Source organism: Glycomyces sp. NPDC049804 (assembly GCF_040674615.1).
GTDB lineage: Bacteria > Actinomycetota > Actinomycetes > Mycobacteriales > Micromonosporaceae > Glycomyces > Glycomyces niveus.
Genome location: NZ_JBFAMQ010000002.1, coordinates 325644 through 383314 on the forward strand (window position 1 = coordinate 325644; position 57671 = coordinate 383314).

49 protein-coding genes and 1 pseudogene (2 of these 50 cut by a window edge) are annotated in these 57671 nt (G+C 70.3%); 11 read left to right on the forward strand and 39 right to left on the reverse strand.

The window, feature by feature from the left end; all coding sequences use genetic code 11:
• The 22 genes from rplW to AB0K52_RS04140 all read right to left on the reverse strand — a co-directional run.
• On the reverse strand, positions 1–129 hold the beginning of the coding sequence (rplW, locus tag AB0K52_RS04035) for a 50S ribosomal protein L23 (RefSeq protein WP_208496278.1). It extends 186 nt beyond the left edge of the window; only the first 129 of its 315 coding nucleotides appear in the window; its start codon is at positions 127–129; the stop codon falls past the left edge of the window.
• Positions 126–776: a 50S ribosomal protein L4 gene (gene rplD / locus AB0K52_RS04040; RefSeq protein ID WP_363525823.1), complete on the reverse strand. Its 651-nt coding sequence runs from the start codon at positions 774–776 to the stop codon at positions 126–128. The genes rplW and rplD overlap by 4 nt, the downstream gene beginning before the upstream one ends.
• A 2-nt stretch (positions 777–778) precedes the next feature.
• A complete protein-coding gene (gene rplC / locus AB0K52_RS04045; protein ID WP_208496276.1) occupies positions 779–1426 on the reverse strand; it encodes a 50S ribosomal protein L3 in 648 nt (215 codons plus the stop codon).
• A gap of 7 nt (positions 1427–1433) precedes the next feature.
• Positions 1434–1742 (reverse strand): 30S ribosomal protein S10, encoded by a 309-nt coding sequence (gene rpsJ, locus AB0K52_RS04050; protein WP_026922761.1) that lies wholly within the window; start codon positions 1740–1742, stop codon positions 1434–1436.
• A 427-nt stretch (positions 1743–2169) separates the two neighbouring features.
• A complete protein-coding gene (tuf, locus tag AB0K52_RS04055; RefSeq protein WP_208496275.1) occupies positions 2170–3363 on the reverse strand; it encodes an elongation factor Tu in 1194 nt (397 codons plus the stop codon).
• Positions 3364–3491: 128 nt separating this feature from the next.
• Positions 3492–5600, reverse strand: a complete 2109-nt coding sequence (gene fusA / locus AB0K52_RS04060) for an elongation factor G (RefSeq protein ID WP_363526168.1) — start codon at positions 5598–5600, stop codon at positions 3492–3494.
• Positions 5601–5618: 18 nt separating this feature from the next.
• Positions 5619–6089, reverse strand: coding sequence for a 30S ribosomal protein S7 (rpsG, locus tag AB0K52_RS04065; RefSeq protein ID WP_106361877.1), 471 nt, complete (start codon positions 6087–6089; stop codon positions 5619–5621).
• A gap of 3 nt (positions 6090–6092) precedes the next feature.
• Positions 6093–6464 carry a 30S ribosomal protein S12 gene (rpsL, locus tag AB0K52_RS04070; RefSeq protein WP_136528419.1) on the reverse strand — a complete coding sequence of 124 codons (372 nt, stop codon included), beginning with the start codon at positions 6462–6464 and terminating at the stop codon, positions 6093–6095.
• 648 nt (positions 6465–7112) lie between these two features.
• On the reverse strand, positions 7113–7475 hold the full coding sequence (locus AB0K52_RS04075) for a hypothetical protein (RefSeq protein ID WP_363525828.1): 363 nt from the start codon (positions 7473–7475) through the stop codon (positions 7113–7115).
• Between the two features lie 9 nt (positions 7476–7484).
• Positions 7485–7709 carry a hypothetical protein gene (locus AB0K52_RS04080; protein ID WP_363525831.1) on the reverse strand — a complete coding sequence of 75 codons (225 nt, stop codon included), beginning with the start codon at positions 7707–7709 and terminating at the stop codon, positions 7485–7487.
• 8 nt (positions 7710–7717) lie between these two features.
• Entirely contained in the window at positions 7718–8113 is a 396-nt protein-coding gene (locus tag AB0K52_RS04085; protein WP_363525834.1) for a type II toxin-antitoxin system VapC family toxin, read from the reverse strand.
• On the reverse strand, positions 8110–8367 hold the full coding sequence (locus AB0K52_RS04090) for a hypothetical protein (RefSeq protein WP_363525837.1): 258 nt from the start codon (positions 8365–8367) through the stop codon (positions 8110–8112). Before AB0K52_RS04090 ends, AB0K52_RS04085 begins: the two co-directional genes overlap by 4 nt.
• Positions 8368–8489: 122 nt before the next feature.
• Entirely contained in the window at positions 8490–12377 is a 3888-nt protein-coding gene (locus AB0K52_RS04095) for a DNA-directed RNA polymerase subunit beta' (protein WP_363525839.1), read from the reverse strand.
• A gap of 86 nt (positions 12378–12463) precedes the next feature.
• Positions 12464–15895, reverse strand: coding sequence for a DNA-directed RNA polymerase subunit beta (locus tag AB0K52_RS04100; protein WP_208496270.1), 3432 nt, complete (start codon positions 15893–15895; stop codon positions 12464–12466).
• A 1162-nt stretch (positions 15896–17057) separates the two neighbouring features.
• Positions 17058–18347 carry a hypothetical protein gene (locus AB0K52_RS04105; protein ID WP_363525843.1) on the reverse strand — a complete coding sequence of 430 codons (1290 nt, stop codon included), beginning with the start codon at positions 18345–18347 and terminating at the stop codon, positions 17058–17060.
• A gap of 202 nt (positions 18348–18549) precedes the next feature.
• Entirely contained in the window at positions 18550–18933 is a 384-nt protein-coding gene (gene rplL, locus AB0K52_RS04110; RefSeq protein WP_363525846.1) for a 50S ribosomal protein L7/L12, read from the reverse strand.
• A 37-nt stretch (positions 18934–18970) separates the two neighbouring features.
• Positions 18971–19507: a 50S ribosomal protein L10 gene (gene rplJ / locus AB0K52_RS04115; RefSeq protein ID WP_208496267.1), complete on the reverse strand. Its 537-nt coding sequence runs from the start codon at positions 19505–19507 to the stop codon at positions 18971–18973.
• 282 nt (positions 19508–19789) lie between these two features.
• Complete coding sequence (gene rplA / locus AB0K52_RS04120; protein ID WP_208496266.1) at positions 19790–20485, reverse strand: 50S ribosomal protein L1; 696 nt, start codon at positions 20483–20485, stop codon at positions 19790–19792.
• Between the two features lie 91 nt (positions 20486–20576).
• The gene (gene rplK, locus AB0K52_RS04125) at positions 20577–21008 is read right to left on the reverse strand and encodes a 50S ribosomal protein L11 (protein WP_112138175.1); all 432 of its coding nucleotides are present in this window, start codon (positions 21006–21008) and stop codon (positions 20577–20579) included.
• A gap of 246 nt (positions 21009–21254) precedes the next feature.
• Positions 21255–21983, reverse strand: a complete 729-nt coding sequence (nusG, locus tag AB0K52_RS04130; protein ID WP_363525851.1) for a transcription termination/antitermination protein NusG — start codon at positions 21981–21983, stop codon at positions 21255–21257.
• A 290-nt stretch (positions 21984–22273) separates the two neighbouring features.
• On the reverse strand, positions 22274–22555 hold the full coding sequence (gene secE, locus AB0K52_RS04135; protein WP_363525854.1) for a preprotein translocase subunit SecE: 282 nt from the start codon (positions 22553–22555) through the stop codon (positions 22274–22276).
• 91 nt (positions 22556–22646) lie between these two features.
• Positions 22647–23165 carry a MarR family transcriptional regulator gene (locus AB0K52_RS04140; protein ID WP_363525857.1) on the reverse strand — a complete coding sequence of 173 codons (519 nt, stop codon included), beginning with the start codon at positions 23163–23165 and terminating at the stop codon, positions 22647–22649.
• 91 nt (positions 23166–23256) lie between these two features.
• On the opposite strand from AB0K52_RS04140, the gene AB0K52_RS04145 reads away from it, so the two are divergent.
• The 5 genes from AB0K52_RS04145 to AB0K52_RS04165 all read left to right on the forward strand — a co-directional run bounded on the left by AB0K52_RS04145 (position 23257) and on the right by AB0K52_RS04165 (position 32756).
• Positions 23257–24183 carry an ABC transporter ATP-binding protein gene (locus tag AB0K52_RS04145; RefSeq protein ID WP_363525860.1) on the forward strand — a complete coding sequence of 309 codons (927 nt, stop codon included), beginning with the start codon at positions 23257–23259 and terminating at the stop codon, positions 24181–24183.
• A complete protein-coding gene (locus tag AB0K52_RS04150) occupies positions 24180–25817 on the forward strand; it encodes an ABC transporter permease (protein ID WP_363525862.1) in 1638 nt (545 codons plus the stop codon). Before AB0K52_RS04145 ends, AB0K52_RS04150 begins: the two co-directional genes overlap by 4 nt.
• A 133-nt stretch (positions 25818–25950) precedes the next feature.
• Positions 25951–29058, forward strand: coding sequence for an ATP-dependent DNA helicase (locus tag AB0K52_RS04155; RefSeq protein WP_363525865.1), 3108 nt, complete (start codon positions 25951–25953; stop codon positions 29056–29058).
• On the forward strand, positions 29051–32134 hold the full coding sequence (locus AB0K52_RS04160) for a UvrD-helicase domain-containing protein (RefSeq protein WP_363525868.1): 3084 nt from the start codon (positions 29051–29053) through the stop codon (positions 32132–32134). Before AB0K52_RS04155 ends, AB0K52_RS04160 begins: the two co-directional genes overlap by 8 nt.
• Before the next feature lie 142 nt (positions 32135–32276).
• Positions 32277–32756 carry a DUF4878 domain-containing protein gene (locus tag AB0K52_RS04165; protein WP_363525871.1) on the forward strand — a complete coding sequence of 160 codons (480 nt, stop codon included), beginning with the start codon at positions 32277–32279 and terminating at the stop codon, positions 32754–32756.
• Between the two features lie 110 nt (positions 32757–32866).
• Here the strand turns inward: AB0K52_RS04165 and AB0K52_RS04170 are convergent, their stop codons facing one another.
• From AB0K52_RS04170 to ileS, 3 genes are all read right to left on the reverse strand, one after another.
• A complete protein-coding gene (locus AB0K52_RS04170) occupies positions 32867–33253 on the reverse strand; it encodes a type II toxin-antitoxin system death-on-curing family toxin (protein ID WP_363525874.1) in 387 nt (128 codons plus the stop codon).
• Positions 33253–33453, reverse strand: a complete 201-nt coding sequence (locus AB0K52_RS04175; RefSeq protein ID WP_363525877.1) for a hypothetical protein — start codon at positions 33451–33453, stop codon at positions 33253–33255. Before AB0K52_RS04175 ends, AB0K52_RS04170 begins: the two co-directional genes overlap by 1 nt.
• Positions 33454–33577: 124 nt before the next feature.
• Positions 33578–36721 (reverse strand): isoleucine--tRNA ligase, encoded by a 3144-nt coding sequence (gene ileS, locus AB0K52_RS04180; RefSeq protein WP_363525880.1) that lies wholly within the window; start codon positions 36719–36721, stop codon positions 33578–33580.
• A gap of 511 nt (positions 36722–37232) precedes the next feature.
• Here ileS and AB0K52_RS04185 point away from each other — a divergent pair.
• On the forward strand, positions 37233–39359 hold the full coding sequence (locus tag AB0K52_RS04185) for an anthranilate synthase component I (RefSeq protein WP_363525883.1): 2127 nt from the start codon (positions 37233–37235) through the stop codon (positions 39357–39359).
• 78 nt (positions 39360–39437) lie between these two features.
• On the opposite strand, the gene AB0K52_RS04190 is transcribed toward AB0K52_RS04185, so the two are convergent.
• Entirely contained in the window at positions 39438–39893 is a 456-nt protein-coding gene (locus tag AB0K52_RS04190; protein WP_363525886.1) for a hypothetical protein, read from the reverse strand.
• Between the two features lie 269 nt (positions 39894–40162).
• Here AB0K52_RS04190 and AB0K52_RS04195 point away from each other — a divergent pair, with 269 nt between their 5' ends.
• A complete protein-coding gene (locus AB0K52_RS04195) occupies positions 40163–40738 on the forward strand; it encodes a dihydrofolate reductase family protein (protein ID WP_363525889.1) in 576 nt (191 codons plus the stop codon).
• Between the two features lie 284 nt (positions 40739–41022).
• Here AB0K52_RS04195 and AB0K52_RS04200 read toward each other — a convergent pair whose 3' ends face one another.
• Positions 41023–41583, reverse strand: a complete 561-nt coding sequence (locus AB0K52_RS04200; protein ID WP_363525892.1) for a PepSY domain-containing protein — start codon at positions 41581–41583, stop codon at positions 41023–41025.
• A 205-nt stretch (positions 41584–41788) separates the two neighbouring features.
• Between AB0K52_RS04200 and AB0K52_RS04205 the strand changes: the two genes are divergently transcribed.
• The 4 genes from AB0K52_RS04205 (at position 41789) to AB0K52_RS04220 (ending at position 45882) form a co-directional block, all read left to right on the forward strand.
• The gene (locus AB0K52_RS04205; RefSeq protein ID WP_363525895.1) at positions 41789–42472 is read left to right on the forward strand and encodes a response regulator transcription factor; all 684 of its coding nucleotides are present in this window, start codon (positions 41789–41791) and stop codon (positions 42470–42472) included.
• 46 nt (positions 42473–42518) lie between these two features.
• The gene (locus AB0K52_RS04210) at positions 42519–44084 is read left to right on the forward strand and encodes a HAMP domain-containing sensor histidine kinase (RefSeq protein ID WP_363526171.1); all 1566 of its coding nucleotides are present in this window, start codon (positions 42519–42521) and stop codon (positions 44082–44084) included.
• A gap of 100 nt (positions 44085–44184) precedes the next feature.
• A complete protein-coding gene (locus AB0K52_RS04215; RefSeq protein WP_363525897.1) occupies positions 44185–45114 on the forward strand; it encodes a 2-hydroxyacid dehydrogenase in 930 nt (309 codons plus the stop codon).
• 48 nt (positions 45115–45162) lie between these two features.
• Positions 45163–45882 (forward strand): spermidine synthase, encoded by a 720-nt coding sequence (locus AB0K52_RS04220; RefSeq protein ID WP_363525900.1) that lies wholly within the window; start codon positions 45163–45165, stop codon positions 45880–45882.
• Here AB0K52_RS04220 and AB0K52_RS04225 read toward each other — a convergent pair.
• The 12 genes and pseudogenes from AB0K52_RS04225 to uraD all read right to left on the reverse strand — a co-directional run.
• On the reverse strand, positions 45879–46238 hold the full coding sequence (locus tag AB0K52_RS04225) for a tRNA-binding protein (RefSeq protein ID WP_363525902.1): 360 nt from the start codon (positions 46236–46238) through the stop codon (positions 45879–45881). The genes AB0K52_RS04220 and AB0K52_RS04225 overlap by 4 nt on opposite strands.
• 15 nt (positions 46239–46253) lie before the next feature.
• Complete coding sequence (alc, locus tag AB0K52_RS04230; RefSeq protein WP_363525905.1) at positions 46254–47300, reverse strand: allantoicase; 1047 nt, start codon at positions 47298–47300, stop codon at positions 46254–46256.
• Positions 47297–48745 carry an amidohydrolase family protein gene (locus AB0K52_RS04235; RefSeq protein WP_363525908.1) on the reverse strand — a complete coding sequence of 483 codons (1449 nt, stop codon included), beginning with the start codon at positions 48743–48745 and terminating at the stop codon, positions 47297–47299. Before AB0K52_RS04235 ends, alc begins: the two co-directional genes overlap by 4 nt.
• Before the next feature lie 774 nt (positions 48746–49519).
• On the reverse strand, positions 49520–49909 hold the full coding sequence (locus AB0K52_RS04240) for a gamma-glutamylcyclotransferase (RefSeq protein ID WP_363525911.1): 390 nt from the start codon (positions 49907–49909) through the stop codon (positions 49520–49522).
• A gap of 231 nt (positions 49910–50140) precedes the next feature.
• Positions 50141–51160: an XdhC/CoxI family protein gene (locus AB0K52_RS04245; RefSeq protein ID WP_363525913.1), complete on the reverse strand. Its 1020-nt coding sequence runs from the start codon at positions 51158–51160 to the stop codon at positions 50141–50143.
• Positions 51157–53436 carry a molybdopterin cofactor-binding domain-containing protein gene (locus AB0K52_RS04250; RefSeq protein ID WP_363525916.1) on the reverse strand — a complete coding sequence of 760 codons (2280 nt, stop codon included), beginning with the start codon at positions 53434–53436 and terminating at the stop codon, positions 51157–51159. The genes AB0K52_RS04245 and AB0K52_RS04250 overlap by 4 nt, the downstream gene beginning before the upstream one ends.
• Positions 53429–54790 (reverse strand): 8-oxoguanine deaminase, encoded by a 1362-nt coding sequence (locus tag AB0K52_RS04255; RefSeq protein ID WP_363525919.1) that lies wholly within the window; start codon positions 54788–54790, stop codon positions 53429–53431. The genes AB0K52_RS04250 and AB0K52_RS04255 overlap by 8 nt, the downstream gene beginning before the upstream one ends.
• Before the next feature lie 113 nt (positions 54791–54903).
• Positions 54904–55341, reverse strand: a pseudogene (locus tag AB0K52_RS04260) ((2Fe-2S)-binding protein); the annotation flags it as partial.
• Positions 55338–56207 carry an FAD binding domain-containing protein gene (locus AB0K52_RS04265; RefSeq protein WP_363525922.1) on the reverse strand — a complete coding sequence of 290 codons (870 nt, stop codon included), beginning with the start codon at positions 56205–56207 and terminating at the stop codon, positions 55338–55340. The gene AB0K52_RS04265 and the pseudogene AB0K52_RS04260, both read right to left, overlap by 4 nt.
• A complete protein-coding gene (pucL, locus tag AB0K52_RS04270; RefSeq protein ID WP_363525924.1) occupies positions 56204–57061 on the reverse strand; it encodes a factor-independent urate hydroxylase in 858 nt (285 codons plus the stop codon). Before pucL ends, AB0K52_RS04265 begins: the two co-directional genes overlap by 4 nt.
• A gap of 2 nt (positions 57062–57063) precedes the next feature.
• Positions 57064–57393, reverse strand: coding sequence for a hydroxyisourate hydrolase (gene uraH, locus AB0K52_RS04275; protein WP_363525927.1), 330 nt, complete (start codon positions 57391–57393; stop codon positions 57064–57066).
• A protein-coding gene (uraD, locus tag AB0K52_RS04280) for a 2-oxo-4-hydroxy-4-carboxy-5-ureidoimidazoline decarboxylase (protein ID WP_363525930.1) crosses the window boundary here: on the reverse strand, positions 57390–57671 show its 3' portion. The gene runs 222 nt beyond the window's last position; the window shows 282 of its 504 coding nt (coding positions 223–504); its start codon lies beyond the right edge, outside the window; its stop codon occupies positions 57390–57392. The genes uraH and uraD overlap by 4 nt, the downstream gene beginning before the upstream one ends.

Sequence of the window (57671 nt, forward strand, 5' to 3'; positions counted from 1 at the left end):
GTGGCTCTTGTTGGCGCGCGGGTCGACCTCGAAGGTGTACTTGCCCTCGCCGAGGAGGGTGTAGGTCTTCTCCGAGATGACCGGCTTGATGATGATGTCGCGCGGGTCGGCGACGGTCACTTCGCTCACGCCGCGACCTCCTGCTCAGTCCGGTCAGCGATGAACGCCTCGATGGCGGCCTCGCTGAACACGATGTCCTCGTTGTTGAGCACGTCGTAGGTGTTGACCTGGCCCCAGTCGAGGAGGTGCACCTCGGGCAGGTTCCGCAGGCTCAGGGCCGCGGTCTGCTCGTCGCGCGTCAGCACCACCAGGACCTTGGAGGACTCGGTGATCGCGGCCAGAGCGGCCTGCGCGGTCTTCAGCTTGGGCTCGTCGCCCTCGATGAAGGCGTCGATGACGTGCACGTTGTCACCGCGGACCCGGTCGGTGAGGGCGCCCGCGAGAGCGGCGGCCTTCATCTTCTTGGGGGTCCGCTCGGCGAACGACCGCGGCTGCGGGCCGTGGACGACGCCGCCGCCGGTGAACTGCGGCGCGCGGATCGAGCCCTGACGGGCGCGACCGGTGCCCTTCTGGCGGTACGGCTTCTTGCCGCCGCCGCGGACCTCCGCGCGGGTCTTGGTCTTGGCCGAGCCCGTGCGGGCGGCGGCCAGCTGCGCCGTGACGACCTGGTGCATGAGCGGGATGTTCGGCTCGACGTCGAAGATCGACGCCGGGAGCTCGATGGTCTTCCCGGTCTCAGCGCCAGAGGCGTTCTTGACGTTGATTTCGAGGCTCATGGTTATGCCACCTGCTTGACTGCCGTGCGGACGAGCACCAGGCCGTTCTTCGGCCCGGGGATGGCGCCCACGATGAGCAGCAGACCGCGCTCGGCGTCGACCGCCTGGATGCGCAGGTTCTGCGTGGTGTGACGGGCGTGGCCCATCCGGCCGGCCATGCGCATGCCCTTGAAGACGCGGCCCGGGGTGGCGCAGCCACCGATCGAACCGGGGGCGCGGTGGACCTTGTGCGCACCGTGGCTGGCGGGGAGACCGCCGAAGCCGTGGCGCTTCATGACGCCGGCGAAGCCCTTGCCCTTGGTGGTGCCGGTGACGTCCACGAGCTGACCGGATTCGAAGATCGTCGCTTCGACGGTCTGGCCGAGGTCGTAGTCGGCGGCGTCCGAGGTGCGCAGTTCGACGAGGTGGCGACGCGGAGCGACGCCGGCCTTCTCGAAGTGGCCCTGGAGCGGCTTGGTCACGTTCTTGAGTTTGATGTCGCCGAAGCCCAGCTGCACGGCCGAGTAGCCGTCGACATCGGGCTTGCGAACCTGGGTGACCACGTTCGGTCCGGCCTGCACCACCGTGACGGGCACGGCGCGGCCGTTCTCGTCCCAAACCTGGGTCATGCCGAGCTTGGTGCCCAGGATTCCCTTGATCTGCCTGTCCATTGGTCCCCTACAGCTTGATCTCGATGTCGACGCCGGCCGGGAGGTCAAGGCGCATCAACGAGTCGACCGTCTTCGGGGTCGGGTCGAGAATGTCGATGAGGCGCTTGTGCGTGCGCATCTCGAAGTGCTCGCGCGAGTCCTTGTACTTGTGCGGCGACCGGATCACGCAGAAGCGGTTGATCTCAGTCGGCAGCGGCACCGGCCCGGAGATGGCAGCACCGGTACGGGTGACCGTCTCCACGATCTTGCGGGCCGAGGAGTCCACGACCTCGTGGTCGTAGGCCTTCAGCCTGATGCGGATCTTCTGTCCCGCCATGTGTCCTAACCTTACGTAAATTGGCTGTTCAGACCGCTCCACGCGGTCGGGCGTGTCGCGAGTTCGAGACTGACTTGGGCACAGCTGTGCCTTCTGCTGGTCTCTTTGGCTCGCCCGCCTGCCCGCCATGAAACGGTCCCTCTCAGCACGGCAAGTGCCTACTCGGGCCCGCGGGCCGGGCGTGAGCACCGGTGTCCTGCGCAGTGCACAGCACTGGGGACGCCGGAGCGTACGCAACCTGAATATTATGCCTGCTCCCCCATGCGCCCAGCAAGCTGGGGTCGGGCAACAGTGGGACAGGTTACGCGTATGCGTGGTGTCCGCGTCTCGACCGCCGGACCGGAGGATATCCCCGGTCACAGTGCGTTCTCGGTGAGACGCAAGTAAACCGGGGTGGCTCACTGGTGAGCCACCCCGGCACTAGGTCTTACTTGAGGACCTTGGTGACGCGGCCGGAGCCGACCGTGCGGCCACCCTCGCGGATCGCGAAGAGCAGACCCTCGTCCATGGCGATGGGCTGGATGAGCTCCACCTTCATGTCGGTGTTGTCACCCGGCATGACCATCTCGGTGCCCTCGGGGAGGGTCACGACGCCGGTCACGTCGGTGGTCCGGAAGTAGAACTGCGGACGGTAGTTGTTGAAGAACGGCGTGTGGCGGCCGCCCTCGTCCTTCGAGAGGATGTAGACCGCGGCCTCGAAGTCGGTGTGCGGGGTGGTCGTGCCAGGCTTGACGACGACCATGCCGCGCTCGACCTCTTCGCGCTTGGTGCCGCGGAGCAGGAGGCCCACGTTCTCACCGGCGCGCGCGTCGTCGAGGGTCTTGCGGAACATCTCGATGGCGGTCACCTTGGTGGTGATGGCGCCCTCGCGGATGCCGACGATCTCGACTTCCTCGTTGGGGAGGAGCACACCGCGCTCCACACGACCGGTCACGACGGTGCCGCGGCCGGTGATGGTGAAGACGTCCTCGATCGGCATGAGGAACGGCAGGTCGGTGGCGCGCTCCGGCTCCGGGACCGAGTCGTCGACGGCCTGCATGAGGTCGGCGACGGCGTTGACCCACTTCTCTTCGCCCTCGAGGGCGCCGAGGGCGGAGACCTGGACGACCGGGGCGTCGTCGCCCGGGAAGCCCTGGTCGGACAGGAGCTCACGGACCTCCATCTCGACGAGCTCGAGGATTTCCTCGTCGTCGACCATGTCGGACTTGTTGAGCGCCACGACCACGTAGGGAACGCCGACCTGGCGGGCGAGGAGGACGTGCTCGCGGGTCTGCGGCATGGGGCCGTCAGCGGCGGACACGACCAGGATCGCGCCATCCATCTGAGCGGCACCGGTGATCATGTTCTTGATGTAGTCGGCGTGCCCGGGGCAGTCGACGTGCGCGTAGTGACGCGCCTCGGTCTGGTACTCGACGTGCGAGATCGAGATGGTGATACCGCGCTGGCGCTCCTCGGGAGCGTTGTCGATCTCGTCGAACGGCGTGTACGGGTTCAGGTCCGGGAACTTGTCGTGCAGGACCTTGGTGATCGCCGCGGTGAGCGTGGTCTTGCCGTGGTCGACGTGACCGAGCGTACCGATGTTGACGTGCGGCTTGTTCCGCTCGAACTTGGCCTTTGCCACTTCGTCCTCCTGTGGACTGGTTAAATCTGGTTTGACTTATCTGACCTATTGCGTCGCTTTGGAACTCAGCGCCTCTGCTGGCAACAGGTGGTCAGCGCCGGGCGCCCAGGCTTGGGCGCCCGAAACGCTTACTCGCCTGTCGCCTTGGCGATGATCTCCTTGGCGACGTTCGCCGGGACTTCGGCGTAGGTGTCGAACTGCATCGAGTAGTTCGCACGCCCGGCCGTCTTCGACCGCAGGTCGCCGACGTAACCGAACATCTCGGACAGCGGCACCTTGGCCACGACCGTGCGGTCGTTGCCGCGCTCGCCCATCTCCTGGACCATGCCGCGGCGGGAGTTGATGTCGCCGATGACGTCGCCCATGTTGTCTTCCGGGCAGATGACCTCGACGGCCATCACCGGCTCGAGCAGCACCGGACGAGCCCGCTTCGCGGCCTCCTTCAGCGCCATGCGGCCGGCGATCTTGAAGGCCATCTCCGAGGAGTCGACCTCGTGGTACTGACCGTCGATCAGTTCCATCTTGACGCCCACGAGCGGGAAGCCCGCCAGGACGCCGTCCGGCAGCGCGTCCTCCGCGCCGGCCTTGACCGACGGGATGTACTCGCGCGGAATGCGACCGCCGGAGATCTGGTCGTCGAACTCGAAGACGGTGTCCTCGTTCGACTTCATCTCCAGGGGCTCGAGGTTGACGAGCACGCGCGCGAACTGACCGGAACCACCGGTCTGCTTCTTGTGCAGGTACTCGACCTTCTCCACCCGCTGGGTGATGGTCTCGCGGTAGGCCACCTGGGGCTTGCCGATGTTCGCCTCGACGCCGAACTCCCGCTTGATGCGGTCGACCATGATGTCGAGGTGGAGCTCGCCCATGCCCGAGAGCACGGTCTGCCCGGTCTCCTCGTCGGTCTTGACGCGGAAGGTCGGGTCCTCCTCGGCCAGGCGCTGGATCGCGGTGCCCAGCTTGTCCTGGTCGGCCTTCGACTTCGGCTCGATGGCCACGTCGATAACCGGCTCCGGGAAGATCATCGACTCCAGGATGACCTGCTTGTTCGAGTCGGAGAGCGTGTCACCGGTGGTGGTGCCCTTGAGGCCCTGCACCGCGATGATGTCGCCCGCCTGCGCCGACCCGCGCTCTTCGCGCTTGTTGGCGTGCATCTGGTAGATCTTGCCGATGCGCTCCTTGCGGCTCTTGGTCGAGTTGATGACCTGAGTGCCGGACTCGACCGTGCCGGAGTAGATCCGGACGTAGGTGAGTCGACCGAGGTGCTTGTCGGTCTGGATCTTGAACGCGAGGCCCGCGAAGGGCTCCTCGACGTCCGGGTGGCGCTCGGCCGGGGTCTCGTTGTCGGTGAGGGTCCCCTGGATCGCCGGGATGTCGAGCGGGCTCGGCAGGTAGTCCACGACCGCGTCGAGCAGGGGCTGCACGCCCTTGTTCTTGAACGCGGTGCCGCAGAGCACCGGGTTGATCTGGTTGGCGATGGTGGCCTTGCGGATCGCGGCCTTGACATCGGCGACCGAGATCTCCTCGCCCTCCAGGAAGCGCTCGGCGAACTCGTCGTCGACGTCCGAGAGGGTCTCCAGGAGCTTCTCGCGGTACTCCTCGGCCTGCTCGGCCAGGTCCGCGGGAATCTCCTCGACCTCGTAGTTCTCGCCCAGACCGGTCTCGCCGCGCCACACCTTGGCGTGCATCTCGACCAGGTCGACGACGCCGATGAAGTCGGCCTCGTTACCGATCGGGAGCTGGATCACCGCGGTGTTCGAGTTGAGGCGGTCCTGCATCATCTCGACGCAGCGGAAGAAGTTCGCGCCCGTGCGGTCGAGCTTGTTGACGAAGCACATGCGCGGGACGTCGTACTTGTTCGCCTGACGCCACACGTTCTCGGTCTGCGGCTCCACGCCGGCCACACCGTCGTAGACGGCGATGGCGGAGTCGAGCACGCGCAGCGAGCGCTCCACTTCGACGGTGAAGTCGACGTGGCCGGGCGTGTCGATGATCTGGATGATGTTGTCGCCCCAGGAGCACTTGGTAGCGGCGGAGGTGATGGTGATACCACGCTCCTGCTCCTGCTCCATCCAGTCCATGGTCGCGGCGCCGTCGTGGACCTCACCGATCTTGTGCGACACGCCCGTGTAGTACAGGATGCGCTCGGTGGTGGTCGTCTTGCCGGCGTCGATGTGGGCCATGATGCCGATGTTGCGGAGCTTGGCGAGCTCCGCATTAGCTTTGTTAGCCACGATCTCTCAGTCTCTCTGCGACTACCAGCGGTAGTGCGCGAATGCCTTGTTGGAATCGGCCATCTTGTGCGTGTCCTCGCGCTTCTTGACCGCGGCGCCGAGGCCGTTCGAAGCGTCCAGGATCTCGTTCGTCAGACGCTCGACCATGCTCTTCTCACGGCGGTCGCGGGCGTAGCCGACGAGCCAGCGCAGGCCCAGCGTGGTGGCGCGCTGCGGGCGCACGTCCACGGGGACCTGGTAGGTGGCGCCACCGACGCGGCGGGAGCGGACCTCGAGGGTCGGCTTCACGTTGTCGAGCGCGCGCTTGAGGATCACCACGGGGTCCGAGTCGGCCTTCTGGCGGCAGTTCTCGAGGGCTTCGTAGACGATGCGCTCGGCGAGGCGGCGCTTGCCGTCCTTGAGGACCTTGTTGATGAGCTGGGTGACGAGCACCGAGTTGTAGACCGGGTCGGCGGTAAGCGGCCGGCGCGGCGCGGGACCTTTACGCGGCATGGCTTACTTCTCCTTCTTCGCGCCGTAGCGGCTGCGGGCCTGCTTGCGGTCGCGGACACCCTGGGTGTCGAGCGCGCCGCGGATGATCTTGTAGCGGACACCGGGCAGGTCGCGGACACGACCGCCGCGCACGAGCACGATGGAGTGCTCCTGCAGGTTGTGGCCCACACCCGGGATGTAGGCGGTGACCTCGGTGCCGTTCATGAGGCGCACGCGGGCGACCTTGCGCATGGCCGAGTTCGGCTTCTTCGGCGTCGTGGTGTACACGCGCGTGCACACGCCGCGGGCCTGCGGGCTGCCCTTCAGCGCGGGCGTCTTGGTTTTGCTGGTCTTGACCTTGCGGCCGTTCCGGACCAGCTGCTGGATGGTTGGCACTGAGCCGAACCCCTCTCAACAGTCGACGGTTGCGTATTCCTGACAGTGCGGCGTCACCTGTTCACCCGCGCGCCTGCTTCCGGCCGTATAACGGCCCAGCTCAGCGGCGTGGGTTCCCGTCCCCCGCGTTCGGGCGTGTCGCGTCTCTCCGGACCCATACCCGCGCCCGGCGGACCGATGATCCGCCGCGTAGCGAGTTCAGACGCGTTCGTGAAGCGATCTCCTCGGAGACCGGCTAAAGAGCCGTGTTCACGAAGCCCCCAGTGCGAGGGATGCGTGCCGATGACGCCAGCCGACGGGATCAGATCCCGCCATCTTGCAGGCACGCAACCTGGCCTGGCTCTCACGGGGACCGAGCTGCCGGAGTTGACAGGGCCACCATGCCGCTCAAAGCGGTGTCCAGGCGCAAGGGAGAAGCCTACCTAGCCTAACGAACAAGGTCAAAGCCGTTTTCCGACCGCAAGGCATCCGTGTTCAGTGTCACGGAGTTGCGCCGGAGCCCGGCTCGCAAGCTTCACCGCGGCGGGGCCTCGGCCTGATTCGTTCGGTGCGGTAGACACACCGTGGCCTATATTAGCTCGCGATACGGGACGGCCCCGCGCGGGATGCCTCCGGAGAGGCGCTGTTCACCAGCAGTTCCCTCAGGCGTCAGCCTGAAACCGCGACGCTCCCGTCGTAGCTCGGACCGCCCGCCGTCCGAGCGAGTTCGAGGACCCAGAAGAGCAAGGCCGCCACCACGACCGCGGCGCTGATGCCGATGGCGATCCAGGCGAGCCGACGGATCGAAGCCAACCGGGAGCCGCCGAGCAGGAACCCTTCCGAGGCGCGGATGTCGGCCTCGGCCTGCCGGGCGAGCACGAGCGCGATGAAAGCCGGAATCACCCCGCCGACGAAGAGCGACAACGCGACTCCGACACCCGCGAGCAACCGGGCCGCCACCACCTTCGTCGACTCCACCGGCTCCGGATCATCCGGATGCCGAACCCCGAAAACCCCGCGCACCTCAACCACCCGCCCATCCTATTGGCCGGGTGGTTCCACCGCCTCCTCGGAGGTTTGGTCGAACCCCTCAAGGTACGCGAGGAACTCCTCGCCGCTGTAGAAGACCTTGCCGCGGCCCGCCGCGAAATCGGCGCTGGCTTCGCGCTCCCCCGCAATCCACTCCGGGGTCCAGAACCACTCCTGGTCCGGGGGGACGTCAGTCGGACGCTCCCACGGGTCGCGCGCTTCCTCCGGTTCGGGCATCGATCGGCTCACTCGATCACCCGGACTTCGCAGCGCCGGGTCGGACAGTCCGCCAGCTTCTTGTCGGTCGTCAAGACCGGACAGCCCAGTCGTTCGGCCAGCGCGATGAATGCGGCGTCGTACGGCGTCATGTTGGCGCGCAGTTCCCATACCCGCTCTGCCAGGTCATTCCACGGCGCATGAACGATCGGCATCTCACGCAGTGTCGCCAGGGCGTACTCGGCTCGCTCAAGCGTGACTTTCCGACCCAGTACGCTCCCGCGAACTGCCGACGTTACTTCGACCGAAACGTGTTCGGGCGCATGCCAGTCAGGGTCTTCCGTGAGCGCCATCCTTGCGCGGTGCCCGGTTCCCCCGTCGCTGACCAACGCCTCGACCAGAAACGATGAGTCGACAACGATCACGCCTCCCCCTGAATGCGGCGATCCCGCTCGGCTCGCTGCAACGCGATCCCGTCGACGACGTCCTCCGCGGGGCCGGTGTAGCCGCCGCCCATCGTGTCGAGCTTCTTGAGCATTGCGATCGCGTTCCGCCGACGGGCGATGGCGTCGAGCGCCGACTTGAGGTAGGACTGCATGGACTGGCCGTGCTCGGCGGCCTCCGCCGCAACGGCGTCACGGGTCGCTTCCGAGATATCGCGCACCTGAATGTTCACCATGCATGTATTTTACATGCATCCTTGCGGCTCGTCATCCATGAAACGCCGGTGGGCCGGTGGCGCTTTCGCGCCACCGGCCCACCGGTTTCTTGCATGCCGTCGGGAATCGGCAGGTTGTTGCTCTAGAAGGAACCCAGGTCGTACGAGTCCTCGAGGCTGACCGCGGGGCCGCCGCCGTAGGCGAAGGCGTTCGCGGTCGTGTCCTCGTAGCCGCCGAGGGAGTAGACCGCGGCCTTGGCTTCCTCGGTGGGCTCGACCGACACGTTGCGGTACTTGGCGATGCCGGTACCGGCCGGGATCAGCTTGCCCAGGATCACGTTCTCCTTCAGGCCGACCAGCGAGTCGGACTTGCCGGAGATCGCGGCCTCGGTGAGCACGCGGGTGGTCTCCTGGAACGAGGCCGCGGACAGCCACGACTCCGTCGCCAGCGAGGCCTTCGTGATGCCCATCAGCTGCGGGCGGCCGGAGGCCGGCTCGCCGCCGTCGGCGATCGCCTTGCGGTTCTGCTCCTCGAACTCGAGGCGGTCGACCAGGGAGCCCGGCAGGAACTCCAGGGTGCCCGAGTCGATGATCGTGATCCGCTTGAGCATCTGGCGCACGATGATCTCGATGTGCTTGTCGTGGATCATCACGCCCTGCGAGCGGTACACGTCCTGGACCTGCTCCACCAGGTGGCGCTGGACCTTCCGCGGACCGAGCACGCGCAGCAGCTCGTGCGGGTCGATGGTGCCCTCGACGAGCTTCTCGCCGACCTCGACGTGCTCGCCGTCGCCCACGCGCAGGCGCAGACGGCGCGGCACCTTGTCGACCACGATCTCCTCGGACCCGTCGTCCGGGGTGATGATGATCTTCCGGCTCTTCTCGGCGTCCTCGATGCGCACGGTGCCGCTCGCTTCCGCGATGGGCGCCTTGCCCTTCGGGACGCGGGCCTCGAAGACCTCCTGGACACGCGGCAGACCCTGCGTGATGTCCTGCGAGGTCGCCGCGCCACCGGTGTGGAAGGTGCGCATCGTCAGCTGCGTGCCGGGCTCACCGATCGACTGCGCCGCGATGATGCCCACGGCCTCGCCCAGGTCCACCTTCTCGCCGGTCGGCATCGAACGGCCGTAGCAGGCCGCGCAGACGCCCTGGCGGGACTCGCAGGTGAGCACGGAGCGGACCTTCACGTTGGTGACGCCGTTGGCGACCAGCGTGGCGATGTGGTCCGAGTTCAGCGGCGTGTTGCGCTCGAGGAGGACCTTGCCGTCCACCTCGACGTCGTCGGCGAGGTTGCGCGCGTCGATCGACGAGTCGACGATGTCGGACGCGATGAAGCGCCCGTCGACCTCGACCGACACCTGGAAGTCCAGGGCGCGGTCGGTGCCGCAGTCGTCCTCGCGGATGATGACGTCCTGCGAGACGTCCACCAGACGACGGGTCAGGTAACCCGAGTCGGCGGTACGCAGCGCGGTGTCGGCCAGACCCTTGCGCGAACCGTGGGTCGAGATGAAGTACTCCAGCACCGTCAGGCCCTCGCGCAGCGAGGACTTGATCGGACGCGGGATGATCTCGCCCTTCGGGTTCGCCACCAGGCCGCGCATGCCGGCGATCTGGCGCAGCTGCAGCATGTTGCCTCGCGCGCCCGAGTTGATCATCTGCCACAGCGGGTTCTCCGGCTGCAGCGTCTGGTTCAGGTCCTCCAGCACCTCGGCCGTGGCCTTGGTCCAGATCTCGGTCAGCTCGCCGCGGCGCTCTTCGGCCGTCATGAGACCGCGCACGTACTGCTTGTCGATCTTGGCGGAGTCCGCTTCGTACTTCTCCAAGATCTCGGCCTTGTGCGCCGGCTCCACGACGTCCTCGATGCCGATGGTCACACCGGACCAGCCGGCCCAGCGGAAGCCTGCGGACTTCAGCGCGTCCAGGCAGGCGCCCAGCTGCACCTTCGAGTAGTGCTCGGACAGGTCGTGGATGATCTCCGAGAGCTGGCCCTTGCGAACCTCGTAGTTCACGTACTCGAAGTCCGGCGGCAGGCACTCGTTGAAGAACACGCGGCCCAGCGTCGTCTCGACCAGCAGCGGCTCGCCCGGGGTCCAGCCCTCGGGGGCCGTCCACGGCTCGGCGTTGCCGTTGTTGATCGTCTCGATGCCGTCCAGGCGGATCCGGATGGGCGCCTGGAGGTCCAGCTCGCCGCGGTCCTTCGCCATCTGGGCCTCGCCGACGTCCGAGAACGCCCGGCCCTCGCCGACGCGGCCTTCGGAGAGGTGCGTCAGGTAGTACAGGCCGATGATCTGGTCCTGCGTGGGCAGGGCCACCGGCTTGCCGTCCGAGGGCTTGAGGATGTTGTTCGACGCCAGCATCAGGATGCGGGCCTCGGCCTGGGCCTCAGCGCTCAGCGGGACGTGCACGGCCATCTGGTCGCCGTCGAAGTCGGCGTTGAAGGCGGTGCACACCAGCGGGTGCAGCTGGATGGCCTTGCCCTCGACCAGCTGCGGCTCGAAGGCCTGGATGCCGAGGCGGTGCAGCGTGGGCGCGCGGTTGAGCAGGACCGGGTGCTCGGAGATGACCTCTTCGAGCACGTCCCACACGACCGGGCGAGCGCGCTCGACCATGCGCTTGGCCGACTTGATGTTCTGCGCGTGGTTCAGGTCCACCAGGCGCTTCATCACGAACGGCTTGAACAGCTCCAGCGCCATCTGCTTCGGCAGACCGCACTGGTGCAGCTTCAGGCGCGGGCCGACCACGATGACCGAACGGCCCGAGTAGTCGACGCGCTTGCCGAGCAGGTTCTGGCGGAACCGGCCCTGCTTGCCCTTGAGCATGTCGGACAGCGACTTGAGCGGACGGTTGCCGGGGCCCGTCACCGGGCGGCCGCGGCGGCCGTTGTCGAACAGCGCGTCCACCGACTCCTGCAGCATCCGCTTCTCGTTCGCCACGATGATCTCGGGCGCACCGAGGTCCATCAGGCGCTTGAGGCGGTTGTTGCGGTTGATGACGCGGCGGTACAGGTCGTTGAGGTCCGAGGTCGCGAAGCGGCCGCCGTCGAGCTGCACCATCGGGCGCAGCTCCGGCGGGATCACCGGCACGCAGTCGAGGACCATGCCCAGCGGCGAGTTGCCGGTGGCCTGGAACGCGGCCACGACCTTGAGGCGCTTGAGCGCCCGGAGCTTCTTCTGGCCCTTGCCGGTCGCGATGGTCTCGCGCAGGCTCACGGCCTCGGCGTCCAGGTCCAGGTTCTCCAGCAGGTTCTTGATGGACTCCGCGCCCATGCCGCCGGTGAAGTACTCGCCGAAGCGCTGCTGCAGCTCCCGGTAGAGCATCTCGTCGCCGATGAGCTGGCGCACCTCGAGCTTGCGGAACGTGTCCATGACCTCGTCGAGACGGTCGATCTCACGCTGCGCCTTGTCGCGGATCTGGCGCATCTCGCGCTCGCCGCCGTCCTTGACCTTGCGGCGGACGTCGGCACGGGCGCCTTCGGCCTCCAGCTCGGCCAGGTCGGCCTCGAGCTTCGAGGCGCGCTCCTCGATCGCGGCGTCGCGCTGCTGCTCCAGGTGGCGCTTCTCGGCGACGATCTCGTTCTCCAGGGTCGGGACGTCCCGCTGGCGGGCCTCCTCGTCGACCGCGGTGATCACGTAGGCCGCGAAGTAGATGACCTTCTCGAGGTCCTTCGGCGCCAGGTCCAGCAGGTAGCCCAAGCGCGAGGGAACGCCCTTGAAGTACCAGATGTGGGTCACGGGCGCGGCGAGCTCGATGTGGCCCATGCGCTCGCGGCGGACCTTCGAACGGGTCACCTCGACGCCGCAGCGCTCGCAGATGATGCCCTTGAAGCGGATCCGCTTGTACTTGCCGCAGTAGCACTCCCAGTCCCGGGTCGGACCGAAGATCTTCTCGCAGAAAAGACCGTCCTTCTCAGGCTTGAGGGTGCGGTAGTTGATGGTCTCGGGCTTCTTCACCTCGCCGTGCGACCACTGCCGAATGTCCTCGGCGGTGGCGAGGCCGATCTTCAACTTGTCGAAGAAGTTGACGTCGAGCACTGAACTCTTCCCCTTGATGGTTCTTAAGGATTGGATGAGACGTTGGCGAGGGCGGCGGCATCGTCGGCTGCCGCCCTCACTCGACGTCAGGCGCTCTCGAAGTCCACGCTCGAGGGCTCTTCGTGGGACAGGTCGATCCCGAGCTCCTCGGCGGCGCGGAAGACCTCGTCGTCGCTCTCGGTCATCTGGATGGCCTGCCCGTCGGCGGACAGCACCTCCACGTTGAGGCAGAGCGACTGGAGCTCCTTGAGCAGCACCTTGAACGATTCCGGAATGCCCGGCTCGGGCACGTTCTCGCCCTTGACGATGGCCTCGTAGACCTTCACGCGGCCCACCACGTCGTCGGACTTGATCGTCAGCAGCTCCTGCAGCGCGTAAGCGGCGCCGTAGGCCTGCATGGCCCAGCACTCCATCTCACCGAAGCGCTGGCCGCCGAACTGGGCCTTACCGCCGAGCGGCTGCTGGGTGATCATCGAGTACGGACCGGTCGAACGCGCGTGGATCTTGTCGTCGACCATGTGGTTCAGCTTCAGGATGTACATGTAGCCGACCGAGATCGGGTCCGGGAACGGCTCGCCGGAGCGCCCGTCGAACAGCTGCGCCTTGCCCGTCGGGGCGACCATGCGCTGGCCGTCGCGGTTGGGCAGCGTGTTCGCCAAGACGCCCGTGACCTCCTCGGGGTGCGCGCCGTCGAACACCGGCGTGCCCACCTTCGAGTCGGCCGGGGCCTCGTCGGCGCCGATGGCCTTGAGGGCCTGCTGCCAGGCCTCGTCGAAGCCCTCGAGCTTCCAGCCCGTCTTCGCCGCCCAGCCCAAGTGGACCTCGAGCACCTGGCCGATGTTCATACGGCCCGGCACACCCAGCGGGTTGAGCAGGATGTCGATCGGCGTGCCGTCCGGCAGGAACGGCATGTCCTCCTGCGGCACGACCTTCGAGATGACGCCCTTGTTGCCGTGGCGGCCGGCGAGCTTGTCGCCGACGCCGATCTTGCGCTTCTGGGCGATGTAGACGCGGACCATCTCGTTGACGCCCGGGGACAGCTCGTCGCCGTCCTCGCGCGAGAAGGTGCGGACGCCGATGACCGTGCCGGCCTCGCCGTGCGGGACCTTCAGAGAGGTGTCGCGGACCTCGCGGGCCTTCTCACCGAAGATCGCGCGGAGCAGGCGCTCCTCCGGGGTCAGCTCGGTCTCGCCCTTGGGCGTGACCTTGCCGACGAGGATGTCGCCGTCCTCGACCTCGGCGCCGATCCGGATGATGCCGCGGTCGTCGAGGTCGGAGAGCATCTCCTCGCCGACGTTCGGGATGTCGCGGGTGATCTCCTCCGGACCGAGCTTCGTGTCGCGGGCGTCGACCTCGTGCTCGTCGATGTGGATCGAGGTGAGCACGTCCTCTTCGACCAGGCGCGAGGAGAGCACGATGGCGTCCTCGAAGTTCTGGCCCTCCCAGGTGGTGAACGCGACCAGCAGGTTCTTGCCGAGCGCCATCTCGCCCTTGTCCGTGGACGGACCGTCGGCGATCGGCTGGCCGGCCTCGACGCGCTCGCCCTCGGTCACGAGCGGCACCTGGTTGATGCACGAGCCCGCGTTCGAGCGGCGGAACTTGTGCAGCAGGTAGGTGCGGCGCATGCCGTTGTCCTGCGCGATGGTGATGTAGTCGGCGGAGGCGTCCTCGACGAGGCCGTCGGCCTCGGCGACGACCACGTCGCCGGCGTCGACCGCGGCGCGGTACTCCATGCCGGTGCCCACCAGCGGCGAGTCCGTCTTGATGAGCGGCACGGCCTGGCGCTGCATGTTCGCGCCCATGAGGGCGCGGTTGGCGTCGTCGTGCTCGAGGAACGGCACGAGCGCGGTCGCGACCGAGGTCATCTGGCGCGGCGAGACGTCCATGAAGTCGATCTCGTCGGCGGTCAGCAGCTCGGCCTCGCCGCCGCGGCCGCGGGCCAGGACCTGCGCGTCGACGAACGAGCCGTCTTCGTTCAGGAGCTGGTTCGCCTGCGCGATGGTGAAGCGGTCCTCTTCATCGGCCGTCAGGTACTGGATGTCGTCGGTGACCTTGCCGTCGACGACCTTCCGGTACGGGGTCTCGATGAAGCCGAACGGGTTGACGCGCGCGAAGGTCGACATCGCGCCGATGAGGCCGATGTTCGGGCCTTCCGGCGTCTCGATCGGGCACATGCGGCCGTAGTGCGACGGGTGCACGTCGCGCACGTCCATGGCGGCGCGGTCGCGGGACAGACCGCCCGGGCCGAGCGCCGAGAGGCGGCGGCGGTGGGTCAGACCCGTGATCGGGTTGACCTGGTCCATGAACTGCGACAGCTGCGAGGTGCCGAAGAACTCCTTGATCGCCGCCACGACCGGGCGGATGTTGATCAGGGTCTGCGGCGTGATCGCCTCGACGTCCTGGGTCGTCATGCGCTCGCGCACGACGCGCTCCATGCGGGAGAGGCCCACCCGGATCTGGTTCTGGATGAGCTCGCCGACGGTGCGCAGGCGGCGGTTGCCGAAGTGGTCGATGTCGTCGGGGCCGTAACCCGGCTCGGCCGAGTGCAGGCGCAGCATGAACTCGATCGTCGCGGCCAGGTCGTCCTCGGTGAGCACGCCGGTCGAGATCGGCGAGTCGAGGCCGAACTTCTTGTTGACCTTGTAGCGGCCGACCTTCGCGAGGTCGTAGCGCTTCTTGTTGAAGAACAGGTTCTCCAGCAGCGACTGCGCGTTGTCCTTCGTCGGCGGCTCGCCCGGACGCAGCTTGCGGTAGATGTCGAGCAGCGCCTCGTCCTGCGAGTTGATGGTGTCCTTTTCCAAGGTCGTCATCATGAGCTCGGACCAGCCGAAGCGCTCGCGGATGCGGTCGTTGTCCCAGCCGATGGCCTTCAGCAGCACGGTGACGGCCTGGCGGCGCTTGCGGTCGACGCGCACGCCGACGGTCTCGCGCTTGTCGATGTCGAACTCGAGCCACGCGCCGCGGCCCGGAATGACCTTCGCGCTGGTCAGGTCGCGGTCGGAGGTCTTGTCGGGCTGCTTGTCGAAGTACACGCCCGGGGAGCGCACGAGCTGCGAGACGACCACGCGCTCGGTGCCGTTGATGATGAAGGTGCCCTTCGGGGTCATCATGGGGAAGTCGCCCATGAAGACCGTCTGGGACTTGATCTCACCGGTGGTGTGGTTGATGAACTCCGCCGTGACGAACAGCGGGGCGCAGTAGGTGAGGTCCTTCTCGCGGCACTCCTCGATGGGGGCCTTGACCTCGTCGAAGCGAGGGTTGGAGAAGGACAGGCTCATGGTGCCCGAGAAGTCCTCGATCGGGCTGATCTCCTCGAGGATCTCGTCGAGGCCGCTCACCGCGTCCTCGCCCACGCGGGCGCGGTACGCCTCGTTGCCGACGAGCCAGTCGAACGAGTCGGTCTGGAGCGCCAGAAGGTTCGGGACTTCGAGTTTCTCTTCGATCCTGCCGAACGAGATACGGCGAGGTGCGTGCTTGCTCTTGCTGGAGCTGGTCTTGCCAGTGCGGGAAGCTGCCAAGATTCGTCCTTCCGAGGACCTGATTGTTACGACGGCCGGCGCATGCCGCAGTCTCCGCACCGATGCGGGATCGACGAGGACAGCCGGAGACGGGCAACCGACCGGGCGTCAAGCCTGAAAGGCGTTGAACGTCGGTCGTCGAGCCTGGAATCCCCACCGTCCACGACCCTCACCGCGTCAAGAAGGCGTGAAGGAGGCAGCGCAAATTAATAGCTTAATGTACGCTCCGGCAACTGTCAACTTCCCCACCGGGTGGTGGGGTAAGGGGTGACGACAATCTCTCCCGCTGCCGAAGTTCCTTCCGTACATCGCTCTGAGTACCGGTTCGCACGCTCACCGGGACCGTCATGCCTCCGGGCCGCCCCGCGGCGGCCCGTCTGCGCTCGGTCCGCGGTGCCGGGAAGGCCCGGTGGGGGCGGACGTTGCGCGCGCCACGCAGTGGCGCTTGAGGAACTAGTTTGCAGGATCAAGTCACAGTTCGTCAAGTCAGGCGTCTAATTCGCCCGGATGCGCCCCTTCGGCCCCAGCGACTGAACCGGGCCCCACCCGAGTCGCGGCGAGCGGGCGAACCCCAGCGCAGCGGGGGCGCGGGCGGCCGCAGGGCGCGCAGGGCGGCGGGCGCCGGCGGCGCTTGCGAAGGGCCGCAGGACCATCAGGTCCCGGGCGTGTCGCGGCCGGGGACGCGAACGGGCGTCGCGGCCCGGAGCGTGTCGGATCCGCATGGGAGGGCCGTCGTACCGCTGCGGTCGGCCGGAGGCGGACGCGGGCGGGAAGGGCCATGCCCTGCGCCTGCCGATCGCCGCGAGGACGACGGGAAGACGACGGGAGGACGCGCAGGATCGGTGCGGGCACGGGACGCCTTTGCGTCGCCTGCCGCCGGCGCCGGGGCGCTCGCGCGTCCCGGCGCCCGGCCGCAATGCGGCGTCCCGGCCTCGCTCCTTCGGCGGCCGGACGAGCCGGCCGCCTCGACCTGTTCAACGAGTCCGGGCCGCAAAGGTGACGCGCCTTCGGTCCGAGACGGGCCCGAGGGCGGGCGCGGCCTGGTGGCCGTGCCCGCCCTCGAGGGTGTGTTTCCTTGCGGCTCTCCGGGTTACAGGGGCGGCCCGGGCCGCGCCCCATCTGCGCAGCCCGGGCCTTTCTTCCCCGATAGAGAGGTGGCTTGTTAGTTGTCGAGGACCTCCTGCGCCTTGGCGATGGCGTTGTTCATGTCTTCCTGCCAGGCGTAGACGTCTTCTTCCATGGTCTTGTAGCCCTTGATGTTCGCCTCGTCATAGGCCTTCTCGGAGGCCTTGGCGTAGCCGATCTCCTCGCCGCACTCGGAGAAGTCGACGGCCGTCTGGATCTCGTAGGCCTTCCACTCCTCGTAGGTGCTGCCGGCGGCCTCGGGGATCTCCGGGACCTCGACGTCGGAGTCGCCGCCGTACATCATGTCCTGCTCTTCGGCGGAGGCGTTCTGGTAGTACAGGGCGCCGAAGAACTCCCAGATGGGGAGCGAGTTGTACTCGGTGAACTCCCAGCCCTCGTAACCGCGGGCGGTGATGCAGTCGATGAACTCGCCCTGCAGGTCGGCCATCGCGGCGCTGTACTCGGCCTCGATGTTCTCGTACATGGTCTCTTCAGGGTCCGAGTAGAGGGGGTTCTCCGGGCGGTACTCCCAGGTCTTGTCGATGTAGGTCTCGCCCTCCTCCATTTCCCACTCCGTCTCGACCAGGCGGGGCTCGCCGTAGAGCGCTTCGATCATCTCGAGCTGGCAGCCGCCCGGCTTGGGCTCTTCCCAGCCCATGTCCTCTTCGATGTCGATCTCGCCCGCTTCTTCGGCGGCGGCCTCTTCATCGAGGGCGGCGAGCTCCTCTTCGGTCATCTCCTCGTACGCCGCTTCCTCCTCGGCGTAGCCGACGAACTCCTCGAGGGTGCCGTAGGACTCCTTGACGTACTCTTCGCCCTGGTAGGCGACGTACCAGCTGTACTGCTCCTCAGGGGTGAGGGCGTCCCACGCCGAGGTGTCGGGCTCCTCGTAGTCGGTCCCCCCGTCCTCCTCTGCCCACTTCTCCTCTTGAGCCTTGTAGTACTCCTCGCTCAAGGGGTCCTCGGAGCCCTCCATGGAGTTGGCCCACTGCCCGAAGCCCCATTCCTTGGCCTCTTCGGGGGGAAGGAGGAACTCCTCGTGGGCGTAGCCGTAGGTGAGGGAATCGGTCTCCGGCTCTTCGTAGACCTCCATCGCCCAGGGCTCGTGGACGGTGTGGCCCTGCTCCTCCAGGCAGTTCTGGACGATGCGGTACTCGGCCGCCATGAGCTCGCTTTCGAGGCGGCGGCTCTCGTTGAGCATCTCGACGAGCCGTTGCTCATCGGACTGCTTCTCTTCGCCGCCACCGATACCGAGCATGCCGCAGCCGGCGGTCAGCGCGAGCACCGTAGCTCCGCCGAGCCCGGCCGCCCATCTCCTTGCGGACATCGTCCATCTCCTTGAGAGTGTGTCTGGGTGTGTCTACTCGCAAAGACGTGGCGATGGTTCGGTTTCGTTGCGCCCGGCCGGGATTCTTCTGAAAAATCTTGGAAGACAAGAAGACCGGGTCCGCTCCGCCGTCAGGCGGTGCGGACCCGGTCCACGTACAAGGGCTGGGAGGCCCCTTCATGCATTAAGGCGATGTGCGCGATTACTTGAGCGACACGGTGGCGCCGGCGCCCTCGAGGGCCTCCTTGGCCTTGTCCGCGTCGTCCTTCTTCGCACCCTCGAGGACGGCCTTGGGGGCGCTCTCGACGAGCTCCTTGGCTTCCTTGAGGCCGAGGCCGGTCAGGCCGCGGACTTCCTTGATGACCTTGATCTTCGACTCGCCGGCCGACTCGAGCACGACGTCGAAGGTGTCCTTCTCGACAGCGGCCTCGGCGCCACCGGCGGCGGGGCCGGCAGCGGCCACGGCGACGGGAGCGGCAGCGGTGACGTCGAACTCTTCCTCGAACGCCTTGACGAACTCGGAGACCTCGAGGAGGGTCATCTCCTTGAACGCGTCGAGCAGTTCCGCGGTGGAAAGCTTAGCCATGGTGTTGTCCTTTCTTTAAAGTCTCGGGCTAGCGGCGCTACTCGCCACTGGCCGCCTTCTTGTCCTGCAGCGCCGCACCGAGCCGGGCCACCTGCGAGGCAGGGGCGGCGAGCACGGAGGCGGTCTTCTGCGCGGTGGCCTTCATCGCGCCGGCCAGCTTGGCCAGGAGCACTTCGCGCGACTCGAGGTCGGCGAGCTTGGTGATCTCTTCGACGGAGAGGGCTTTGCCCTCCATGTAACCGCCCTTGATCACCAGGGCTTCGTGCGTCTTGGCGAAGTTGCGCAGGCTCTTCGCGGCTTCGACCGGGTCGCCTTCGATGAAGGTGATCGCGGTGGGGCCGACGAACAGCTCGTCGAGACCGGAGACACCGGCCTCGCTGGCAGCGCGCTTGGCGAGGGTGTTCTTGGCGACGCGGTAGTGCGTCCCCTCGCCGAGGGAACGCCGCAGCTCGCGGAGTTCGGCAACGGTCAGGCCGCGGTACTCGGTGAGCACCGTGGCGTTCGCGTTGGAGAAGTCCTGGGCGAGTTCGGCGATGGCGGTCTGCTTACCCGCCGGGTATTCCCGTTCAGCCATAATTCCCTCCTTTCTCGGCTGATCAATCCTCAACCGTCGCGGAGGCGACAAAAAAATTAGGCGCCCCGCGGGACGCCTCATCACTGGGACCTGAGGCCGATGGAATCAGCCCACACCATGGTCGCTTCGAGTAGTCGCCCTACGTCGGTTCCGGGTGGTTTACAACCGCACGAGGCGGTAACCGAACGGTCTTTGGGTTGTTGGATTCCAGAGTAGCAGGGCATATAACCGAAGCCCCAGCGCAGGAGCCTGCGCTGGGGCCACGTCACACCTCGCGGTGCCTTACTTGATCTTGACCGCCTGCGGGTCGACCGGGATGCCCGGGCCCATGGTGGTGGAGATCGTGGACTTCTTGATGTACACGCCCTTGGAGCTGGCGGGCTTCAGGCGCTGCACCTCTTCGAGGGCCGCGGCGTAGTTCTCGGCCAGCTGCTCGGCGGAGAAGCTGGTCTTGCCGATCGGCAGGTGCAGGTTGGCGTGCTTGTCGACGCGGAAGGCGATCTTGCCGGCCTTGATCTCCGAGACGGCCTTCGCGACGTCCGGCGTGACGGTGCCGGTCTTCGGGTTCGGCATGAGACCGCGCGGGCCCAGGATGCGCGCGATCCGGCCGATCTTGGCCATCTGGTCGGGCGTGGCGACGGCGGCGTCGAAGTCGAGCCAGCCTTCGGAGATCCGCTTGACGAGCTCGTCCGAGCCGACCTCGTCGGCGCCGGCGTTGACGGCCGCTTCGGCCTTGTCGCCCTCGGCGAAGACGATGACGCGGACGGTCTTGCCCGTGCCGTGGGGCAGGGAGACGGTGCCGCGGACGAGCTGGTCGGCCTGACGCGGGTCGACGCCGAGTCGCAGGGCGACCTCAACGGTGGCGTCGAACGACGTCGCGGTGGTCTCCTTCGCGAGCCCGGTCGCCTCGAGGGGCGCGTAGAGCTGCGTGCGGTCGACCTTCTTGGCGAGGTCGGTGTACTTCTTGCTGCGCTTCATGTTCCATCCTTCGGATGTCGTGGTGAGGGCGGGCGCGCGCCCTTCCACTGGGTTGGTGCCGGCACGGGATGCCGACCGAGTTCTGGGGGCCTCAGCCCTCGACGGTGATGCCCATGGAGCGGGCGGTGCCGGCGACGATGAGCGACGCGGCGTCGAGGTCGTTGGCGTTGAGGTCGGGGAGCTTCTTCTCCGCGATCTCGCGCACCTGGGCCGAGGTCACCTTGCCGACCTTGACGCGGTGGGGCTCGCCCGAGCCCTTGGCGACACCGGCGGCCTTGAGCAGCAGCTTCGCGGCCGGCGGGGTCTTGAGGACGAACGTGAACGAACGGTCCTCGTACACCGTGATCTCAGCGGGGAGGACTTCGCCGCGCTGGGATTCGGTGGCCGCGTTGTAGGCCTTGCAGAACTCCATGATGTTGACGCCGTGCTGGCCGAGGGCGGGACCCACCGGCGGGGCCGGGGTGGCCTGGCCACCCGCGAGCTCCAGCTTGAACGTCACAACGGCCTTCTTGTTGGGAGCCATCGTGTCCTTCTCTTGATCCTGGGCTAATCCACGGCTTGCAAGCTTCGCCGTGGCTGGCTTGCAGGGACCGGAGCCCCTGCCTTACATGTGAGCGGGGCAGCGCACTGGTCACATCAACACATGCGACCGGGCGGCGCCTGGTCTCACTTACACACGTGCACAGGGCAGCGCCCTGCGCACAACTTCTCCAGGGTACCCGCCGACCAGCGGGGTCCCTGAAGAGAGGTATGTGAGCTGTAGCTCGTGCTACAGCTTCGAGACCTGGTTGAAGTTGAGCTCGACCGGGGTCTCGCGGCCGAAGATCGAGACGAGCACCTTGAGCTTCTGCTGCTCGGCGTTGATCTCGGCGATGGTGGCCGGCATGGAGGCGAAGGCGCCGTCCACGACGGTGACGGACTCGCCCTCGCTGAAGTCGACCTTGATCTCGACGTCGCCGCCGGCGGTCTCGGCCTGGGCCTCGTCCTTGGGCTTCTGCTCCGGCGGGAGCAGCCACTGGATGACCTCGTCGAGCGGGAGCGGGCTGGGGCGGTCGGTGCGGTCGACCACGCCGACGAAGCCGGTCACGCCCGGCGTGTTGCGCACGACCGAGTAGGACTCGGGGGTCATCTCCATGCGGACGAGCACGTAGCTCGGGAAGACCTTGGCCTCGACCTTGGAGCGCTTGCCGTTCTTGATCTCCACCTCGGTGTGGGTGGGGACCTCGATCTGGTAGATGTAGTCCTCCATGTCGAAGGACTGGATCCGGTTCTCCAGGTTGGAGCGCACGCGGTTCTCGAAGCCGGCGTAGGAGTGCAGCACGTACCACTCGCCGGGGGCGAAACGCAGCTTGGCGCGCAGGGCCTCGGCGGGGTCGACCTCGGGCTCGGCGGAGGCGGCGTCCTCGTCCGTCGTGGGCTCTTCTTCGGCCTCCGCGACCTGCGCCGCGGCAGCCTGGGCCGCGACCTCGTTCTTCAGGGCCTCGTCGAACTCAGACACGCTCAACTCTCATTCCGGCTTCGACCTCGCTGCGGCGAGGTACTGCGACTGAACATTGTTACGACGGTGCGCTCTCGACCGGACCGGTTTCTCGGAATGTCGGACGCGTCGATTCCCGTCTGTGAAGTCGCGCGCCGGCGGAACCGGCGCGCGTCATACCCACTAGGGTAGCCGCTCCGGACGGCGGCGCGCCTCAGGCACCGGCGAACCGGCGCAGGTCACGCAATCCGGCCGCGCGGGCGGAGGGCGGACGGGAGCGGGCGGCGGCGCCGGGAGCGCCGCGGCGTCCCCTAGGAGTCGGCGCCGAAGGCCCGGCGGACGAGGTCGCCGAAGAGCAGGTCGAGACCCCCGATGTAGGCCATCACGATGCCGACGAAGACCAGGACGACGACCGAGTAGGTGATGAGCTGGCGGCGGGTCGGGTAGACGACCTTGCGGAGCTGCTCGACGACTTCCTTCAGGAAGCGGCCGAGCCGCTTGCCGGGGTTGCGCGACGCGGTCTTCTCGCCTTGCTTGCGCGTGGGACGACCCTTGTCAGCGGTCGCATCGGAGCGGCTGGTGTCGTCGGCCACGTCGGCTTCCTCCAGGGTTCGTCTGATCGGGGCGGTCAGGCTTGCAGCATACCGGAGCGGTATGTCCCCCATACCGGAGCGGTATGCCCCGTCACTCTCGCGGCGGCGCCGCGCGACTTCGCGCCGCGTACGCTGCGACGAGCTCGGTGCGCCGCTCGTTCCAGCGGCGCCGCATCTGCGCCATCTGGTGGTCGACGAACTCCATGAACGCGGCGGTCTGCACGAGCCGGTCGCGGCCGGGTCCCTCGGGCAGCGTCTCGATGCCGTGGAGCGCGAGGTCGCGGTAGCGGTTGATGACCGGGGAGCGGTCGAGCATGATCGAGCCCCAGATGTCATCGTCGTTGAGGCGGTAGACGTCGGCCCGGGTGGAGGGGCGGCGGCCCTTGATGAGCAGCCCGGCGGTGGTCAGCTCGCGCACGGCGCCGGAGACGGCCGCGAGGCTGATGCCCAGGCCTTCGGCGACTTCGGCGGCGGTGTAGGTGTCCGCGTCGTCGACGAGGACGTAGGAGAACACCCGCGCGGTCATGCGCTGCAGGCCGCTGTCGTTGAGGATCGCGGCGAACTGCTCCACGTACTCCAGCACGTCCTTGCGCTCGGTGTCCTGTCCCATCGATCCCCCGTCGTCGTCCTCGTGCCCAACATGATAGCCGGAGCCGCTATAAGTTTTACAAATTCATGAAATCTGTGATAGCTTGAGCGACATGAATGCAGTGATCCGCACCGAGGGCCTGGTCAAGCGCTTCGGGCACGTGACCGCCCTCGACCGTCTCGACCTCGAAGTGACCCAAGGGGAGACACACGGCTTCCTCGGACCGAACGGCGCCGGGAAGTCCACCGCCATCCGCGTCCTGCTCGGGATGCTCCGCTCCGACGAGGGCCGCGCCGAGCTCTTCGGCGCCGACCCCTGGAAGGACGCCGCCACGCTCCACAAGCGACTCGCGTACGTCCCCGGCGACGTCGCCCTCTGGCCCGGCCTCACCGGCGGCGAGACCATCGACCTCCTCGGCCGCCTGCGCGGCGGCATCGACAAGGCCAAACGCGACGAGCTGCTCGAGCGCTTCGACCTCGACCCGCGCAAGAAGGGCCGCTCCTACTCCAAGGGCAACCGGCAGAAGGTCGCGCTCGTCGCCGCGTTCGCCGCCGACGTCGACCTGCTCCTGCTCGACGAGCCCACGTCGGGCCTCGACCCGCTCATGGGCGCGGTCTTCAACGAATGCGTCAAGGAGGCCTCGGCCGCCGGGCGCACCGTGCTCCTCTCGAGCCACATCATGAGTGAGGTCGAAGCCCTCTGCGACCGGGTGAGCATCATCCGCAAGGGCGTCGTCGTCGAGACCGGCACCCTCGCCGAGATGCGGCACTTCTCCCGCTCGCGCCTGCGCGCCGCCCTCAAGCACCCCGTGCGCGGCCTCGAAGACCACGAGGGCGTGCACGACCTCAGAGTCGACGGCCTCGACATCGAGTGCAGCGTCGACGCCGCGGCGCTCGACGACGTGCTCGCGCAGCTCGCCGTCGCCGGCGTCGCCGGCCTCACCTGCGAGCCGCCCTCGCTCGAGGAGATCTTCCTGCGCTTCTACGGCGACGAGCTCGCCGCCTCCGGCGTCCCGAACGGTCAGGGGAACGGGTCATGACCACCGCGGTAGCGCAGATCGAAGACCGCCTCAGCACCGTCGCCGGAACCGGGAAGATGCTGCGGTTCTACCTGCGCCGCAGCCGCGTCTTCCTCATCGGCTGGCTCGGCGGCATGACCGCCTTCAGCTGGATGATGTCCGTGTCCCTGCCCGAGCTCTACCCCGACCCCGCGGCGCGCGCCGAGTCGGCGGCCCTGCTCGACTCGCCCGCGATGCGGTTCATGACCGGACCGGTCGAGTACATCGACGCCTACGCCGACTCCGTCGGCGCCATGTTCGCGCACCAGATGCTCATGTGGTCGCTCGCGGTCACCGGCGTCATGTTCATCCTGCTCATCACCAGGCTCACCCGCGCCGACGAGGAGACCTCCCGCTCGGAGGTCGTCCGCTCACTGCCCGTGGGCCGCCGCGCCGACCTGGCCGCGGCCCTGTGGCTGTCCCTCATCGCGGCCGTCGCGCTCGGCGCGCTCACCACGCTCACCGTCGCCGGACTCGACGGCACCGAGTTCAGCCAAGCCGTTCTATACGGCCTGACGTTCACCGCCACGGGCGTCTCGTTCGCCGCGATCACGGCCGTCTGCGCCCAGCTCGGCAGCTACGGCTCCACGGCGAACGGCCTCGCGTTCGCCGTCCTCGGCTTCGCGTTCCTCACCGCCGGGGCCGGGTACGCGCAGGAGAGCGCACTCTCCTGGCTCTCGCCGATCGGCTGGCCGGAACTGACCTTCGTCTACACCGCCGAGCAGCGGTGGTGGCCGCTCGCGGTGGCCGCGGGCGTCTCGGCGGCGCTCGTCTGGCTCGCGTTCGCCCTCGTCGCCAAGCGCGACTTCGGCGCGGGCATGCTGCCGGCCCGTCCCGGCCGCGCCACCGCCAAGGCCGGCCTCGACTCGGCGACGGCCCTGACGTTCCGGCTCACCAAGGGCCTGCTCGTGACCGCCGCCATCAGCATGCTGCTGCTCGGCCTCACCTACGGCTCGGTCCTCGGCAGTGCCGACGAGTTCCTCGAGGGCATGTCCGAGACCCAGCGTGAAGTCCTCACCCGCGGCAGCGACGCGGCCGCCGAAGACTCGTTCGCGGTCACGGTGACCCAGATCCAGGGGTTCTTCGCGCTGATCTTCGCGCTGCTGGTCATCGGCCGGGCGCGCAAGGAGGAGACGGGCGGCCGCGGCGAGCTCCTCGCCGCCTCGCCGGTGGCCCGCTCGGGCTGGCCGGGCTCGTACTTCGCGGCCGCCCTGGTCAACGGCACCGCCGGCACGCTGCTCGGCGGGCTCGGGCTGTCCCTGGTGGGGGCGAGCTCGCTCGGCTGGGACACGTTCGGGAAGCTCGTGCTCGCCCAACTGAACTACCTGCCCCCGGTGTGGGTCGTGATCGCAGCCGCGTTCGCGCTGCTGGGATGGGCGCCGCGTGTCGGCGCGCTGCGCTGGCTGCTGTGGCTGTACGTGTTCATCATCGGCTACTTCGGCGCGGTCCTCGACCTCCCCGACTGGGTCGGGAAGCTATCGCCGTTCGAGCACGTCGCCGAGTACCCGCTCGAAGACATGGACTGGCTCGTGCTCGCGGTCCTCACCGCTGTCGCGGCGGCGATCGCCGCGCTCGGCTTCGCGGGCGTCCGCCGCCGCGACCTCCACTTCAACTGAGACTGCTACACCAAGGAAACCGGGCGCCGCCGGTCCCGTCCCGGGGCCGGCGGCGCCGCTCCGCGCCGTGGCGCGGTCGGCTTCCGGGCGGTGTTGTCGTACCCCTGTGGTTCGCTGTGTTTCCATGGGCAACGTGTCCGATCTCAGGTTCGAGCTCACCGACCCGCCCGAGGCCGCAGCAGGCAGGGCCGCTCTCGAGCGAGCTCTCCTGGACCCTGCCCAGCTGGCGGTGGTCGAGCACGCCGCCGGGCCGCTGCTCGTGCGCGGCGGGCCGGGCACCGGAAAGACGGAGGCGCTGCTGCGCGCCGTCGCCGCGAAAGTCGAGGCTGGGGTCGACCCGGCCTCGATCCTCGTGTTCGGGCTGCGCCGCCAGGACACCGCGCACCTGCGCACCCGCCTGAACGCGGCCACCGCGGGGCTCTCGGCCGCAGAAGTGGGCGTGTACACGTTCGCGGCGTTCGCGTTCGCGCTGCTGCGCAGCTCGGCCGTCGCCGCGGGCCGGGACGAGCCGCGGCTGCTCACCGGCCCCGAAGCGGACGCGCTCATCCGGTCGATGCTCGAGGGCGAGGACTTCGGCTGGCCGCACGGCTTCGACGAGGCGGTGCGCACGTACGCGTTCGCGCAGCAGTTGCGCGACCTCGTGCTGCGCTGCGGCGAGCGCGGCCTGTCCGCGCCCGAGCTGACCCGGCTCGGCGGCGAGCACGACCGTCCGGAATGGACTGCCGCCGCGCGCTTCTACGACCGCTACGTGACCACCCTCGCGCTCCAGTCGATGTCGAGCGCCCTCTACGACTCCGCCGAGATCGTCCGCGCCGCCGCGTCCGCACTGCGCCGCGACCCCGAGCTGTTCCCCAGGCCCGCTTGGGTGTTCGTGGACGACCTGCAGGACGCCACGCCCGCGCACCTGCGGCTGCTCGAACTCCTCGCCGGGGACGGCGCGAACCTCGTCGCCGCCGGCACCCCCGACGCGGCCGTCTTCGGCTACCAGGGCGGCGACCCGGAGTCGGTGCGGGACTTCCCGTTCCGCTTCCCCGCGCGCGACGGGAGCGAGGCGGCCACCCTGCAGCTCGACGACACGCACGACGTGGCGCTCGCGCCGCTCGCCGCCACCACCGCCCTCTCGCGGCGGCTGCGCGGCCACGACCGGGACCGCAAGCGCGGCACCGCCTCCGAGGAGCAGGGCCGCGTCGACGTGGTCTACCTGCCCTCGCCCACCCGCGAGGCCGTGTACCTCGCCGACGTCGCCCGCCGCTCGCACCTGCTCGACGGGGTCCCCTACGGCGACATGGCAGTCGTCGTGAAATCCGCGTCGGAGATCCCGCGGCTGCGCCGGGCCATGCAGCACGCCGGCGTCCCGACCCGCCAGGCCGCCGACGACGTGCCGCTCCCCGCCCACCCCACCGTCCGCAACCTGCTGCACCTCGTGCTCGTCGGGCGCGGGCGCGAGCGCCTGGACGAGACGAACGCGGCCGGGCTGCTGCACTCCGCGTACGGCGGCGCGGACCCGTTCGAGGAGCGGCGCCTGCGCCAGGAGCTGCGGCGCCTCGCCGTCGCCGCCGACAACTTCTCCCCCGGCGCCGACCTCCTCGTCGAGACCCTGCGCGACCCCGAGCGCACGGCCGCCCTGCCCGACGAGGACTGGGCCGAGCCCGCGCGGCGGCTCGGCGCCCTCTTCGCGGCCGCCCGCGAGGGCACCGGCCTCAGCGGCACCCTGTGGGCGGTGTGGGAGGCCTCCGGGATGGGCGAGCGGCTCAAGCGGCGCGCACTCTCCGGGGACCGGCGGGCGCAGCGCGCCGACGCCGAACTCGACGCCGTGATCGCCCTGTTCGACCTCGCCGCCGACTACGAGTCGAAGCAGCCCGGCGCGGGCGTCGAAGTGTTCTGCGAGCACGTGCTGCACCAGCAGCTGCCCGGCGACTTCCTCTCCGCGCGCGCCGAACTTGGCGACGCGGTGACCCTCGCGACCGCGCACGCCGCGCACGGGCGGCGCTGGGAGTTCGTGGTCGTCGCGGGCGCCCAGGAGGGCTCGTGGCCGAACCTGCGCCCGCGCGGCTCGCTCCTCGGCGCCGAAGCGCTCGTGGACGTCCTCGACGGCCGCGCCGACGTCGACCAGGTCGCGCAGCTCCTCGACGAGGAGCGCCGCCTCTTCTACAACGCGTGCACCCGGGCCCGGGTCAGGCTGCTCGTGACCGCCGTCGACTCCGAAGAGGCGCAGCCGAGCCGGTTCAGCGCCGAACTCGGCGTCGAACCCGCCGCCGCGCCCCGCCGCGGCCGTCCCCTCAGCCTCGCCTCCCTCACGGCGCGGCTGCGCGAAGCGGTCGTCGACTCCGGCCACGCCGAACGCGACGCCGCCGCCGCGGCCCTGCGCCGCCTCGCCGACGCCGACGTTCCCGGCGCGGACCCCGCGAAATGGTGGGGCCTCGCCGCGGTCTCCGACGAACGCGCGCTCGCCCTCGCCGGAGAGACCATCCGCATCTCACCGTCCCAAGTGGAGAAGACCCAGCAGTGCGGCCTCCGGTGGGTCCTCGAGGCGCACGGCGGCGACTCCGGCGACCTCCTCCCCCGCCACCTCGGCACCCTCCTCCACGCCGCCGCCGAAGCCGTCACCGCCGACCCCGCCGCCGACCCCGCCACGGTGATGGAACAGGTCGTCGGCGAGCACTTCGACCGCCTCCCGTTCGAAGCGCCCTGGCACGCCGAGCAGCAGCGCCAGCGCGTCTCCGGCGCCGTCGAGCGCTTCGCGAAATGGCTCAGCGCCAACCGCAGAGAACTCATCGGCGCCGAACGGTCCTTCCGGATCAAGCTCGAAGTCGGGCCGCCGGGCGTCGAAGTGGTCATGTCCGGGCAGATCGACCGGCTCGAACGCGACGGCGACGGCCGCCTCTACGTCGTCGACCTCAAGACCGGGAAGAGCGCGGTCTCCAAGGCCGACGCGCAGACGAACCCGCAGCTGGGCATCTACCAGCTCGCGATCGCCGAGGGCGCGTTCGCGGAGGGCTCGGAGCCGGGCGGGGCCGAGCTCGTGTACCCGAACGCGAAGGGCGCCAGCGCGGTCGCCCGCCAGCAGGGGCCGCTCGGGGAGCACGAGAACCCCGATTGGGCGCGGGAGCTCGCCGGGGACACGGCCGTGCGCATGGCCGGCTCGGTGTTCGAGGCCCGCAACACCAGCAAATGCGAGACATGCTCGGTGAAGCGGTGCTGCCCGATCGCCGACGAGGGACGGCAGGTGACCGATGAGTGAGCGCTACACGGCCGTGGGCCTGGCCAACCGGCTCGGAACCCCCACGCCCACACCGGAACAGGCCCAAGTGATCGAGGCCGGGCGCGACCCGATGCTCGTCGTCGCCGGCGCCGGCTCGGGCAAGACCACGACGATGGCCGACCGGGTCGTGTGGCTCATCGCCAACCGGGTCGCCCGGCCCGAGCACATCCTCGGCCTCACCTTCACACGCAAAGCCGCGGCCGAACTCGCCGCGCGCGTGCGCGACAAGCTGCGCCGGCTCACCGAGTCGATCCCCGAACTCGCCGACCTGCACGGCGAGCCCACGGTCTCCACGTACAACGCCTATGCGGGGAGCCTCGTCGCCGAGCACGGGCTGCGCATCGGCATCGAGCCGGGGACACGGGTCATCACCGACACGGGCCGGTGGCAGATCGCGCGGGACCTGGTGTGCGCGTGGGACGGCCCGATGAGCGAGTTCGACGTGGGCGTCGACAAGGTCACCGAGCAGGTGCTGCAGCTCGCGGGGCAGCTCGCCGAGCACCTGCGGGACGGGGACGACCTGCGCGCGTTCGACCGCTCGCTCCACGAGACCCTGGCCGAGCGGCAGGGGAACCGGCAGTCGAACGACCAGTTCCGGGCGTTGATGTCGCTGCGGCGCAAACGGGAGCAGCTGCTGCCGCTCGTCGAGTCCTGGGACCGGCGCAAGCGCGAACTCGGCGTGATGGACTTCGCCGACCAGCTCTCGCTCGCCGCGCAGCTGGTCGCGGGCGCGCCCGAGATCATCAAGACCGAGCGCGAGCGGTGGCGGGTGGTGCTCCTCGACGAGTACCAGGACACGTCGTATTCGCAGGTGGCCCTGCTGCGGGACCTGTTCGGGGGCGGGCATCCGGTGACGGCCGTGGGCGACCCGAACCAGTCCATCTACTCGTGGCGCGGCGCCTCCGCCGGGACGCTCATGCGCTTCCCCTCCGACTTCCCCACGCCCGCAGGGGCACCCGCGAAACGCGTCGAGCTGACGAAGTCGTGGCGCAACCGGGCCGAGATCCTCGCGGTCGCGAACCAGGTCTCCGAGCCGCTGCGCGCGGGCGACATCCGGCCCCTCGAAGCGGGCGTCGACGGCCCGGGCCTGGTGCGGGCCGCCATGCACCTCACGGTCGCCGACGAGGCCGACTGGCTGGCCGCGAACCTCAAGGTCATCCGGGACGCCGTCGACGACGAGCGGCGCGCCAAGGACGGCGACGCCGCGAAGCCGGTCGAGGCGGCCGTCCTGGTGCGCAAGCGCCGCCAGATCCCGGCCCTGCACCGGGCGCTGACGGCGACCGGACTGCCGGTCGAGGTGGTCGGGTCGCTCGGGCTGCTCTTCCATCCCGAAGTGGCCGAAGCGGTCGCGATGCTCCGCGCCGCCGCCGACCCCACGGACGGGCCGTCCCTGATGCGGCTCCTCGCGGGGAACCGGTGGCGCATCGGCCCGCGCGACATCGCGGGCCTGTGGGCGCGCGCCCGCGAGCTCGCCCCCGACACGCGGGGGTTCGAGCCGGACGCGGGGCGCGAGGCGGAGGCGTCGCTGGCGGACGCGCTGGCCGATCCGGGTCCGGCGGAGCGCTACTCGGCGCTGGGGTACCTGCGGTTCGCGCAGTTGCACGAGGAGTTGGCGTGGATCCGCGGGCGTTTGGGGCAGAGCCTGCCCGACGTGGTGGGCGATGTGATCGCGCATTCGGGGCTCGACGTCGAGGTGATGCTGCACCACGGCGACCTGTCGAATCTCGACGAGTTCGTGGACATCGCGGCGGCGTACGAGAACGACACGAGCGGGGCGAGCGTCCCGGGTTTCCTGTCGTACCTGGAGACGGCGGCGGAGCGGGAGCGCGGCCTGACGGTGGAGGGCGCTTCCCCGGCGGGCGGGGTGGTGCAGCTGATGACGGTGCACGCCGCGAAGGGCCTGGAGTGGGACGTGGTGGCGGTGCCGGGGCTGTGCGAGGGCATCCTGCCGGGCAAGGTGAAGGGCGACCAGACGTGGGTGAGCGACGCGGCGCGGCTGCCGTATCCGCTGCGCGGTGACGCCGAGAACCTGCCGGTGCTGTACCTCGAGGAGGCGACGGTGCCTTCGGAGGTGAAAGGGGCCGTTGAGGATTTCAAGCGCGACGACGAGGAGGCGCGGCTCGAGGAGGAGCGGCGGCTCGCGTATGTGGCGTTGACGCGGGCGCGGCAGGCGCTGCTGGCGTCGGGGTACTGGTGGGAGGCCGAGCGGCGGCAGCCGCGCAAGACCGCGCCCTATTTGAACGAGGCGGTGGCGGCGGGCGCGGAGGCGACGGTGTGGGCCGACCCGGGGCCGACTAATCCGCTCGAGGAGGACGCGCGCACGGTCGAGTGGCCGAGCAAGGCGCCCTTGGGTTCGCGGCAGGAGGCGTTCGCCGAGGCGGCCGATCTGGTGCTGGCGGTGCCCGACTCGCTGGGTGTGGAAGGCCCGCAGGCGAGCGCCTGGCACGACGAGGCCGCGCTGCTCCTCGCCGAACGCGCGGAACGGGAGTCGGGCGTGGTGAGGCTCCCTCGCCCGCAGCGGCTCTCCACCTCCCAGCTGATGGCGATGCGCGCCGACGAAGCGGCCTTCGCGGCCGAGCGCCGCCGCCCGATGCCGGTCCCGCCGCGTCCGGCGACCCAGCGCGGCACCGAGTTCCACGCCTGGGTGGAGGAGTTCTTCGGCGGCGGCACCCTCTTCGACCCGGCCGACCTCCCGGGCGCGTCCGACCCGGTCGGCCCCGACGCCGACCTCGACCGCCTCAAAGCCGCCTTCCGCGACTCGGCCTGGGCGAAGCGCCGCATCGCGGCCCAAGAGGTCCCGTTCGTCATCGACTTCGAGGGCACCGTCGTCCGCGGCCGCATCGACGCGGTCTTCTACGGGGAGTCGGGCGGGTACGACATCGTCGACTGGAAGACCGGCCGCCCCCCGCAGGGCGAAGCGGCCGCCCACGCCGCCCTCCAACTCAAGGTCTACCGCAAGGCCTGGGCCCGCCTCCAAGACATCGACGAGTCCGAGGTCCGCGCGGCCTTCCACTACATAGCCGCCGACCACACCTGGTGGCCCGGCCTCGATTAAGGCGCCGGCCCTGCGGCGTTCGCGGCGGCGTCGCCGCCGATTTGCAGCGCGCCGCTACTGTGGTCGCTGTTCCCGGGGCCGGGCCCATACCGGCCTCCGGTCCCGCCCGGGCCGCGATGGGAACCCTTGCTGATTGGAACCCATGAACACTGAGATGACGCCCCGCCGTGCCCGCCGCGCCACCGCCCTCCTCGGGGGCGCGTTCGCCGCCGTCCTCGCCCTGTCCGCGTGCGGCGGCAACTCCGACACGCCTGGCGGCGCGGTCGAGAACTTCCTCGACAACGGCGCCAAGGACCTCGTCGACGCGATGACGGACGGCGACGCCGACAAGGCCGGTGAAGTGGCCGAAGAGTACTTCTGCGGCGACGACGTCGCCAGCGTCAAGGAGGCCGCCGGCATGTTCGCTGACCTCTCCGAGGAGGAGCGCAAGCAGGCCTTGGAGATGGCCGATGACGCGCTCTCCGAGGTCGACGACATGGAATACGAGCTCGGCGAGGTCAAGGAAGAGGGCGACACCGCGACGGTCGAGGTCTCCATCACCGCCGGAGGCGAGACCACCGACGAGACCATCGACCTGGTGAAGGAAGACGACGCCTGGAAGATCTGCGGCTGGATGGCCTAGTCGACCAAGCGAAGGGGCCCGGCGAGCATCGCTCGCCGGGCCCCTGCCGATTCGTATGACCGCGATATCGACGGCCGCGACCTCGCCGCCGGTCGCGGCAACCCGGGCGATCAGTCGACGAGGAGTTCCGACAGGCGGTCGGCCAGCTTGCCGACTTCGGAGAGCGATCCGGATGCGATCGCGATGACCAGGTCGTAAGCGCGGTCCTCGATGACCTCGGGATCGCCCAGACGCACGCCGTTGAGTTCGAGGAACGTCGCGGCCGCCAGGAAGCCGAGGCGCTTGTTGCCATCGACGAGCGGGTGGTTCGAGACGATCGAGTGCAGGAGCGCCGCCGCCTTCTCGAGGAGCGACTCATAGGCCTCGGTCCCGAACACGACCGTCCCGGGCCGGGCGGCAGCCGACTCCAGCAGCCCGAGGTCGCGGATGGCGACCTGCGGGCCCGCCGCGATCTTCGCGATCCCCACCAGCTCCTCGGCCGACAGGTAGCGGGGCACTACTCGCCCAACCGGGTCATAAGCTTGGCGTGACGCTCGGCGATACCTTCGGCGACCGAGCGGACATGATCGCGCCCCCGCCGCTCCATCCACTCGGCGATCGCGGTTTCAGCAGCGCCGTTCATCGAGAGCCCGGCCGCCTCGGCCGCCTCTCGGAACCGGTTCTCGACATCCTCGGACAGCCGCAATGTCATGGCCATGACGAAACCTCCAGTCTGGTTGCATCAATGCTACCAGTAATGCCACCAAACCGGCCGCGAGTTTTCCAGGAGCGAAACGGGTCCGGACACCTGGCGGCGTCCGGACCCTTTTCGGTTGCGGTGGCTACTGCTTCGCGACCGCGGCCTTGACCGTGGTCGCTCCGGCTTCACCGCTGGTGGCGGTGTCGGGGAGGTCGCCGAAGGCGAGGTCGAGGGCCAGGGTCTCGGCTTGGACGAAGTCGCGGTGGACTTCGATCGCGGCCGTGACGTCGGCGGCGGCGTCGAGGGTGACCGCGACGCGGTCGGTGACATCGAGGCCGGCGTCCTTGCGGGCCTGCTGGATGACGCGCACGACGTCGCGGGCCAGGCCCTCGGCGGCGAGCTCGGGGGTGACCTCGGTGTCGAGGACGATCACGCCCGCGTCGTTCGGCAGGGCCTCGGTGTGGTCGGCGTCGACCGCGACCATCGTCAGCTCGAACTCGCCGTCCTCCAGGACCACGCCGCCGGCGGTGACCGTGCCGTCCTCCACCGACCACTCGCCGGCCTTGACGGCCTTGATGACCCGCTGCACGTCCTTGCCCAGGCGCGGGCCGAGCACGCGCGGGACCAGCTTCAGGTCGGCCTTCGAGTACGCGCTCACATCGGAGTCGAACTCGACGGCCTTGACGTTCAGCTCGTCCTTGAGCAGGTCCGCGAACGGCGCGAGCCGCTCGGCGTGCCCGGTCGCCACGGTGAGCTTCGCGAGCGGCAGGCGCACGCGGAGCTTGCGGGCCTTGCGCATGAACAGGCCGACCGAGGCGATCTCGCGCACCGCGTCCATGGCCTCGACCAGGGCGTGATCGGCGGGCAGGTCCTCGGCGTCCGGCCAGTCGGCCAGGTGCACCGAGCGGCCGCCGGTGAGCCCCTTCCACACGTCCTCGGTGATGAGCGGCAGCAGCGGCGCCGCCACCTCGCACGCGGTCTTCAACGCCGTTGCGAGCGTGGCGAACCCGTCCTCGTCGCCCTCCCAGAACCGGTCGCGCGAGCGGCGCACGTACCAGTTGGTGAGGCTCTCCAGGTAGGAGCGGAACGCGGCGGTCGCGCCCGCGAGGTCGTAGTCGTCCATCATCGCGGTCATCGACTCGACCAGTTCCCGCGTCTTCGCCAGCAGGTACTTGTCGAGCCGGTGCTCGCTCGCCAGCGCGGTCGCCCGCGCCTGCTCCGGGGTCGCCTCGTAGCCGGCCGCGCCCGCGTAGAGCGTGTAGAAGTACCACACGTTCCACAGGGGCAGGACGATCTGGCGGACGGCGTCGCGGAACCCGTTCTCGGTGACCGGCATGTCGCCGCCGCGCAGGACGGGCGAGGACATGAGGAACCAGCGGACCGCGTCGGAGCCGTAGGACTCGAAGGACTCGCGCACGTCCGGGTAGTTCCGCAGGGACTTGGACATCTTCTGCCCGTCCTCGCCCAAGAGCGTGCCGTGGACGACGGCGGTGCGGAACGCGGGCCGGTCGAACAGGGCCGTGGCCAGGACGTGCAGCGTGTAGAACCAGCCGCGGGTCTGGGCGGTGTACTCGACGATGAAGTCGCCCGGGTAGTGGTGCTCGAACCAGTCGGCGTTCTCGAACGGGTAGTGGACCTGCGCGAACGGCATGGAGCCGGACTCGAACCAGCAGTCGAGGACCTCGGGGACGCGGCGCATCACGGACTCGCCCGTGGGGTCGTCCGGGTTGGGCCGGGTGAGGTCGTCGATGACCGGGCGGTGGAGGTCGGTGACCTCCACGCCGAAGTCGCGCTTGAGCTCTTCGAGCGAACCGTAGACGTCGACGCGCGGGTACTCGGGGTTGTCGCTGGTCCACACCGGGATCGGCGAGCCCCAGAAGCGGTTGCGGCTGATGTTCCAGTCGCGGGCGTTGGCGAGCCACTTGCCGAACTGGCCGTCCTGGATGTGGCCGGGCGTCCAGTCGATCTGCCGGTTGAGCTCGACCATGCGGTCGCGGAAGCGGGTGACGGCGACGAACCACGCGGACAGGGCGCGCTGGATCAGCGGCGAGCCGCAGCGCCAGCAGTGCGGGTAGTTGTGGTTGTACGTGTCGTGGCGCAGGAGCCGCTGGGTGTCCTTGAGGTCCTTGATGATGAGCTTGTTCGCCTCGAAGACGTGCACGCCCGCGTACGGGGGCACCTCCTCGGTGAACTTGCCGGAGTCGTCGACGGGCACGACCGGTTCGATGCCGGCGGCGTCGGTGACGAGCTTGTCCTCCTCACCGAAGGCGGGCGCGATGTGGACGATGCCCGTGCCGTCCTCGGTGGTGACGTAGTCGGCGGTGAGCACCTGGTGGGCGTTCTCGCGGCCGGTGAAGAAGTCGAACGGCGGGTTGTACTTGAGGCCGACGAGATCGGCGCCCTTGTAGCGGCCCACGACGTCGGCCTCGTCCCCGAGCTCGCGGGCGTACGCGCCGAGGCGGGCCTCGGCGAGCACGTAGCGGGAGCCCTCGGCCTCGACCACGACGTAGTCGACGCCGGGGTGGACGGCGGCGGCGAGGTTCGACGGCAGCGTCCACGGCGTGGTCGTCCACACCAGGAGCTTCGCGCCCTCGAGCGGGCCGGGGGTGGTGACGTCGAGGCCGACGGTCACGGCCGGGTCCTGGCGGTCCTGGTACGTGTCGTCCATCTTCGTCTCGGTCGCGGCCAGCGGCGTCTCGCACCGCCAGCAGTACCAGAGCACCCGGTAGCCCTCGTAGATGAGGCCCTTGTCGTACAGGGTCTTGAAGGCCCACATGACGCTCTCCATGTAGGTGAGGTCGAGGGTCTTGTAGTCGTTCTCGAAGTCGACCCAGCGGGCCTGGCGGGTGACGTAGTCGACCCATTCGCCCGTGAACTGGAGGACCGAGGCCTTCGCGGCCGCGTTGAAGCGGTCGACGCCGTACTCCTCGATGTCGGCCTTCGACTTGAGGCCGAGCTCCTTCTCGGTGGTGACCTCGGCGGGCATGCCGTGGGTGTCCCAGCCGAAGCGGCGCTCGACGCGCTTGCCGCGCATCGTCTGGTAGCGCGGGACGATGTCCTTGACGTAGCCGGTGAGGAGGTGCCCGTAGTGGGGCAGGCCGTTGGCGAAGGGGGGGCCGTCGTAGAAGACGAACTCGTTCGCGCCGTTCTCGCCCGCGTCGCGGGCGTCGATCGAGGCGGCGAAGGTGTCGTCCTTGGTCCAGAAGTCGAGCACGCGGCGCTCGACCTCCGGGAGGTTCGGGCTCGCGGGTACGCCCCGTGCGGGGTCGTCGAGTGGATAGGCCATAGGACCGGTGTCTCCTCACACACCTTGCGGACGTTCGGTGTGCGAGGACGAGTCCCGGCTTTTGAGGGCCCGGGCCCGCGGTACCACCTCGCTTGGCGCCCCCGCTGCTGTGAAGCCGGTGCGCCCGCTCGATTCGGCGGCGGTGACGGGCCGCGCCCGTCCGGTTCTACTGGGGCCTCGTCGCGGCGGCTGCCGCCCGACGGGGCCGGTTCTTCCGGAAGCTCGCCGGTGATGGCCGGGTCGACGCTGTTGTCAGCAAGTGTAGCGCCGCGCCCGCGGCGGCCCCGAGCGAATATGGGCGCGTCGCCGCAGCGCACCGGCGTCGGTCCCACTGGCTGGGCATGTAGTATTCGGCCTGTGAGAATCCACGCCCGCAACTGGTGGTGGCGTCGCTGAGGCGGCGTCCCTGCTTTTGCGTGCAAGCAGCAAGCGACCGTCTCGAAGGCGGTCGCTTCGTCGTATCCGGGGTCGGCCGCCTCGAGTCGGGACCTGAAACCCATGGAGAGGGCCGATGACCAAGTTCTTGACACCCGCCGGAGTGGCGGTCGAACGCACCGTCGCCGAGCTCGACGACCCCGACCTGACGCCGATCGTCGCGCAGGTCGAGACGCGCCGCGGCGGGGTGCTCTCGAGCGGCATGGAGTACCCGGGCCGGTATTCGCGCTACCACCTCGCTTACGTCGACCCGTCGCTCGAGGTCGTGGCGCGCGGCCGCGAGGTGACGGTGCGCCAGCTCAACGCCCGCGGGTTCCTCCTCGTCGACGTGCTCGCCGACGCGCTGGCCGCTTCGGGGGTCGGGGAGGTGACCAGGGACGACCGCGAGGTGCGCGTCCAGGTGCCCCAGCCGGCCGGGCGCGTCCCGGAGGAGCTGCGCTCGAAGCTGCCGACGGCGTTCTCGGCGCTGCGCGTGATCCTCGACGCGCTCAAATGCGACGACCCGTACCTGGGGCTGTGGGGCGCGTTCGGATACGACCTGGCCTATCAGTTCGAGCCGATCCCGTTCGCGAAGGACCGGCCCGCGGACGCCCGCGACCTGGTGCTGCACCTGGCGGACGAGATCTATGTGGTCGACCGCAAGCGCGAGACCGCGCAGGTGCGCCGGTACGACTTCTCGTTCGGCGGGCGCTCCACGAAGGGACTGCCGCGCGAGACCGAGTCGCTCGACTACGTGCGGGCCGCGTCGGTGCCGGAGGGGCCGGTGCCGGGCGTGTACGCCGACACGGTGCGCCGCGCCCGCGAGGAGTTCAAGGCGGGCAACCTCTTCGAGGTCGTGCCGGGCCATGAGATGTACGCCGAGTGCGATTCGCCGACGGCGTTCTACGAGCGGCTGCGGGTGGCGAACCCGGCGCCGTACGAGTTCCTGTTCAACCTGGGCGACCGCGAGTACCTGGTGGGCGCGTCGCCGGAGATGTTCGTGCGGGTCTCGGGCGACCGGGTGGAGACGTGCCCGATCTCGGGGACGATCGCGCGCGGGGACGACCCGCTGCACGACGCGGCGCAGATCAAGGCGCTCATCGGCTCCGCGAAGGAGGAGTCGGAGCTGACGATGTGCACCGACGTGGACCGCAACGACAAGGCCCGCGTGTGCGTGCCCGGTTCGGTGAAGGTGCTGGGGCGCAGGCAGATCGAGATGTACTCGCGGCTGATCCACACCGTGGACCACGTCGAGGGGCGGCTGCGGGAGGGCATGGACGCGCTGGACGCGTTCCTGACCCACATGTGGTCGGTGACGGTGACCGGCGCGCCGAAGACGTGGGCGATGCGGTTCATCGAGGAGCAGGAGACGACGCCGCGGCGCTGGTACGGCGGCGCGGTGGGCTTCGTCGGGTTCGACGGGTCGATGAACACCGGGCTGACGCTGCGGACGGCGCAGATCCGCGACGGCGTGGCCTGCGTGCGCGCGGGCGCGACGCTGCTGTACGACTCCGACCCGGACGCCGAAGAGGCCGAGACCCACTTGAAGGCGCGGGCGCTGCTGGAGACGGCGGCGGGCGGGATCGGGGCCGCGGCCGCGGTGCCTGAGCCGATCGAGGTCGCGGGCGGGCCCGCGGGCAACGGCCGCAAGGTGCTGCTGGTGGACCACGAGGACTCGTTCGTGAACACCCTCGGCGACTACTTCCGCCAGCACGGGTGCGAGGTGACGACGCTGCGATTCGGTTTCGACGCCGCGCAAGTCCTCGACGAGACCGCGCCCGACCTGGTGGTGCTCTCGCCCGGCCCGGGGCGGCCGCGCGACTTCGGCACGGCGGGCCTGCTCGACGAGATCGAGCGGCGGGGCCTGCCGGCGTTCGGGGTGTGCCTGGGGCTGCAGGCGATGGTGGAGCACGCGGGCGGTTCGCTCTCGCTGCTGGACCAGCCGAGCCACGGCAAGCCCGGGAACGTGAAGGTGACCGGCGGCGGCCTGTTCGACGGGCTGCCCGACGAGGTGACCGCGGCGCGCTACCACTCGCTGTACGCCACGCCCGACGAGGTGAAGGGCGATTTCGCGCCGACCGCGGCGATCGACGAGGTCGTCATGGCGATCGAGGCGCCCGGGAAGCGCTGGTTCGGGGTGCAGTTCCACCCCGAGTCGATCCTGACGGCCGCGGGCGCGCACGGGCACCGGATCATCGGGAACGTGCTGCGGCTGACCGCGTGAGGCTCGCGCACTGACGTGAAGGGCCGGGGAGCGCGATGGCGCTCCCCGGCCCTTTCGCGGTGCGGGCGTTCGGAAGGGCTACGAGGTGTATTCCCATTCGCTGACGCAGGACCAGGCGCTGTAGCCCCAGGCGCCGTTCCAGTAGACCTCCATCCAGTAGTCGCTGGTGAGGCCGCAGGCGCTGTACTCGCCGCCGGCGCCGCGCTCGCACGAGACGGGGACCCAGGTGCCGGCCGGGATGACCTCGAGGATCGTGGCGCCGACCTCGGCGAGGCGGCGGTGGTTGACGCCCTCGGCGAAGCGGGCCCGGCAGGTCCGCTGCTCGACGGCGGTGTCCGGGACTTCGCCGTCGACCGTGGCGGCGCTCTCGATCCGCGATTTCACGGGCGTCGGCGCGTCGATGGGCCCGGGCGGGCGGACCGCGGCGGCCGGCGACGCGGCGGAGAGCGACAGCGCGAACGCGGCCGCAATGACGCCGATGGCAGTGAAGAACTTCTTCATTACCAGGATCACCCCTTTGGTGAACTTGCTCATGATCACGTCTTATGACGTGATCTCAACCTAATTACGATGAAGAGCGCTTTAGTACCTAAAACGGGTAGTGTCGGAAAACTGACATAACCGCCGTCCGCGTCGCCTGGCCGGTGCCGGTGTTCGCGGGGTGCCGCGCCGGGCGGCGCCGCCCTCGCCCGACGGGCCTGCCGACGCTTCGACCGGCTTGGGCCGCAACGAGTCTCGTGACGACCGGGGTGTTCGAACGGGTTCGGCGGCGGAGCGTCGGCGGTCCGTGATTGGCTGTCGGGATGGCGAAAACCGTGTACAACACAGCGACCAGCATCGACGGCTTCCTCGCGGACCCGGAGAACTCGCTCGAATGGCTCTTCACCGTGCCGGGCGGTCACCCGGATGATGAGGGCGGCGACACCGACTCGCCGCTCGACGAGTTCGGCGAGTTCCTCGCCAGAGTCGGCGCGATCTGCATGGGCTCCACCACGTACGAGTGGATGCTCGAGCACGAGCACGTGGCCGAGCACCCGGACAAGTGGCCGTACGAGACGCCGGTATGGGTGTTCACGACCCGCGATCTCCCGGCGGTGCCGGGCAAGGACATCCGGTTCGTCTCCGGCGATGTGGCGAAGATCCACGCCGAGATGGCCGAGGTCGCGGGCGACGCGGACCGGTGGATCGTCGGCGGCGGCGACCTCGTCGGCCAGTTCTTCGACGCCGGCCTCCTCGACGAGATCCGCGCTTCGCTCGCGCCGGTCTTCCTCGGCGGCGGTGCGCCGCTCCTGCCGCGCCGCATCCTCTCGCACCACCTCGAGCTCACCGACGCGCGCAGCGTCGGCCAGTTCGCCTGCCTCACTTACCGAGTCAAGTAACGGCATTCGGGGGGAGGGCCCCTCCCCTCCCCCACCCCACCCACCCTGATGTGTGCAGAGCCGGGACCGGGTCGCCGGCATGATGCTCGGCTTCCGGTCGGACCGGCTCGCCTTCGGCCTGCGGATCCGCGTCGCGGATCGGCGGCGGCCTGCGGTCGCTTCGTGAGGGCGAAGGCGCGAGGCCGCTTTCGTTTCGGTCCGGCGGCCTCCGGTCGTGGAGGCCGACGCCCGGCCGAGCGCTTCTGCGACCGCCCGGCCCTCCCGGGCCGGGCGGTGCTGTTCAGTTAGTCGTTGTCGTCGTCCTGGTCGTCGTTGTCGTCGCGGTCGTCATCCGCGCCGTCGTCGTCGGCGTCGTTGTCGTCATCGCCGTCATCGTCGTTCGCGTCGTCGTCGGCGAAGACGTCGGTGACCGTGCCGTCGAAGGCGTCGACCGCGACGTCCCATTCGGCACCGTCGGCGTCCCGCACCTCGACGATCCAGACCGGGGTATCGACCGTGCCTTCGAGGTCGGTGTCGTAGACCTCGCCGGGGACCTCCGCGAGCGCGGCCTCGACGGCGGCGTCTTCGCCGATGGCGCCGTCCGGGAGGGCGAAGTCGTCGTCGTCCGCTCCGTTGTCGTCGTAGCGGTCGTCGTTGTCGTACCGGTCGTCCGCGGCCTGCCCGTTGCGGTCCTCCCGGTCGTCGAGGTCGTCGGCGGCGAAGGCCGCCGCGGTGCCGCCGCCGAGGAGGAGGACGCCCGCGGCGCCGGCGATCACGAAGGTGCGCTGGCGGCCGCGGAAGCGGCGGCGCTGCGGGGCCTCGGGCTGGCCGGGGATCGGGGCCTGGGTGTCGGTCGAAGCGATCATCTCGTGTCCTCTCGCTGGTGTGCTGATCTGATGTCGGCAACGATGCGCCCCCGAACCTGAAGCCAAGCTGAAGTCACCTGAAGCCGTCTTCAGGAAAGGGGTCATCAGCGCGCGGGTTCGAGTGTTCTGCCTGGCAGAGGCCGGTTCAACGTGTCCGCGAGCGACTTCAGGTTGGCTTCAGGTTCGCTGTGTCAAGCTTCGGGACATGCGATTGCTGATGGTGGAAGACGAGCAGCGGCTGGCCAAGATGGTCGCCGCCGGGCTGACGGCCGAGGGCTACGCCGTCGACCTCGCCCATGACGGCCGGACCGGCCTGTCGATGGCCCGCATCGGCGACTACGACGCGATCATCCTCGACATCATGCTGCCGGCCATGAACGGCTTCCAGGTCTGCGCCGCCCTCAGGCAGGAGGGGATCGCCACCCCGATCCTCATGCTCACCGCCAAGGACGGCGAGTACGACGAAGCCGAGGGCCTCGACACCGGCGCCGACGACTACCTCACGAAGCCGTTCTCCTTCGTGGTCCTCCAAGCGCGCCTGCGCGCGATGATGCGCCGCGGCCGTTCGGCCGCCGCCGCGCCCACCGTGTGGCGGTTCGGCGATCTCCTGGTCGACCCCGCGACCCGCTCCTGCCGCCGCGGCGACACGCGGATCGAGCTCACCGCCAAGGAGTTCTCCGTCCTGGAGTACCTGGCGAGCCGCGCCGGCGAGGTCGTGTCCAAGACCGAGATCCTGCACCACGTGTGGGACTTCGCCTTCGACGGCGACGTGAACATCGTGGAGGTCTACATCTCCAACCTGCGCCGCAAGATCGACGCGCCCTACCGGCGCACCTCCATCGCGACCGTCCGCGGGGCCGGCTACCGGTTGGCGGCCGACGGTGGATAGGACGAAGCGCGAAGAGCGCGCACTGCGCGCCGAGATGCGGCGGGCCATGCGCAAGGCCGAGGGAAAGAAGCCGTTCTGGCGGCCCGATTCGGTGCGGGCGCGCGCCACCCTGGGGGCGACCCTCGTGGTCGCGGTCGCGCTCGTCGCCGCCGGGGTCCTGGTCGTGGCGCTCCTGCGCGACAACCTCTTTGGTCGCGCCGAACTCACCGCGGAGGTCGGCGCCCGGTCCGTCGCCAGTCAGATCGCCTCGGGCACGGCGCCTTCGGCGGTCGAGCTGCCCGACGACGACGAACTCGTGCAGATCGTGGACGCGCACGGCGCCGTGGTCGCGGCCAGCGACGACCTCGCGGGCGTCGATGCGCTGGGCGACTTCGCACCCGAACCCGACCCCGTCGAGACCACCAGTGCCGCTGCGCCCGTCGAGACGACCGACGACGAGTCCGACGATGACAATGACGATGACGACGGCCAGGACGACGACGGCGACGACGGCGACTCCGACGACGACACCCCCGCCTCCGGCGACACCGCCGAGACGCCCGCGGCCGAGACGACGACCTCGGCCGCCGGCGGCGCCGTCGGATCGGCGATCGCCTTCGAGACCGTGACCGTCCCCGGCGAGGGCGAGCACTACCGGTTCGCCGCGCTCGCGGCCACCGCCCCGGACGGCGCGGAGTACAGCGTCTACTCCGGCACTTCCCTCGCCACCCAAGAGGAGGCGATCAACAGCGTGGAGGCAACCATGACCTGGGCGCTGGCGCCGCTGCTGCTCGTGGTCGCCGTGGTCACCTGGCTCGTGGTGCGGCGCGCCCTCAAACCGGTGCGGGCGATCCAGACGAAGCTCATCGAGATCACCGGCGGCGACCTGAGCCAGCGCGTGCCGGTGCCCGCGAGCCGCGACGAGATCCACAGCCTGGCGAGGACCACGAACATGACGTTGGCGGCGCTCGACGCGGCGGTGGCGCAGCAGCGGCGGTTCGTCGCCGACGCTTCGCATGAGCTGCGCAGCCCGCTCGCGATCCTGCGCACGCAGTTGGAGATCGCGCGTGAGCATCCGGAGCTGCTGGATCTGGATGCGACGCTGGGCGATGTGACGCGGTTGCAGGACCTGGCGACGGACCTGCTGCTGCTGGCGCGGCTGGACGCCGGGGAGCGTCCGCCGCATGTGGACGTGCCGTTCACGGAGCTGGTGCGGGAGGAGGTGGCGCGGCGGGCCGCGACGGACCGGGTGCCGGTGCGGCTGGAGGTCGAGGAGGACGTGACGGTGTGGGGTGTGCGCGGGCACCTGGCGCGGGCGGTCGGGAATCTGCTGGCGAACGCGCAGCGGCATGCGGAGGAGGGCGTGTCGGTGCGGTTGGCGGGTGTGGACGAGGCGTGGGTGCGGCTGGATGTCGCGGACGACGGCAACGGTGTGCCGCAGGGGCAGCGGCGGCGGATCTTCGACCGGTTCGTGCGGCTCGACGAGTCGCGGAGCCGTGACGAGGGCGGTGCGGGGCTGGGGTTGGCGATCGTGCAGGACGTGGTGTCGGAGCACCAGGGCCGGGTCTCGGTGCTCGATGCGCCGGAGGGCGGGGCGCTGTTCCGGTTGGAGCTGCGCCGCCATGGGTGGTGAGGGTTGAGGGGCGGCGTCGGTCGGGGCGTTCGGCTGTGACCGGTTCTCGCGTTCGGGTCGGCCTTGCCACGCGGCTGGCGGCGGTCCCTACGATGGCCGCATGAAAGCTTGGATCCCCCACGAGGCCGGGCTCGACCGGCTCGGTCCGGTGCCCGACGGCGTGGTCGTCGAGGTGTACGACGGCAGTGACTTCCCCTCCGACCCGGGAGGCGTCGAGTTCCTGGTGCCGCCCGCCGCGCCGAAGGCCACGCTGCCGGGCATGTCGTATTCGACGCCGCCGGTGCTGCGGGACATGCCGAATCTGAAAGTGGTGCAGCTGCTCAGCGCGGGCGTCGAGAACTGGGTGCCGCATGTGCCCGAAGGGGTGCTGCTGTGCAACAACCGCGGCGCGCACACGGAGGTGACGGCCGAGTGGGTGATGGCGGCGGCGCTGGCGTCGGTGCGGCGGTTGGACGTGTTCGCCCGCAACCAGTCCGAGGGCAGGTGGGAGGTGTCCTGGGGTACGACGCTGTCGGGGAAGACGGCGGTGATCCTGGGCGCGGGGTCGATCGGTGCGGCGGTGGCGCGGCGGTTCGAGGCCTCGGGCATGGAGGTGTCGATGGTGGCGCGGTCGGCGCGGCCGGGGGTCGGGACGCTCGCGGACCTGCCGGGGCTGCTGCCGGATGCGGATGTCGTGGTGGTCATGGTGCCGTTGACGCCGGAGACCGAGGGTCTGGTGGACGCGGCGTTCCTGGCGCGGATGCGGGACGGCGCGCTGCTGGTGAACGCGGCGCGCGGGAGGATCGTCGACACGGCCGCGTTGACGGCGGAGGTCGCTTCGGGGCGGCTGCGGTGCGCGCTCGACGTGACCGAGCCGGAGCCGCTGCCGGCCGACCACGAGCTGTGGGGCTTGGAGGGGGCGATCGTGACGCCGCATGTGGGCGGCGCGGTCCACGGGTTCATCGAGCGGGTGTATCCGCGGGTGGGGGACCAGATCCGGCGCTTCGCGGCGGGCGAGCCGCTCCTGAACGTGGTCGCCGACGGCTATTAGCGGGGTGGGGGTCGCCGCACGCTGGGCCTTTGATGGTTCGATGGTGCGGTGACGATGCGATTCGAGGAACTGGGCTGGCGTGATTCGCCGATGGGCGAGATCAGTCTGCGGCGGCGGTTCGACCCTGAGGTGCAGGCCGAGGTGTACGAGGTCAAGCTCGACGACGAGTTCCTGATGTCGAGCCTGTTCACCGTCGCGGAGCGGGAGCTCTCGCACCTCGGCCTCGCCCGGGTGGAGGCCGGCGGCGACCTCGACGTGATCGTGGGCGGGCTGGGCCTGGGCTACACGGCGCTCGCGGCCCTTGAGGATCCGCGGGTGCGCGAGCTCCAGGTGGTCGAGTACTCGGAGGCGGTCATCGACTGGCATGAGCGCGACCTCCTGCCCGACACGGTCGGGCTCGCGGCGGACGAGCGGGTGCGGCTGGTCTGCGCGGACTTCTTCGAGGCGGCGATGAGCGCCGAGGGGTTCGACCCGGAGCGGCCGGGCCGGCAGTATGACGCGATCCTGCTGGACATCGACCACTCCCCCAGTCGGTTCCTGCATTCGCCGCACGCGGCGTTCTACACCGCGGAGGGGCTGCGGGCGATGGCCGCGCACCTGAAGCCGGAGGGCGTGTTCGCGATCTGGTCGGACGACCCGCCCGCGCCGGAGTTCATGACCGTGCTGATGGGGGTCTTCGCCGGGGTGAAGGCGAAGCGGGTCTGGTTCGACAACCCCTATACGGGCGGGCGCTCGTCCAACACCGTGTACACGGCGATCCGGGCTTAGGCGATCCGGGCGCCGAGCGGGACGTCGGCGTCGGGGGCCAGCAGCACGACTTCGTCCGTGCCTTCGACGGGGACGCCGAGGACGAGCACCTCGGATTTGAAGCCCGCGATGCGCCGCGGCGGGAAGTTGGTCACGGCGGCCACCATGCGCCCCACTAGTTCCTCGGCGCTGTAGCGGGCGGTGATCTGGGCGCTCGACTGCTTGACGCCGTGGTCGCCGAAGTCGATCCAGAGCTTGTAGGCGGGGACGCGGGCCTTCGTGTTCGGCTCGGTCTTGACGACGCGTCCGGCGCGGATCTCGGTGCGGAAGAAGTCCTCGGCGGTGCTCTCGGTGGGTGAGGCTGCGGGTTCGGTCATGGCCGCAGGATAGCGCTACGGCTCCTCGAAGCGCCGCCGCATTGCCGCGAGCGCTTCGTCGGTGAGGCGGCCGTAGAGGCGCAGGCGGGCCATCCCGCCGTCGGGAAAGATGTTGAGCCGCACCGAGGTCGCGGGCCGGTCGTTGGGGAGGACGAAGCGGTGCGGGGTGTCGGGCTGGAGTCTGGTGCGGGGCAGGAGTTCGAAGGCGGCGTCGCCGTCGCGGGCTTCGATGGCGGCCCAGCCGGGGGCGTTGTGCTTGAGGTGGGTGGTGTCGAGTTCGGCGACGCGGATGACGCCGCGTCCGGCGAGGCGCACGTCGAGCCATTCGTGGCCGGGTTCGCGGCGGCGGGCGGTCTCCCAGCCGTCGGCCTGGCTCGCGGGCAGGCCGGGCATGATCGCGCCGACGGGGTTGGAGTAGAAGGCGTTCGAGGCGCCGGTGATGCCGGCGCCGTTGGCGAGCGCGGCGAGGTCGAGGGGGAGGTCGGCGAAGCCGGCCGGGTCGGGCACGGGGGTGCCGTGGACGCGGAGGCGGGCGATGCCGCCGTCGGGGTGCATGTTGAGGCGGACGTGGGTGCAGCGGCGGGTGTCGTTGACGGCGTATTCGTTCACGCTGTCGCCCTTGGCGTCTGACACGGGCAGGAGGGGGCGCCAGTCGGCGTCGAGGATCTCGGCGAGGCTGGGGTGGCCGTCGGCGCGGCAGGCGTCGACGGAGACGCGGGGCGGGTAGTTGCCGGTGAAGTAGGCGGTGTCGACGACGATGCCGGCGACGGTGCCGGGGACGCCGAGGCGCACGATCGCCCAGTCGTGCCCACCGCCGTCGCCAGGGGCGCTGTCGCGGCGGCGGCGGCGGGTCTCCCAGCCGTCGTAGAGCTGTCCCTTGTGGCCGAAAGTGCGCGGCTGGTGGAGGACGGGGTAGGGGCGGATGAGGTTCTCCTTCTCGGCGAAGGAGTCGTCGTTGGCGGCGAGCACGGCGCCGCCGAGGGCGCGGGCGGCGAGGTCGGGCAGTGCCCGCCAGTCGTCCGTGCTCGCGGCGTAGGGGGGTTCGGGCTGGAGGCCGTTCATCGGGGGCTCCTTCGCAGTCGGCGGCCGCGCGGGGCCGCTTCGGTGTCGACGGGTGCGCCGCGCAGCCAGGTCGAGACGACCTTGCCGGTGAGGGTCGCGCCGTCGTACGGGGTCACGGGGTGGCGGTGGAGGAGGTCGGCGGCGCGGACGGTCCACGCGTGCTCGGGGTCGAAGGCGACGAGGTCGGCGTCGGCACCGGTCTGGATGCGGCCCTTGCGTTCGAGGCCGACGAGGTCGGCGGGGCCGGTGCTCATCCAGCGGGCGAGGTCGGCGGGCGCGAGGCCGCGCCCGTGCGCCTCGGTCCACATCACCGGGAGCCCGAGCTGGAGGGAGGCGATGCCGCCCCAGGCGGTGGCGAAGTCGCCGGTCTTCATGCCGGGCGGGCTGGGCGAGTGGTCGGAGACGACGATGTCGATGCGGCCGTTGAGGAGTCCTTCCCAGAGGGCTTCGCGGTTCGCCTCGCCGCGGATCGGCGGGCAGCATTTGAAGGCGGTCGCGCCGGCGGGGACGCGTTCGGCGGCGAGGGTGAGGTAGTGCGGGCAGGTCTCGGCGGTGATGCGGACGCCGTCGCGTCTGGCGGCGGCGATGTCGGCGAGAGCTTCGGCGGCGGCGAGGTGGAGGATGTGGACGCGCGCGCCGGTGGCGCGGGCCGCGGCGATGACCTCGCGGATCGCGCTGGTCTCGGCTTCGGGCGGCCGGGTGGCGAGGAACCGGTCGAAGTCCCCCTTCGGCGATGCTTGCAGGCCGTCGATGTGCGCTCTCGGCGACGCTTGCGAGTCCTCAATGTGCGCTCTCGGCGAAGCTTGCGAGCCGTCAATTTGCGCTGTCGGCGGAGTGTCGTGGAGGTGGGCGGGATCTTCGGCGTGGACGAGGAGGAGTGCGCCGAGGGCGGCGACCGTGGCGCAGGCGCGGTGGAGCCCGGCGGCGTCGAGCGGCGGGAACTCGTCGACTCCTGAAGGGGCCGTGAAGCATTTGAAGCCGAAGACCCCGGCGTCGTGGAGGGCCTTGCGGTCGGGGTCGTTCCCGGGAACCGCGCCGCCCCAAAAGCCGGTGTCGACCCAGAGCTGGTCTTCGGCGGCGGCGCGCTTGGCGGCGAGGGCCGCGGTGTCGACGGTGGGCGGGAGGCTGTTGAGGGGCATGTCGACGATGGTGGTGACCCCGCCCGCGGCGGCGGCGCGGGTGGCGGTGGCGAACCCCTCCCATTCGGTGCGGCCGGGTTCGTTGACGTGCACATGGGTGTCGACGAGTCCGGGCATGAGCACGAGGTCGCCGAGGTCCTCGGTGCGGTGCGCGGGGATCGGTTCGTCGTAGCCGCCGATGACCGCGATGCGCTCGCCCGCCACGGCGACGGCGGCGGGCCGCTCACCGTCGGGAAGCACGGTCCGGCGGGAGCGGAGCACCAGGTCGTAGATGACGGGAGCGGCAATGTCGTACGGGTCGGTCATCATGGTGACTCCAGGTGATCGAGCAATTACAAGAGAGGAGGAAAGTGCGGCGGTGCTCGCACGGCAAGCGCGGTTCGGGCGAAACCGGCGCGGCGACCGAGTTCCGGTAGACCCCGGCCTGAGGCGCTGCTGGCACGCGGGCCGCCGCGGGCGCGAGGCGGTCGCCGAACCGCTGCGGCGCAACGCCGACGCGCGGGCGAGCCTCGGACAGGGCCTTGCGGCCGACCGAGCGGCCGGTGGCGGGACGGCGGCTGGCGGCTCGGATCCGAGGCGCGGCAAAGCCTTGCGGCCGACCGATTCGTTCCCGCGGCGCGAGGGCGACCGGAGGCCAGGTTCCGAGGCGCTGCCGACAGTGCGGGCCACTGCGGGCGAGAGCCGGTGCCGAACCGCTGCGGCGCAATGCGGCCGAGCGGGCGGGCGTCAGACAGGGCCTTGCGGCAGGCGGAGGGGTTCCTGTGGCCGCGCGGCGGCTGGCGGCCAGGTCCCGAGGCGCTTCCGAAGGTGCGGACCCCTGCGGGCGTGCAGCGGACGCCGAACCGCTGCGGCGCAAGGCCGCCGCGGGGCGGGCCTCGGGCAGGGCCTCGCGGCCGACTGGGGGGTTCCTGTGGCAGGGCGGCGTCCCCGGTTCTGAGGCGCTTCCGATGGTGCGGACCTCTGCGGGCGCACAGCGGCCGCCGAAGCAATGCGACGCAATGCAGCCGCGCGGGCGGACCACAGGCAGGGCCTTGGGGCCGACCGAGGGGCCGGTGGCAGGGCGCTGGCGCGGCTGGTGCATCAGGCCTCGGCTTTCGTGGCGCGGTAGGCGCGCCAGGAGCCGTGGGCGGTGATGTCGATGAGCTCTGGGAGGGCGGCGCAGTCGTCGCGCAGCCGCATGCCGAGCGCTTCGGCGCCGTCGGCCATGCCGACGACGCCGAGTTCGAGGTCGGCCGGTTCGGCCGGCAGGAGGGAGGTGCGCAGGACGGCGAGGTCGATGTCATAGAGCTCGCCTTCGATCGCCGCGCCTTCGCCCTCGGGCGCGAGCTGGAGGGCCGGATGGTCGTCGCCGACCGAGTGCAGGCGGTAGATCGGCAGCGTCGTGGCCGGGCCGACGAAGGGCGCGCCGCCGATGAGGTGGTGGAGGTTGCCGCCTTTCATGCCGCCTCCGTTGAGGAACATGTGGACCATCGGTGACTCCTTCGGTGTCGGTGCTGGTGGCCGTGTCAGTGGCGGTGAGTGTCGGTGGCGGTCCAGCCGTGGAAGACGCTTCCGGGGCCGGTGTGGTTCGGGCCGCGGCCGCCGACCCGGGTCTCGCTGGGGCCGTCGCAGTTCGCTTGCCGTCGGTTCGGCTCGATCGAGCGGTTGCCTCGATTCGGTTCGTGGCCGCGCCGCCGACGCTCGGCGGTGCAGCCGCCCCGATCAGTGGTGGATCGGGCCCTTCGCCTCCTTGAGGAAGCCGGCGCGGGCGTCGTTTCGGACGGCCACGATTTCGGCGACGATCGACAGAGCGGTCTCTTCGGCGGTGCGGCCGTTGAGGTCGAGGCCGATCGGGGCGCGGAGGCGGGCGAGGGCGTCCTCGCCGACACCGGCTTCGCGGAGCCGGTCGAGGCGGTCGCGGTGGGTGGCGCGCGAGCCGAGGGCGCCGATGTACCCGGCGCCGGAGACGAGCGCGCGTTCCAGCAGCGGCAGGTCGAACTTCTCGTCATGGGTGAGGACCACGATCGCCGTCCTCGCGTCCACCGCGATGCCCTCGAAGTGCCGGTGCGGCCACTCCACGACGAGCGCATCGGCATCGGGGAAGCGGATCTCGGTGGCGAACACCGGCCTCGCGTCGCACACGGTGACCCGGAAGCCGACGCTCCGCGCGATCCGCACGATCGGCGCCGCGAAGTCGACCGCGCCGTAGATGAACAGGTCCGGAGGCGGCGTGTAGACCTCGACCGCGAAGCGGCCCACCCGGCCCGAGGTCGCGGGCAGGTCGACCGCGCCGAGTTCGAGCGGACCGGTGAACCCGTCGGCGCTGATCGCGACCGCGGCGCCGAGGTCGGGGCCGTCCACGGCGCGCACGAGCGAGACCGCCTCGCCCGCCAGGATCGCGTCGAGGGCGGCGGCGATCGCGGTGTCCCCCGGTTCGACCCTGACCGAGAGCACGTCCATCGAGCCCTCGCAGGTGATGCCCAGGAAGAACCGCTCCTCCTCGGTGGATCCGAACGAGTCCGTCACGGCCGCACCGGTCTCGAGGACCTCCTGGCAGCGCGTGTACACGGCGGCCTCGACGCAGCCGCCCGAGACGCCGCCCACCGCGGTCCCCTCGCCGTCGACCGCGAGCGCGGTGCCCAGCGGGCGCGGCGAGGAGCCGGTCGTGCCGACGACGGAGGCGAGCGCGAACGGCTTCCCGTCCCGCATCCAGGCGCGGAGTGTCGCGGCGATGTCCCTCATGGCTGCCTCCCGAGGTGGGCGGTCAGGTGCTCGGGCCTGACCGGGATCTGGGTGAGCGGTAGGCCGGTCGCGTCGCGGATCGCGGCGACGATCGCGGGCGTGGAGGAGAGCGTGGGCGGCTCGCCCGCCCCGCGGAGTCCGTAGGGCGCTTCGGGATCGGCGTTCTCGACGATGCGCAGCCGCATGCGCGGCATGTCGAGGATCGTGGGGATGAGGTAGTCGGTGAAGGAGGCGTTCATGACGCGCCCGTCCCGGGTGATCATCTCCTCCATGACCGCGAGGCCGAGGCCCTGCGCGGAGCCGCCGTGGATCTGGCCTTCGAGCGCGACCGGGTTCATGATCTTCCCGACGTCCTGCACGCACGTCAGGTCGACGACCTTCACGAGCCCGAGCTCCACGTCGACGTCCACAGTGGCGCGGTGGACGCAGAGGGCGAGCTGGACATGCGATTCGCCTTGGCCGGTGACGGGGTCCATGGGCTTCGTGACGCGGTGGCGGAAGACGCGGGTCGCCTCGATCGGGCCGTCCGCGAGGTCGCGGTCCCGCCAGCGTTCGCGCACGGCCTCGCACGCGGCCTTCACCGCGCCGCCGGTCATGTACGACTGGCGCGACGCCGACGAGGACCCGGCCGAGCCGGCCTTCGTGTCGTTGGGCAGCAGCTCGACCCGGTCGACGCCGAGCTCGGTGCGGGCGATCTGCGCCTGCAGGCTCCAATGCCCCTGCCCCACTTCGGCGGCGGCGGTGTGCACATAAGCGACCGTCTCGCCGTCGACGAGTTCGAGGCGGACGCGCGCGGTCGAGTAGTCGTCGAACCCTTCGGAGTAGCAGACGTTCTTGAGGCCGACGCCGTAGCCGACGCCGCGCCGCACGCCCTCGCCGTGCGTCGTGTTGCCGGTGCCGCCCGGCAGATCGACGATGTCGCGGCCGACCGGCACCGGCGGGACCGGGATGTCCTTGACGCGGCCGAGCATGTCGGCGAGCGGCGAGAACGGCCGCCCGCGGTCGGCCCGGCCCGGGTCGTACGCGTCGACGACCTGCCCGGTGATGAGCTTGGAGCCCTGGGCGACCGCGTTGCGGCGCCGGAACTCGAGCGGGTCCAGGCCGAGCGCCTCGGCCAGCGCGTCCATCTGCGACTCGTAGGCGAAGCAGGTCTGGACGCCGCCGAACCCGCGCATCGCCCCGCACGGCGGGTTGTTCGTGCGCGCGCCCCAGGCGTCCACGGTCACGTGCTCGACCTCGTAGGGCCCCACCGCGAGTGACGCGGCGTTGCCGACCACGGCCTCGGTCGTCGAGGCGTAGGCGCCGCCGTCGAGCACGATGCGGGCCTTCACGTAGAGGAGCTTCCCGTCGGCGTCGGCGGCGTGCTCGTAGCGCATCCGCGCCGGGTGGCGGTGCACGTGGCCGACGAAGGACTCGGCGCGGTCGTACATCATCTTGACCGCGCGGCCGGTCGCCAGTGCGAGCATCGCCATGTGCACTTGCACGGAGAGGTCTTCGCGGGCGCCGAACGCGCCGCCGATGCCGGCGATCGCCATGTGGATGCGGTCGGGTTCGATGCCGAGGCAGGGCGCGAGCTGCTCGAGGTCGGCGTGGACCCATTGGGTCGCGACGTACAGTTCGACGCCGCCGTCGAGGGCGGGCACGGCGATCCCGGATTCGGGGCCGAGCGGGGCCTGGTCCTGCATGCCGACGACGTATTCGCGGGTGACGACGGCGGCGGGTTCCTGCGCGTCGGGGTCGCCGAGGCGCACCGGCTGGTACCGGAAGTAGTCGCCCGCTTCGACGGCGGCCTCGGGGTCGCAGCGGGGTTCGAGGACCTCGTAGTCGACGGTGACGGCCGCGGCGGCGAGGCGGGCGAGGTCGAGGGTGTCGGCGGCGATGATCGCGACCGGTTCGCCCTGGTAGTTGACCTCGTCGAGGGCGAGCACGGGCTGGTCGGCCTCGATGAGCCCGTAGTGGCGTTTCCCGGGGACGTCGGCGGCGGTGAGGACGGCGGCGACGCCGGGCATCGCGAGGGCGGCGGCCGGGTCGACGGCGCGGATGCGGGCGCGGGGGTGGGGGCTGCGGAGGGTGTGGCCCCAGAGCATGCCGGGGAATTCGAGGTCGGAGGCGTAGTCGAAGGCGCCGTTGGCCTTCGCTTCGGCGTCGGGGCGGGTGGGGCTGGACCCGACGCCTCCGGGGCGTGGGGTCCCGACCCCGCCGGCTGCCCTTGTCGGCGGGGTCGGAGTCGTTGCCGCAGCCGGTGCGGGGGCGTGGGTGTTCGCGGGTTCAGGCATCGCGGGCCTCCCGGAGGTTTGCGCTGGCGGCGGCGAGGTCGCGGGCGAGTTCGGTCGTGTCGGCGGTGCGGAGTTCGCCGCGTTCGACGACGGGGCGGCCGGCGACGGTGAGGAGCCGCAGGGGCGCGGGCGGGCCGAGGACGAGGGCGGCGACGGGGTCGGCGATGCCGGCGTGGCCGAGGCCGGTGAGGTCCCAGAGGGCGATGTCGGCCTGCTTGCCGGTCTCGAGGGAGCCGATCTCGGCGTCGCGGCCGAGGACGCGGGCGCCGCCGATGGTGCCGAGGCGCAGGGCGGTGCGGGCGTCCATGGCGTGGGGGCCTTTGAGCTGCCTGGCGGTGTAGACGGCTTGGCGCAGTTCTTCGCCGAGGTGCCCGGCCTCTTGGCTGGCGGCGCCGTCGACGCCGAGGCCGACGGGGATGCCGGCGTCGAGCATGGCGGGGACGTCGGCGAGGCCGGTGCCCAAGCGGGCGTTGGAGGAGGGGCAGTGGGCGACGCCGGTGCCGGCGGCGCCGAGGCGGCGCTGGGCGCCGGGTGAGAGGTGGACGGCGTGGGCGAGCCAGGCGTCGGCCTCGATCCAGCCGACCTTGTCCATGTACTCGACGGGGTCGCAGCCGTGGACTCGGGCGCAGAACTCGGCTTCGTCGAGGGTCTCGCACAGGTGGGTGTGGAGGCGGACGCGCTTGTCGCGGGCGAGTGCGGCGGATTCGCGCAGGAGGTCGGTGGAGACGGAGAACGGGGAGCAGGGGGCGACGGCGATGCGGAGTGTCGAGCCGGGGGCGGGGTCGTGGTGGCGGTCGACGGCTTCGGCGGTGGCGGCGAGGGCGGCGTCGATGTCTTCGACGAGGTGGTCGGGCGGGAGGCCGCCGTCGCTGACGCCGCGGTCCATGGAGCCGCGGGCGAGGTGGAGGCGCAGGCCGATGCGCCGGGCGGCTTCGATCTGGGCTTCGACGAGGTCGGCGGCGTGGCCGTTCGGGTAGATGTAGTGGTGGTCGGCGGCGGTGGTGCAGCCGGAGAGGGCGAGCCAGGCGAGGCCGGCGGTGTTGGCGGAGGCGACGTGCGCGGGGCCGATCCGGGCCCACACGGGGTAGAGGTCGACGAGCCATTCGAAGAGGGTGTGGTCGGTGGCGTATCCGCGGGTGGCCCACTGGTAGAGGTGGTGGTGGGTGTTGACGAGGCCGGGCGTGGCGAGGCAGCCGGCGCCGTCGATCACCTGGGCGCCTTCGACGCGCGGGGCCGGGCCCGCGCCGACGGCGGTGATGACGCCGTTCTCGGCGACGATGTGGCCGTGCCGGTGTTCGGTCCCGGCGGCGTCGACCGCGGCGATCGCGGCGTGCTCGATGACGAGGGTGCTCATGGCGCGTCCTCCCTGGAGTCGGTCGCGGTGCGGGGGATGCCGGCGAGTCGGATCCACTCGTCGTGGCGGAGGTGGGCGCGGGCGGGCGCCTCGTCGGGTACCGCCATGGATTCGGCGGCGGCGTGCACGGCGTCGATGATCTTCTCGTAGCCGGTGCACCGGCACAGGTTCCCGGCGAGCGCCTCGCGGATCTGGAGGTCGCTCGGGTCGGCCTCGCGGGTGAGCAGGTCGGCCACGGATACGAGGAGGCCGGGGGTGCAGAACCCGCATTGCACGGCGCCGCAGGCGATGAACGCGTCGCGCACGGGCCGGGGCACGGCCCCGACCACCGTCTTGATCTCGCGCCCTTCGCATTGCGCGGTGGCGACGAGGCAGGCGCAGACGGGGTCGCCGTCGAGGAGGACCGTGCAGGAGCCGCATTCGCCCTGTTCGCAGGCGTTCTTGGTGCCGTAGAGGCCGAGCCGGTCCCGCAGGGTGGCGAGGAGGCTCTCCCCGGGCCGGTCGATCTCGGCCGCCGCGGCCTCGCCGTCGACGCGCATCTCCACTCTCATCGTCCGCTCCCTCCGTGCGCGGCGGTCCAGACCCGGCGCAGCGCCCGCGCGGCGCACACCGCCAGGGCGTGCCGCCGGTACGCGGCGGTGCCGCGCACGTCGTCGATCGGTCGCGAGGCGGCCGCGACCCGGCGGCCGAACTCCTCGGCCAGGGCGTCGTTGAACAATCCGGTTCGCCCCCAAGGGAGTTCGATCAGGTTCGCGTCGGGCGCGGTGAGCGGGGTGGGGCCGGCTGAGCCGATGCCGGTGCCGAGGCGGCGTTCGTCGAGGTCGAGGGCGACCGCGAGCGAGCAGACGGCGATGACCATGGCGTTGCGCGTGCCCACTTTGAGGAACTGCTGCGGCCCGGCGGCTTTCGGCACCGTCACTGCGGTGATGAGTTCGCCGGGTCGGAGGACGCTGCGTTTGGGGCCGGTGAAGAACGCCGCCACGGGGACGGTGCGGGTGCCGCGGGTCGAGGCGATCTCGATGTCGGCGCCGGTGGCGAGGAGCGGCGGGTGGCCGTCGCCGGCCGGGGAGGCCGTGGCGAGGTTGCCGCCGAGGGTGCCGCGGTTGCGGATCTGCGGGGAGCCGACGGTGCGGGCGGCGGCGGCGAGGCCGGGCAGGACGGTGGCGAGCTCGGCGGTGATCCGGGCGTACGGGACGCCCGAGCCGATGCGGATCGCGTCGCCTTCGTCGGTCCATTCGCGCAGTTCGGCGAGGCGGGTGAGGTCGAGCATCGCGGCGGGCCGGGTGAGCCGGTAGTTGACGGCGACCATGAGGTCGGTGCCGCCCGCGACGGGGACGGCCTCGGGGTGCGCGGCGAGGAGCCGCAGCGCCTCGGCGAGGTCGGCGGGGATGTGGAAGGGGGCGGTGGTCTCGCTCATGCCTCCTCCCTGCGGACGGTGCCTTCGATGAGCCCGTACGGCAGGTCCCCGGCCTGGAAGACCACGCCGGGGTTGTCGAGTCCGAACCGGTCGAGGTCGTACAGGTAGTGGTGCCGGTTCGGCATGGACAGCCGCACTTCCCCGACCTCGGGGATCGCCTTCAGTATGCGCTCGCCGACGGCGTAGAGGGTCTGTTGCAGCGAGAGCGAGTGGGTGTCCGCGAACGCGGCGAGGAGGGCGCCCCTGGCCCGTGTGAAGGCATGGTCGTAGAAGGCGCTGTCGTGGCGCGCGTCGCCGGGGTCTTCGGGCTGGTAGTCCCAGGCGGCGGTGACGGCGGTGGCGAGGATGCGGTCGTCGGTCTCGGGGAGGGTCGTGTACTCGTCGACGAGGAAGCCGCTGAACTCGGAGTCGGTGGTGTTGAGCAGGAGCAGGTCGCTGACACCGGCGGTGGTGGCGGCGGCGTTGCCGTCGTACGCGACTTCGGCGGTGCGCCGTTCGCCGCCTTCGCCGCGGGTGAAGGAGTGGTCGCCGATGCGGGTCCAGTGGTGCTGCTCGATCCGGACGCGGGCGTGCGCGATGGCGGGGGCGGCGTCGACGAAGTGGCGGGCGAGGCGTTCGGCGAAGGTCTCGATGGCGTCCACGCCGTCGCGCGCGAAGGCGTACACGGTGTTCTTCTGGGTGTCGGTGGGGAGGACGCCGGTGTTGTCGCCGCGGTAGTGGGTGGCGTCGAGGTCGCCCGAGAGGGCGGTGTGCACGGTGAGGTCGCGCAGGTCGTGGCGGGAGGATTCGCGCCCGACGCGGACCAGCCGGATCCCGGACTTGCCGTAGTTGTTGGGGCCCAAAGTGAACGGCATGGCTAGCTCCCCCGGTACGTGGAGTAGGCGAAGGGGCTGAGCAGCAGCGGCACATGGCTGTGGCCCGCGGCGGCGGTGAACGCGACGGCGACCTCCGGGTAGAACGTGTCGACCCCGCGGGCGGCGAACCAGGCGCCGGTGTCGAAGCGGATGAGGTGGGGGCCGGGCGCGGTGGCCCAGCCGGTGACGCGGCCGTCCGCGTCGGTGGTGTCGGAGGCGATCGCGGTGAGGCCGTCGCCGTCCGGCCGGAAGAGCGTGACGGGGACGCCTTCGGCGGGGCGTCCCGCGACGGCGTCGAGGACGTGCGTGGAGATCGTGCTCGCGCCGTTCACGGCCGCGCCTCCTTGAAGAGCTTGGCGAGGCGGAGGTCGACGATCCGGCGCAGTTCGGCGGTGGCTTCGCGGTGCTCGGTCGCGTTGTCGTTGCCCAAGCGGCGCTTGGCCTCGGCGAGGATCTGCTCGCCGGTGAGGCCGGTGGCGCAGATGAGGAAGACCTGCCCGAACCGCCGCTCGTAGGCGGCGTTCGCCTCGGCGAGTCGGGCCCTGACCGCCTCGTCGGCGGCCAGCGCGCGGGACTGCTCGCCGCGCGACCACTGGTCCTCGCCGGCGGG

Bases quoted from the DNA above. Each gene is read 5' to 3' on its own strand.
- rplD (WP_363525823.1), bottom strand. From the start codon at position 776: ATGAGCCTCGAAATCAACGTCAAGAACGCCTCTGGCGCTGAGACCGGG.
- rplC (WP_208496276.1), bottom strand. From the start codon at position 1,426: ATGGACAGGCAGATCAAGGGAATCCTGGGCACCAAGCTCGGCATGACC.
- rpsJ (WP_026922761.1), bottom strand. From the start codon at position 1,742: ATGGCGGGACAGAAGATCCGCATCAGGCTGAAGGCCTACGACCACGAG.
- rpsG (WP_106361877.1), bottom strand. From the start codon at position 6,089: ATGCCGCGTAAAGGTCCCGCGCCGCGCCGGCCGCTTACCGCCGACCCG.
- AB0K52_RS04080 (WP_363525831.1), bottom strand. From the start codon at position 7,709: ATGCCCGAACCGGAGGAAGCGCGCGACCCGTGGGAGCGTCCGACTGAC.
- AB0K52_RS04090 (WP_363525837.1), bottom strand. From the start codon at position 8,367: ATGGTGAACATTCAGGTGCGCGATATCTCGGAAGCGACCCGTGACGCC.
- AB0K52_RS04105 (WP_363525843.1), bottom strand. From the start codon at position 18,347: ATGTCCGCAAGGAGATGGGCGGCCGGGCTCGGCGGAGCTACGGTGCTC.
- rplL (WP_363525846.1), bottom strand. From the start codon at position 18,933: ATGGCTAAGCTTTCCACCGCGGAACTGCTCGACGCGTTCAAGGAGATG.
- rplJ (WP_208496267.1), bottom strand. From the start codon at position 19,507: ATGGCTGAACGGGAATACCCGGCGGGTAAGCAGACCGCCATCGCCGAA.
- rplA (WP_208496266.1), bottom strand. From the start codon at position 20,485: ATGAAGCGCAGCAAGAAGTACACCGACCTCGCCAAGAAGGTCGACCGC.
- rplK (WP_112138175.1), bottom strand. From the start codon at position 21,008: ATGGCTCCCAACAAGAAGGCCGTTGTGACGTTCAAGCTGGAGCTCGCG.
- AB0K52_RS04140 (WP_363525857.1), bottom strand. From the start codon at position 23,165: ATGGGACAGGACACCGAGCGCAAGGACGTGCTGGAGTACGTGGAGCAG.
- AB0K52_RS04145 (WP_363525860.1), top strand. From the start codon at position 23,257: ATGAATGCAGTGATCCGCACCGAGGGCCTGGTCAAGCGCTTCGGGCAC.
- AB0K52_RS04150 (WP_363525862.1), top strand. From the start codon at position 24,180: ATGACCACCGCGGTAGCGCAGATCGAAGACCGCCTCAGCACCGTCGCC.
- AB0K52_RS04160 (WP_363525868.1), top strand. From the start codon at position 29,051: ATGAGTGAGCGCTACACGGCCGTGGGCCTGGCCAACCGGCTCGGAACC.
- AB0K52_RS04165 (WP_363525871.1), top strand. From the start codon at position 32,277: ATGAACACTGAGATGACGCCCCGCCGTGCCCGCCGCGCCACCGCCCTC.
- AB0K52_RS04175 (WP_363525877.1), bottom strand. From the start codon at position 33,453: ATGGCCATGACATTGCGGCTGTCCGAGGATGTCGAGAACCGGTTCCGA.
- ileS (WP_363525880.1), bottom strand. From the start codon at position 36,721: ATGGCCTATCCACTCGACGACCCCGCACGGGGCGTACCCGCGAGCCCG.
- AB0K52_RS04185 (WP_363525883.1), top strand. From the start codon at position 37,233: ATGACCAAGTTCTTGACACCCGCCGGAGTGGCGGTCGAACGCACCGTC.
- AB0K52_RS04190 (WP_363525886.1), bottom strand. From the start codon at position 39,893: ATGAGCAAGTTCACCAAAGGGGTGATCCTGGTAATGAAGAAGTTCTTC.
- AB0K52_RS04195 (WP_363525889.1), top strand. From the start codon at position 40,163: ATGGCGAAAACCGTGTACAACACAGCGACCAGCATCGACGGCTTCCTC.
- AB0K52_RS04200 (WP_363525892.1), bottom strand. From the start codon at position 41,583: ATGATCGCTTCGACCGACACCCAGGCCCCGATCCCCGGCCAGCCCGAG.
- AB0K52_RS04205 (WP_363525895.1), top strand. From the start codon at position 41,789: ATGCGATTGCTGATGGTGGAAGACGAGCAGCGGCTGGCCAAGATGGTC.
- AB0K52_RS04210 (WP_363526171.1), top strand. From the start codon at position 42,519: ATGCGCAAGGCCGAGGGAAAGAAGCCGTTCTGGCGGCCCGATTCGGTG.
- AB0K52_RS04215 (WP_363525897.1), top strand. From the start codon at position 44,185: ATGAAAGCTTGGATCCCCCACGAGGCCGGGCTCGACCGGCTCGGTCCG.
- AB0K52_RS04225 (WP_363525902.1), bottom strand. From the start codon at position 46,238: ATGACCGAACCCGCAGCCTCACCCACCGAGAGCACCGCCGAGGACTTC.
- alc (WP_363525905.1), bottom strand. From the start codon at position 47,300: ATGAACGGCCTCCAGCCCGAACCCCCCTACGCCGCGAGCACGGACGAC.
- AB0K52_RS04235 (WP_363525908.1), bottom strand. From the start codon at position 48,745: ATGACCGACCCGTACGACATTGCCGCTCCCGTCATCTACGACCTGGTG.
- AB0K52_RS04240 (WP_363525911.1), bottom strand. From the start codon at position 49,909: ATGGTCCACATGTTCCTCAACGGAGGCGGCATGAAAGGCGGCAACCTC.
- AB0K52_RS04245 (WP_363525913.1), bottom strand. From the start codon at position 51,160: ATGAGGGACATCGCCGCGACACTCCGCGCCTGGATGCGGGACGGGAAG.
- AB0K52_RS04250 (WP_363525916.1), bottom strand. From the start codon at position 53,436: ATGCCTGAACCCGCGAACACCCACGCCCCCGCACCGGCTGCGGCAACG.
- AB0K52_RS04255 (WP_363525919.1), bottom strand. From the start codon at position 54,790: ATGAGCACCCTCGTCATCGAGCACGCCGCGATCGCCGCGGTCGACGCC.
- AB0K52_RS04265 (WP_363525922.1), bottom strand. From the start codon at position 56,207: ATGAGCGAGACCACCGCCCCCTTCCACATCCCCGCCGACCTCGCCGAG.
- pucL (WP_363525924.1), bottom strand. From the start codon at position 57,061: ATGCCGTTCACTTTGGGCCCCAACAACTACGGCAAGTCCGGGATCCGG.